49 protein-coding genes (1 of these 49 running past the window's edge) are annotated in these 57,671 nt (G+C 66.2%); 10 read left to right on the top strand and 39 right to left on the bottom strand.

Features of this window, described 5'->3' with window-relative positions:
* The 9 genes from uvrA to AC1AYR_RS07660 all read right to left on the bottom strand — a co-directional run.
* Positions 1 to 872: the start of an excinuclease ABC subunit UvrA gene (uvrA, locus tag AC1AYR_RS07700; protein WP_476512204.1), read on the bottom strand. The gene continues 2,062 nt to the left of window position 1, outside the view; only the first 872 of its 2,934 coding nucleotides appear in the window; the start codon lies at positions 870 to 872; its stop codon lies off the left edge, out of view.
* A gap of 225 nt (positions 873 to 1,097) precedes the next feature.
* A complete protein-coding gene (locus AC1AYR_RS07695; protein WP_476512182.1) occupies positions 1,098 to 4,565 on the bottom strand; it encodes an ATP-binding protein in 3,468 nt (1,155 codons plus the stop codon).
* Positions 4,562 to 5,272 carry a DUF4194 domain-containing protein gene (locus AC1AYR_RS07690; protein ID WP_476512183.1) on the bottom strand — a complete coding sequence of 237 codons (711 nt, stop codon included), beginning with the start codon at positions 5,270 to 5,272 and terminating at the stop codon, positions 4,562 to 4,564. Before AC1AYR_RS07690 ends, AC1AYR_RS07695 begins: the two co-directional genes overlap by 4 nt.
* A 2-nt stretch (positions 5,273 to 5,274) precedes the next feature.
* Positions 5,275 to 6,786, bottom strand: coding sequence for a DUF3375 family protein (locus AC1AYR_RS07685; RefSeq protein WP_476512184.1), 1,512 nt, complete (start codon positions 6,784 to 6,786; stop codon positions 5,275 to 5,277).
* A gap of 162 nt (positions 6,787 to 6,948) precedes the next feature.
* Complete coding sequence (locus AC1AYR_RS07680) at positions 6,949 to 8,394, bottom strand: RNA-guided endonuclease InsQ/TnpB family protein (RefSeq protein ID WP_476512185.1); 1,446 nt, start codon at positions 8,392 to 8,394, stop codon at positions 6,949 to 6,951.
* The gene (locus tag AC1AYR_RS07675) at positions 8,327 to 8,935 is read right to left on the bottom strand and encodes an IS607 family transposase (RefSeq protein WP_476512186.1); all 609 of its coding nucleotides are present in this window, start codon (positions 8,933 to 8,935) and stop codon (positions 8,327 to 8,329) included. Before AC1AYR_RS07675 ends, AC1AYR_RS07680 begins: the two co-directional genes overlap by 68 nt.
* Before the next feature lie 180 nt (positions 8,936 to 9,115).
* Positions 9,116 to 10,624: an ABC transporter ATP-binding protein gene (locus AC1AYR_RS07670; RefSeq protein WP_476512187.1), complete on the bottom strand. Its 1,509-nt coding sequence runs from the start codon at positions 10,622 to 10,624 to the stop codon at positions 9,116 to 9,118.
* Positions 10,621 to 11,319 carry an energy-coupling factor transporter transmembrane component T gene (locus AC1AYR_RS07665; RefSeq protein ID WP_476512188.1) on the bottom strand — a complete coding sequence of 233 codons (699 nt, stop codon included), beginning with the start codon at positions 11,317 to 11,319 and terminating at the stop codon, positions 10,621 to 10,623. Before AC1AYR_RS07665 ends, AC1AYR_RS07670 begins: the two co-directional genes overlap by 4 nt.
* The gene (locus tag AC1AYR_RS07660) at positions 11,319 to 11,984 is read right to left on the bottom strand and encodes an MptD family putative ECF transporter S component (protein ID WP_476512189.1); all 666 of its coding nucleotides are present in this window, start codon (positions 11,982 to 11,984) and stop codon (positions 11,319 to 11,321) included. Before AC1AYR_RS07660 ends, AC1AYR_RS07665 begins: the two co-directional genes overlap by 1 nt.
* Before the next feature lie 273 nt (positions 11,985 to 12,257).
* Between AC1AYR_RS07660 and AC1AYR_RS07655 the strand changes: the two genes are divergently transcribed.
* Positions 12,258 to 13,199, top strand: coding sequence for a hypothetical protein (locus tag AC1AYR_RS07655; protein WP_476512190.1), 942 nt, complete (start codon positions 12,258 to 12,260; stop codon positions 13,197 to 13,199).
* Between the two features lie 33 nt (positions 13,200 to 13,232).
* Here the strand turns inward: AC1AYR_RS07655 and AC1AYR_RS07650 are convergent, their stop codons facing one another.
* Complete coding sequence (locus tag AC1AYR_RS07650; protein ID WP_101622713.1) at positions 13,233 to 14,834, bottom strand: ABC-F family ATP-binding cassette domain-containing protein; 1,602 nt, start codon at positions 14,832 to 14,834, stop codon at positions 13,233 to 13,235.
* 88 nt (positions 14,835 to 14,922) lie between these two features.
* Positions 14,923 to 15,681 (bottom strand): carboxymuconolactone decarboxylase family protein, encoded by a 759-nt coding sequence (locus AC1AYR_RS07645; RefSeq protein ID WP_101622712.1) that lies wholly within the window; start codon positions 15,679 to 15,681, stop codon positions 14,923 to 14,925.
* Positions 15,682 to 15,940: 259 nt separating this feature from the next.
* On the opposite strand from AC1AYR_RS07645, the gene AC1AYR_RS07640 reads away from it, so the two are divergent.
* Positions 15,941 to 17,734 carry a bifunctional ADP-dependent NAD(P)H-hydrate dehydratase/NAD(P)H-hydrate epimerase gene (locus AC1AYR_RS07640; protein ID WP_101622711.1) on the top strand — a complete coding sequence of 598 codons (1,794 nt, stop codon included), beginning with the start codon at positions 15,941 to 15,943 and terminating at the stop codon, positions 17,732 to 17,734.
* Positions 17,735 to 17,801: 67 nt separating this feature from the next.
* On the opposite strand, the gene AC1AYR_RS07635 is transcribed toward AC1AYR_RS07640, so the two are convergent.
* The 5 genes from AC1AYR_RS07635 to kdpA form a co-directional block, all read right to left on the bottom strand.
* Entirely contained in the window at positions 17,802 to 18,515 is a 714-nt protein-coding gene (locus AC1AYR_RS07635; protein ID WP_165784923.1) for a response regulator, read from the bottom strand.
* Entirely contained in the window at positions 18,512 to 21,355 is a 2,844-nt protein-coding gene (locus tag AC1AYR_RS07630; RefSeq protein ID WP_101622710.1) for an ATP-binding protein, read from the bottom strand. Before AC1AYR_RS07630 ends, AC1AYR_RS07635 begins: the two co-directional genes overlap by 4 nt.
* Before the next feature lie 130 nt (positions 21,356 to 21,485).
* Positions 21,486 to 22,118 carry a K(+)-transporting ATPase subunit C gene (gene kdpC / locus AC1AYR_RS07625; protein ID WP_101622709.1) on the bottom strand — a complete coding sequence of 211 codons (633 nt, stop codon included), beginning with the start codon at positions 22,116 to 22,118 and terminating at the stop codon, positions 21,486 to 21,488.
* 28 nt (positions 22,119 to 22,146) lie between these two features.
* Positions 22,147 to 24,321: a potassium-transporting ATPase subunit KdpB gene (kdpB, locus tag AC1AYR_RS07620; RefSeq protein ID WP_101622708.1), complete on the bottom strand. Its 2,175-nt coding sequence runs from the start codon at positions 24,319 to 24,321 to the stop codon at positions 22,147 to 22,149.
* A 1-nt stretch (position 24,322) separates the two neighbouring features.
* Positions 24,323 to 25,999: a potassium-transporting ATPase subunit KdpA gene (kdpA, locus tag AC1AYR_RS07615; protein ID WP_101622707.1), complete on the bottom strand. Its 1,677-nt coding sequence runs from the start codon at positions 25,997 to 25,999 to the stop codon at positions 24,323 to 24,325.
* Between the two features lie 540 nt (positions 26,000 to 26,539).
* Here kdpA and AC1AYR_RS07610 point away from each other — a divergent pair.
* Together AC1AYR_RS07610 and AC1AYR_RS07605 are read left to right on the top strand one after the other, a co-directional pair.
* Positions 26,540 to 27,169: an HAD family hydrolase gene (locus tag AC1AYR_RS07610; RefSeq protein ID WP_101622706.1), complete on the top strand. Its 630-nt coding sequence runs from the start codon at positions 26,540 to 26,542 to the stop codon at positions 27,167 to 27,169.
* Positions 27,170 to 27,308: 139 nt separating this feature from the next.
* The gene (locus AC1AYR_RS07605) at positions 27,309 to 28,232 is read left to right on the top strand and encodes a LysR family transcriptional regulator (protein WP_101622705.1); all 924 of its coding nucleotides are present in this window, start codon (positions 27,309 to 27,311) and stop codon (positions 28,230 to 28,232) included.
* 182 nt (positions 28,233 to 28,414) lie between these two features.
* Here AC1AYR_RS07605 and AC1AYR_RS07600 read toward each other — a convergent pair whose 3' ends face one another.
* The 14 genes from AC1AYR_RS07600 to AC1AYR_RS07535 all read right to left on the bottom strand — a co-directional run bounded on the left by AC1AYR_RS07600 (position 28,415) and on the right by AC1AYR_RS07535 (position 42,514).
* A complete protein-coding gene (locus AC1AYR_RS07600) occupies positions 28,415 to 29,569 on the bottom strand; it encodes a DUF2974 domain-containing protein (RefSeq protein ID WP_101622704.1) in 1,155 nt (384 codons plus the stop codon).
* A 90-nt stretch (positions 29,570 to 29,659) separates the two neighbouring features.
* Entirely contained in the window at positions 29,660 to 30,853 is a 1,194-nt protein-coding gene (locus AC1AYR_RS07595; protein ID WP_101622703.1) for a cysteine desulfurase family protein, read from the bottom strand.
* Positions 30,854 to 30,867: 14 nt separating this feature from the next.
* A complete protein-coding gene (locus AC1AYR_RS07590; protein WP_101622702.1) occupies positions 30,868 to 31,782 on the bottom strand; it encodes a nicotinate-nucleotide diphosphorylase in 915 nt (304 codons plus the stop codon).
* A 23-nt stretch (positions 31,783 to 31,805) separates the two neighbouring features.
* Positions 31,806 to 33,446 (bottom strand): L-aspartate oxidase, encoded by a 1,641-nt coding sequence (gene nadB / locus AC1AYR_RS07585; protein ID WP_476512191.1) that lies wholly within the window; start codon positions 33,444 to 33,446, stop codon positions 31,806 to 31,808.
* 28 nt (positions 33,447 to 33,474) lie between these two features.
* On the bottom strand, positions 33,475 to 34,755 hold the full coding sequence (nadA, locus tag AC1AYR_RS07580) for a quinolinate synthase NadA (protein WP_476512192.1): 1,281 nt from the start codon (positions 34,753 to 34,755) through the stop codon (positions 33,475 to 33,477).
* Positions 34,756 to 34,861: 106 nt separating this feature from the next.
* Positions 34,862 to 35,680 carry an NUDIX hydrolase gene (locus tag AC1AYR_RS07575; protein WP_165784922.1) on the bottom strand — a complete coding sequence of 273 codons (819 nt, stop codon included), beginning with the start codon at positions 35,678 to 35,680 and terminating at the stop codon, positions 34,862 to 34,864.
* An 82-nt stretch (positions 35,681 to 35,762) separates the two neighbouring features.
* Positions 35,763 to 36,335, bottom strand: a complete 573-nt coding sequence (scpB, locus tag AC1AYR_RS07570; protein ID WP_101622699.1) for an SMC-Scp complex subunit ScpB — start codon at positions 36,333 to 36,335, stop codon at positions 35,763 to 35,765.
* On the bottom strand, positions 36,332 to 37,240 hold the full coding sequence (locus AC1AYR_RS07565) for a segregation and condensation protein A (RefSeq protein ID WP_101622698.1): 909 nt from the start codon (positions 37,238 to 37,240) through the stop codon (positions 36,332 to 36,334). The genes scpB and AC1AYR_RS07565 overlap by 4 nt, the downstream gene beginning before the upstream one ends.
* Entirely contained in the window at positions 37,241 to 38,080 is an 840-nt protein-coding gene (locus tag AC1AYR_RS07560; protein ID WP_101622697.1) for a ParA family protein, read from the bottom strand.
* Positions 38,081 to 38,116: 36 nt separating this feature from the next.
* Positions 38,117 to 39,055: a site-specific tyrosine recombinase XerD gene (gene xerD, locus AC1AYR_RS07555; protein ID WP_101622696.1), complete on the bottom strand. Its 939-nt coding sequence runs from the start codon at positions 39,053 to 39,055 to the stop codon at positions 38,117 to 38,119.
* A 100-nt stretch (positions 39,056 to 39,155) separates the two neighbouring features.
* Positions 39,156 to 39,539 carry a 50S ribosomal protein L20 gene (rplT, locus tag AC1AYR_RS07550; RefSeq protein ID WP_101622695.1) on the bottom strand — a complete coding sequence of 128 codons (384 nt, stop codon included), beginning with the start codon at positions 39,537 to 39,539 and terminating at the stop codon, positions 39,156 to 39,158.
* Between the two features lie 53 nt (positions 39,540 to 39,592).
* Positions 39,593 to 39,790, bottom strand: a complete 198-nt coding sequence (gene rpmI, locus AC1AYR_RS07545) for a 50S ribosomal protein L35 (RefSeq protein WP_034526016.1) — start codon at positions 39,788 to 39,790, stop codon at positions 39,593 to 39,595.
* The gene (infC, locus tag AC1AYR_RS07540; protein ID WP_101622795.1) at positions 39,771 to 40,541 is read right to left on the bottom strand and encodes a translation initiation factor IF-3; all 771 of its coding nucleotides are present in this window, start codon (positions 40,539 to 40,541) and stop codon (positions 39,771 to 39,773) included. The genes rpmI and infC overlap by 20 nt, the downstream gene beginning before the upstream one ends.
* A 212-nt stretch (positions 40,542 to 40,753) precedes the next feature.
* The gene (locus AC1AYR_RS07535) at positions 40,754 to 42,514 is read right to left on the bottom strand and encodes a spermidine synthase (RefSeq protein ID WP_243394462.1); all 1,761 of its coding nucleotides are present in this window, start codon (positions 42,512 to 42,514) and stop codon (positions 40,754 to 40,756) included.
* A 49-nt stretch (positions 42,515 to 42,563) separates the two neighbouring features.
* Between AC1AYR_RS07535 and AC1AYR_RS07530 the strand changes: the two genes are divergently transcribed.
* The 3 genes from AC1AYR_RS07530 (at position 42,564) to ybaK (ending at position 45,204) form a co-directional block, all read left to right on the top strand.
* Positions 42,564 to 43,313, top strand: a complete 750-nt coding sequence (locus tag AC1AYR_RS07530; RefSeq protein WP_101622694.1) for a thiamine diphosphokinase — start codon at positions 42,564 to 42,566, stop codon at positions 43,311 to 43,313.
* Between the two features lie 230 nt (positions 43,314 to 43,543).
* Complete coding sequence (gap, locus tag AC1AYR_RS07525; RefSeq protein ID WP_101622693.1) at positions 43,544 to 44,602, top strand: type I glyceraldehyde-3-phosphate dehydrogenase; 1,059 nt, start codon at positions 43,544 to 43,546, stop codon at positions 44,600 to 44,602.
* Between the two features lie 92 nt (positions 44,603 to 44,694).
* On the top strand, positions 44,695 to 45,204 hold the full coding sequence (gene ybaK / locus AC1AYR_RS07520; RefSeq protein WP_165784920.1) for a Cys-tRNA(Pro) deacylase: 510 nt from the start codon (positions 44,695 to 44,697) through the stop codon (positions 45,202 to 45,204).
* A gap of 161 nt (positions 45,205 to 45,365) precedes the next feature.
* On the opposite strand, the gene pyrE is transcribed toward ybaK, so the two are convergent.
* From pyrE to AC1AYR_RS07475, 9 genes are all read right to left on the bottom strand, one after another.
* Complete coding sequence (pyrE, locus tag AC1AYR_RS07515; protein ID WP_101622691.1) at positions 45,366 to 46,067, bottom strand: orotate phosphoribosyltransferase; 702 nt, start codon at positions 46,065 to 46,067, stop codon at positions 45,366 to 45,368.
* Between the two features lie 126 nt (positions 46,068 to 46,193).
* Positions 46,194 to 47,150: a dihydroorotate dehydrogenase gene (locus AC1AYR_RS07510; RefSeq protein WP_476512193.1), complete on the bottom strand. Its 957-nt coding sequence runs from the start codon at positions 47,148 to 47,150 to the stop codon at positions 46,194 to 46,196.
* 2 nt (positions 47,151 to 47,152) lie between these two features.
* Positions 47,153 to 47,980, bottom strand: coding sequence for a dihydroorotate dehydrogenase electron transfer subunit (locus AC1AYR_RS07505; RefSeq protein ID WP_476512194.1), 828 nt, complete (start codon positions 47,978 to 47,980; stop codon positions 47,153 to 47,155).
* A gap of 55 nt (positions 47,981 to 48,035) precedes the next feature.
* The gene (gene pyrF, locus AC1AYR_RS07500) at positions 48,036 to 48,983 is read right to left on the bottom strand and encodes an orotidine-5'-phosphate decarboxylase (RefSeq protein WP_476512195.1); all 948 of its coding nucleotides are present in this window, start codon (positions 48,981 to 48,983) and stop codon (positions 48,036 to 48,038) included.
* Between the two features lie 131 nt (positions 48,984 to 49,114).
* Positions 49,115 to 50,563 carry a dihydroorotase gene (locus tag AC1AYR_RS07495; RefSeq protein ID WP_476512196.1) on the bottom strand — a complete coding sequence of 483 codons (1,449 nt, stop codon included), beginning with the start codon at positions 50,561 to 50,563 and terminating at the stop codon, positions 49,115 to 49,117.
* 9 nt (positions 50,564 to 50,572) lie between these two features.
* A complete protein-coding gene (locus AC1AYR_RS07490; protein WP_476512197.1) occupies positions 50,573 to 51,007 on the bottom strand; it encodes an aspartate carbamoyltransferase regulatory subunit in 435 nt (144 codons plus the stop codon).
* A complete protein-coding gene (pyrB, locus tag AC1AYR_RS07485) occupies positions 51,007 to 51,969 on the bottom strand; it encodes an aspartate carbamoyltransferase (protein ID WP_476512205.1) in 963 nt (320 codons plus the stop codon). The genes AC1AYR_RS07490 and pyrB overlap by 1 nt, the downstream gene beginning before the upstream one ends.
* A gap of 198 nt (positions 51,970 to 52,167) precedes the next feature.
* The gene (locus AC1AYR_RS07480; protein WP_476512198.1) at positions 52,168 to 53,148 is read right to left on the bottom strand and encodes a LysR family transcriptional regulator; all 981 of its coding nucleotides are present in this window, start codon (positions 53,146 to 53,148) and stop codon (positions 52,168 to 52,170) included.
* Between the two features lie 106 nt (positions 53,149 to 53,254).
* Positions 53,255 to 54,919, bottom strand: coding sequence for an NAD-dependent malic enzyme (locus tag AC1AYR_RS07475; protein ID WP_476512199.1), 1,665 nt, complete (start codon positions 54,917 to 54,919; stop codon positions 53,255 to 53,257).
* Positions 54,920 to 55,175: 256 nt separating this feature from the next.
* Here AC1AYR_RS07475 and AC1AYR_RS07470 point away from each other — a divergent pair, with 256 nt between their 5' ends.
* The 3 genes from AC1AYR_RS07470 to tnpB all read left to right on the top strand — a co-directional run.
* Entirely contained in the window at positions 55,176 to 55,937 is a 762-nt protein-coding gene (locus AC1AYR_RS07470) for an anion permease (RefSeq protein ID WP_476512200.1), read from the top strand.
* A gap of 7 nt (positions 55,938 to 55,944) precedes the next feature.
* Positions 55,945 to 56,526, top strand: a complete 582-nt coding sequence (locus AC1AYR_RS07465; RefSeq protein ID WP_476512201.1) for an IS607 family transposase — start codon at positions 55,945 to 55,947, stop codon at positions 56,524 to 56,526.
* Positions 56,519 to 57,671: IS607 family element RNA-guided endonuclease TnpB (gene tnpB / locus AC1AYR_RS07460; protein ID WP_476555153.1), on the top strand; the 1,153-nt coding region annotated here is incomplete at its 3' end. The genes AC1AYR_RS07465 and tnpB, both read left to right, overlap by 8 nt.

Genomic DNA, 57,671 nt, shown 5'->3' with positions numbered 1-57,671 from the left:
CCGTTCGGGCAGCTGCGGTGTTCCGAGAACGGGCGGCGCCGGGCCGGGCTCCCCTCCTCCTCGTCGACGAAGTCGATGACGATCGAGCCGTTGGCGAGCCGCAGCGCCGTCTCGACGGAGTCGGTGAGACGCTGACGCATGCCGTCCTTGACGACGAGACGGTCGATGACGACCTCGATGGTGTGCTTCTTCTGCTTGGCGAGCGTGATATCGTCGGACAGCTGCCGCATCTCGCCGTCGATGAGCGCGCGGGCGTAGCCGTCGGAACGCAGCAGCTCAAGCATATCGACGAATTCGCCCTTGCGTCCCTTGACGACGGGCGCGAGAATCTGGAATCGGGTGCGCTCCGGGTAGTCCATGAGCGTGTCGACGATCTGCTGCGGGGTCTGCGAGGCGACGGGCTCGCCGCACTCGGGGCAATGCGGGATGCCGGTGCGTGCGAACAGGAGCCTGAGATAATCGTAGATCTCGGTGATGGTGCCGACCGTGGAGCGCGGATTGCGGTTCGTGGTCTTCTGATCGATGGAGACCGCGGGGCTCAGTCCTTCGATGAAGTCGACGTCCGGTTTATCCATCTGTCCGAGGAACTGGCGCGCGTACGCGGACAACGATTCGACGTAGCGGCGCTGCCCTTCGGCGAACAGGGTGTCGAACGCGAGCGAGGATTTGCCCGAACCGGACAGGCCGGTGAAGACGACCATGCGGTTGCGCGGGATGGCGAGGTCCACGTTCTTGAGGTTGTGCTCGCGCGCCCCCTGGATGGTGATCTTGAGATCGTTGGGGATGTGCGAGATGTCCGCCACAAGCGAACCGTCATGCTCGATGAGCGGCGCCTTGCGGATCTCTCGCGCGAGGAACGAGTCGCTGGTCATCACCTTCTCGACGACGACCTCGCCGTTCCTGCCGTTCGTGGTCTTCCGTTTCGCCGCCACTGCACCCCGCCTTCCGTCGTTCGCCGCGGCGCGAATGCGGCCGCGGTTTTCCCGCACCCCAGAATACCGGAAACCCCGACGGAATTCGAACGGCTGTTCGATGGCGTGTCCGGGGTGCGGCTCGGGTCACATCACGGATGCGACGTCGTCACCTGAATCCCGCGATCAGACACCATCAAGCGACGCCTCGCGCAGGGACGTGAGCCCCGTGTCGGGGTTCTTGTAGGTGACGTAGGCCTTGGTGGACACCTCGAGGATCTCGCCGGTCTTGCTTTCCGGCGCGGAGACGATCACCTGGAAGCCAAGACGCGGCAGCACGGTGAGGGCGCGCTGCGTGTATCGGCCGTCCGCCTTGATGAGGGCCTCGTCGAGGAACAGCGTCGTATAGCTGGGTTTGAGCCGGTTCTCCATGCCGCCGCCGAGCAGGTAGATGAGCGCGGCACCATAGACGAAGGACGTGAGCTCCTGCAGGGCACCGCCTGACCGCCCACCGGTGGAGGTGATGCGCTCATCGATGCCGCCCTCATGGTGCACGATCGCGTAGAAGGACGAGCGGCATCGCGGATCGAGGTCGCGGGCGCCATAGCTTTTCACGCCGTTCGCGTCCTTCACCTGCGCGAGCTGGGCGCGCAGCAGGCCGATGATGGCCGCGCATGAGACGAACACCTTGCGCATGACGGCCGGATCGTCGTCTCCGGTCGATTTCCAGTCGTTGAGGATTCCGATCGCCCGCGAAAGCTGCGACAAGAAGACCCGGTCCGGCCGGCGCACGTCCGCATGCAGGGACAGGCTGCCGTTCCTGGGACCGAACCGCTGCCCGTCGAGCATGGCGTTGATGCGTTCGAGCTGATCGCGGATGTCGGCGGTGTCGGTGTCGATGGCGCGTTTGATGGTCAGCAGGCTCATCAGCAGCTGTTCCAGGCAACGCCGGTATTCGAAGGCTGTCGCGCTTCCGGCTGTCAGACGGGACAGTCCCTTCAACTCGTCGAGATAGTACCGACGATCATCCACGGTGGCCGACAATGCGTCGTCGTCGGCGGCGTATATGCCCTTGTACGATTCCATTCTGGCTTCGACGACCGTTTTCGCCGCGGTGGCCTGCGCGGCGAGCGCGGCGATGTGGGCGGCCATGTCGTCGCGCATCCTCGCGATGACGCGTTCGGGGAACGAGGATCCCCCGGCGGGCGTGTCGGAACCCGCTCCGATGATCATGTGGGCGCGCAGCACCGCGTCCTCGATACCCGAGAACGCGTCCTCGTAGGAGCGTTCCAGCACCGCGGATGTCTCTTCGTCCGGCTGCGGGGCATCTCCGTTCCCGGCATCGTCCGCATCGTCGTTCCGCAGCGTTTCGTCCCGATGGGCGTCCAGCCACAGGCGGGCGGCCTCGCAGGCCGCCGCAGCGGAATCGGCGGCCTGCTTCTCCTCGAACCTGCGTTGCTCGTTGCGGTCGAGCTCCGCCTCCATCGTCTCCTTGCTCCGGGCGAGTTCGGCGAGTTCGGGATTGTTGCTGATCGAGGCTATGGACGATTCGAGTTCGTCCACCTTGGCCGTGGCCGATTCCACGTCGACGCTCTCCCATGAGGCGTAGGCGAGCTGTTTGGCGAGTTCGAGCCCGCCTCGCAGGGCTTCGGCGCGACGCTTCGCCTCCGCATAGTCGCGCTCCGCCTGATCCGATCGTTCGCGGGCCTCGTCGATTCCCTCTTCCAACGTCTTGAGATAGGTCTCGTTGACGTAGCCGATGATCTCGCGCCGGTCCTTGACGCCGTACTGGCCCCGACCGCCGCTTTTGATCTGCCCGTCGGGCTGCACCTGGCGATGGGCGCGGTCGGTGTCGTCGATGGCGTCGACGCATACGGCGTCGAATCGTTCGGACGCGGTCTGCGCGCGAAGCCAATCGACGAACGGGGAATCCTCGCGGTATCGCAGTTTGGAGGACATCCACGGTCCTTCATCCGTGGCCTTGCCTCCGTCCGCCCCATGGCGCTCCGAAGTGTCGACGAACTGCCAGGTGCGTCGCGCCATCGCATGCGGGTCGATGGTGCTGACTTTGGCCGCGAATCCCCGCTCGTGGCGCTTGTCCACGAGGATGGTCTGCGCGATGGCGCCGTAGGTGACGTTCATGGCCAGACGCCACTGTTCCTCGTCCTCGCGCACGTCCATGAGTTCGGCGACGTACGGTAGTTCCTCGGCGGACAATCCGGTGGCGCGGCACAGCATGGCCCGCGTCTCGTCCATTTGCTGGGTGATGCGGGTGCGCTGCGCCTTCTGACGTTCGTAGTCGCGTTCGAGACGATGCAGCTCGCCGTCCGCCGCGGAACGGGCCGAGACCGCTCGGTCTCGCGTCTCGTCCAGTTCCTGCGCCCGCCGGTCATACAGACGGGTGAAGTCCACCGCGGCGATGCGACGCTCCGTCCATGCACGCTCGTTCCCGGGCATCGTCTCACCGATCGACTCGAATCCGGCGCCGATCCGCCCGCGGTTCGTCGTCGCATCGGCGAGCGCACGTCGCGCCTGTTCGAGTTCCATCTCCATGCGGGCGAGGTTGCCGCCGTCCAGTCCTCTGATGCGGTCCCTGATGGCGTCGATGCCCGCGCGGATCTTCTCGCCGTTCCGGTATGCGGCTTCGGCCGCCGCCTGATGCTCGCGATGCTCGCGTTCGTCGAGGGGCAGCCGCGCGGCGACTTCGCCGGCCATCCGCGTCAACGCCCAGCGGCGTATCGCCGCCGACCCCTCCTCGCGCTCCGGATCCACCGGGTCGAGTGTCCGGACGCGCCGGCACGCGGCATCGTAGGCGTCGCACGCGTCCCGGATACCCGTGAGCGCCGTCACGCGTTTCGCTTTCCGTTCCATCTCGTTGAAGTTCGCCTCATAGCGGTCGTAGTCGTCGACGGTGTCCCGCGCCAACCCCAGAGCCTCGGGCACGCCGAGCACGCCTTGTTTGAAGATGTCGTCGAGCCGCGACGGCGCGTCGGCCGACTGGATCTTGTGCAGCAGTCGGCATGCCTCCTCGCTCAGTCCCATCGTGGTCCAGATATGCTCATGGAACGCGTCGGCGCTGGTGAAGGTCTCGCATCCGGGATACGTGTCCTTGATCTGCGTGGACGTGAATGGATGGTCGCGGTAGACGTCCATGAGACGCGGGTCGATCGGCTCGCCCCATGCCGCATATTGGCGTTTCACGTCGCCGCGGCCGTCGCCCGCCATCAGATAGAGGAATTTGGCGCACGACAGCGTCTGTCCGCTGGTGGCGTTCACGTAGGTGTCGACGATGGCTCCCCATACGGATTGCGGGGCGCCATTGTCGTCGCGGCCGCGCAGGTAGATCGGCTCGTCGCCGCCCGCGGTGCTGCCGACGCCGATCATGCCGCGCAGGTACGTGTAGTCGCTACGTTCGGATCGCCCCGAATTCGATGCCTTGTTGAACGGTGTGCCGGTCGGGTACAGCAGTGAGATCTGCGCGTCCACGAGTGTGGATTTGCCTGATTCGCTGGCTCCGGCGAGCAGGGTCACGGGCAGTTTCCGATCGGTGGAGGGGCTGAATTCGTGGTAGCCCTGATACGAACCCCAGTTGACGAGCCGGCGGCTTTCCAGCATCCACCGGTCGGCGATCATCGGCAGTTCCCTGACGCTCATGCCCGCTCCTCCTCTTCCGTGTCGATGCCGGGTGCGGCGGCTTCGTCCGCGCCGTCATCGACGGCCGTTCCGTCGTCCGCGGTCCCGTCGTCGTCCGCGGCGGCGATGCCGAGCCATGCGTCCGCCAGCCCCCGGTCGAGCACGACGGGGACGAGCGGCGTGATCCGATACATGGCGTCATCGTCGGTAGTCGCCAGATAGCCGTAGGTGACCATCGTGTTGACGAGTGTGCCCACCTGTTTGAGCACACCCTCCTCGTCGTTGCTCGCGGCGAGGTACCCGGCTCCGGTGGCGAGCGCGGCGCGCATCTCGTCGAAGCCGACGATCCATTGGGCTTCCGGAACCCGCATGTTCTCGTATTCGAGCACTCTGATGCGCAGGAACGCGAGCAGGGCGGCCTCCTCGCGCCTGAGGCTGGTGCGCGTCTTGAGCGAGCGCAGCGCGACGTCGGGCCCGGTGACGGGCGTCGCGTACATGATGCGGTGGCGTTCGTCGTCGACGAGTTCGAGCATGTCGTTATTGAGCGAACGGATCACGGCGTCGCGGTTGTCGTTGACGAGATCGTACAGTTCGCCGCCGATGTACCGTTCTCGTTTGAGCGCGATGGCGGCCCGGCGGGCATCGGCGCACATGTCGCCGCGGTCCCCTTCGAACAGCGCGCCGGTGTTGGTCGTCTCATCCGCGATTGCGTCCATGGTCGTGTCCATGATCATCCTTCCTCCATGATGGCGTCGAGCTCCTCCGCGTCGGCGGTCAGTGTGCGCGTGCGCCAATCGCGCGGACTCCCGTCGATCGTCACGCAATGCCAGACGGCGTCGCCGCTCCCCTGCCCGCCGATCGCGCCGAGGAATCCGACGAGTTCGCTTTCACGCCGATCGCCGTCCGGCAGCCGGTTGAAGCTGGCGGCGACGTCGATCCGGTCGCCGTCCATCACCGGCTTGCGCCGGATGAGCGCGATCATGCGGCGCAGACGCGGACCGCCGTTGTCGATCAGCGTCTTCAGGTCGACGCGCGGCCCGTCGGTGTCCGCCGTACCGGCGTCCAGCCTTGGAGAGGCCGAACGCGTCATCGGTCTGGCGGGCCGCGTAGGCAACGGGGCGAGTCGGACTCCGGCGGTATCGGTGTCATAGGGCCTGCCGTCGCCGCCCTGATGAGCCTTCGCGTCGGCGTTGACGGCCGCGTACAGTCGGTTGAGCCGGGTCAGCATGGATCGGTACCGGGTGTCGGTCTGCTGGCGTACGAGCCTGCCGATCTCCTCGTTGGAGACGCGCATCTGGGCGCGTACCGCCTCGATGCCCGCATAGATGTTGGCGAGCTCCTCCCGTACCTGCCCCAGCAGGGCCGCGGATTCGTCGGCGAGATAGGGGGTTCTCGCGATGGCGCGCATCGCCTCGTCGATCTGCTGACGGCCTTCGTCGGTGATGATCACCTGGAAGGCGTCCTCGAACCGTCGCCCCATGTCGGATTCGCCGAAGTTCGCACGGTATCCGGAGTCGTAGGCGCCCAATATCTCGTCGACGCCCATGTCGCCGGCCTGCATGCGGCGGCGGAGCGCGTCGCCGTTGTCCCGTTCGGCGAGCACGAGTTCGCGCAGGTCGATGGGCACGCCGCGCAGCGTGTTGTGGATGACGGCGATGATGTCCTCCACCTGCGATGCGTCGAGCTCCTCGTTCCGCAGCCCCTGTTGGATGCGTTTGATCTCGTGCTTGCGCTCCTTGATCTCGCGGTTGAGCAGTCGCACACGTTCGCCGGGGTCGGCGGTCAGCCGCATACGGGCGTGCTCGACCTCCATGATGATGCTGTTGGCCTGCGCTCCCGACAGGGTGCGGGACTCGTCTTCCAGCCGCCCCAGCGCCTCGATGGCACGATGGGCGCGCGCGGTCAGACGGTAGAGGAACCGGTGCGATGCGGCATCATGCGAGTTGGCGAGCCAGGCGTAATCCCCCTCCCCCTCGCGGGTCAGGTCGACGAGCACGCGGTGCGCCGCCTCGTTGAACGTCCGATCTGGTTCCGGCGTGTACTCGCCGATGTCGGCGAGCGCGGCAAGCCCCTGCGCGAACCGCTCCTCCAGCGTCTCACGCGGCAGTTCGCCGGTCAACGGGTCGAACGCCGCCTTGAGCAGCGCGACGTACAGGCGTGAGTTGCGGCGCAGCAGCAGCCTGAGCACGCCGGTCTCATAGACCGATCTCAGCCGTTCCATCTCACGCCGCGCATCTCCCATGGCACACCTCCCTGATGCCGTCGCCAGCCATTCCCTGCGAGACGGGACCTTGACGGCCCCGCGTCTCACCTAGAAGCTAACACAGTATGTTGGCAATCGCGTAAGGGTTGGCATGATCTGATGTAATCATGTTTCTTACGTTGTCCTTTAGGACACGCACGCTCATCGGAGAGTGCATTTGCCTTGCTTTGTGAGGTTCATGTGTCTCACTGGCGCTACTGCAAGCGCCTCTATCCCCTTCACGTAGACTTGCGTGTCGGGGATTACCTTTCTCATGATGTTTGCCGCGCCGTTGACGTCCGCGTTCCACTGGATGCCGTTCCCGGCTTGGTACAGGCCTCGTTTGATTCGTCGTCCGGAATATTCCAGACCGTCGGTCCTGCCATGGGTTCCGATTCGGTCATGGTCCAGAAAAGACGCCTTGCCGGTATAGGACTCCTCGGTTTCCGTAACGGGGATTCCTAGTTCATTGAGCTTGTATGCGAGTGCGTCAATGATGCGTCGGAACGGCAGTTGTACGAATTTCTGGTTGGTTACGGCTCCCATGTTCGCGTTTTGCTTCCAATCCTTGTTCAAGCCGATGATGACTCGGCTGACGCCGATGGAAGCTAGATAATTCGCGGTGAACGTGGTGACGTTGCCTATCAGCCAGTCCAACTGGTGCTTGCGCTTCAGCGCGATGCGGCGCATTCGTCTGGTGTGGCGGGTGGCTCTCGGATCCTGTGTCAGCCTGTCATGGCGGGTTTCCTTTCGTACTTGTTCCACGGTTCGGTACCGGCTGTTCGGCAGCCGGTATTGCGCCGCCAGCGAGAGCTGGTTCATGGAATGGCAACGGTTGTACCATTGGTTCAAAGCCTTGAACGGGCCTCCTGTTATGAGGAACGGCGTATACCGTGGGTCGTTGACAAACACGGCGATTAGGTTTTCGACACCAAGGTCGATTGACGCGTATCTGCCGTTGTCCGGGACCGTCTCATACGGCAGTGGCTCTTCCTTGTATATGGCGTGTATGCGATACCCGATGCCGAGGGGCTGGATGCGAATCATGGTCACGTCTCGCATCCGCGTGTACACGCGTAGATTGAGGTCCTTCGGACAGACCGTCTGCTCCCATAGTTGCAGGTCCGAATGCCATATCGGGTTGCGGGAAATCGTGTCATATGGGAACGTGACCGTATGCATCCCGTCCTTGCTCAGGTATTTCGGGATGCGCACGCTCGTTCTCCGTTCCGGAAGTTTTCCCGTTTTGAGTTTCCGATGCAGTGCGAAGAACGATTTGAACGCACGTCCCACCTCCCGCACGATCTCGCCGCTCACCTTCGCCGGCAAAGCACGGTAGTCGGGATTGTTCTCCCGGACGAATCGGACACGTTGCGTCTGCCACGAATCCATTCTCTGTTCGTCGTCGAAGAACCGCTGCCGGTGGTCGTACAGGCACGCGTTATATAGGTTCTTCGCCAGATGGCATAGTCTCCCGTATGTTTCGGCGGACGGATTCGTGGCGGAAACATACGTGGTCTCATCGCGTTTCAGAAGACGGTCATTCACTGCAGCCCCCAGCCTCTTCCAGCAGTCGCCTCGCCTTCCCGTTACCCCGGCGCCTGCCATACAGTTTCGCCATGAACGAGTAGAGGATCGCACTCAAATCCTCCATGAGGTCCGATGTGTCGTCCTCGGCTTTGTTCATTACCACGATTTCCATATTCTTCAATCGGGCTATCTGCTCCAGATACGGGTATCCGAACCGGGTCAGCCGGTCCTCGTGCTCCACGACCAGACGGGCGATAGGCTCATCCGATGAGAGCAGGGCGGACAGTTTCGGCCGTTGCGCGTTCACTCCCGAACCGACTTCCTTGATGATCTGGTCCACCGTCCACCCGTTCGCGTTGCAATAGGCGACTATCCGCTGCGCCTGATACTCCAAATCGGTTTTACGCCGCGACGCGTTCGACACCCGCGCATAGACGACGGTCTTCCCCTGAGTCTGCTGCTCACGATCTCGGTCGATGCGGTCGAAAACGTCGTCGGGAACGATGATGCTTCCACGGGGTACGGGCTGGTATGCCCCCGGAATCAAACCGTTCGCATACCAACGTTTCGCGGTGGTCCAGTCCACCCCGCAACGGCGAGCGTATTCAGAAAGCTTCATACCATATATTATACCTTAAAAATCAAAAAATGTATTATCATGTATGAAAACACCAGAAAACACGACAATTAATCAAAGCACGCCCGCATGGACCGGCATATCAGGTGCGGTTTCCTGCCGGCACGGCGTGTCGCGCATGACTGCCGACAGCCCGGCGATATCGAACGCCCGTGGCCCCGATCATGCGGATAGGTCGATCACGCGATCGCACCATCCGGCGACGAGCTCCTCGTCATGGGTGACGACCAGCACCGCCGTACCGCGACGGGCGGTCTGCCTCAGCAACGCACCCACCTGCTCCATATGGAATCGGTCGAGCCCGCTGGTCGGTTCATCCAACACGAGGAGCCGTTTGCCGCACATGAGCGCCGCGCCGATCGCCACACGCTGTTTCTGGCCGCCGGACAGGCTCATCGGATGCCGGTCGGCGAACGCGGCGAGGTCGAGGTCGGCGAGCAGACCGTTTCGACGTCCCGCGAGCTCCGAATCGGACGGGTCCATGCCGAGCGTCAGCTCCTCGCGCACGCTGTCGGAGAACAGCTGGTGGTTGACGTCCTGCATGACGAGGAATCCCGCACGCATGAGGTCGTGGGGCCGTGCCGGAACCCCATCCAGAAGGACACGGCCGGAAAGCGGGCGCATCAATCCGGTGAGCGTGCGCACCAGCGTGGTCTTGCCGCATCCGTTACGCCCCATCAGCCCGACGATCTCGCCGCATCTCAACGTCAGATCGGGCACCGGACGCGAGAATCCATCCCGCATTTCGCCATCACGTCTCCGCCACGGCAGGCGGCTCGGTCGACCGTATCCGACGACGAGCCCGCCCGTGCGCAGCAGCACGCCTCCACCCGGACCGCCGCCCACGGGACCGCCGTCCATCGGGTCGCCGCACGCCGGCGGAAGGGATGCCAGCCGCGCGACCTCGCGCCGGCAGGGTTCCAGATCGAGTGCACGCAGTCCCATGGCGGCGACGCGCTCCGGCGGCAGGGAGAGGAATTCGTCGGCCGCGTATTCGCGTACGATGCGGCCCCGCTCGCACAGCAGGTAGCGGTCGGCGACGCCGTTCAGCCAGGCGAGGCGATGCTCCGCGACGAGGACCGCGACGCCCTCGTCCTTCAGACGGCGGACCGCCGCACGCATGTCGTCGATCGCCGCGGCATCGAGGTTGCCCGTCGGCTCGTCCATGACGACGAGCCGGGGCCCCAGCACCGTCGCCGCGGCGACGGCGATGCGCTGCCGTTGCCCGCCGGACAGCCGGAACACGCTGCGCCCGAGCAGACCGGTCACGCCGAACCGACGCGCCACGTCCTCCACGCGCCGGTTGATTGCTCCGGCGGGCATCCCCATGTTCTCGCACGGGAAGGCGAGCTCGTCGGTGGTGTCCGCGTTGAAGTACTGCGTCTTCGGGTTCTGGAACACGCTTCCCACCGACGGCGTGAGCCGGTCGATCGGATCATGCGCGGCATCGACGCCGCACACGGAGGCATCGCCTGCGAAGTCGCCGTGGAAGAAGGAGGGTACAAGACCGTTGACGACGCGGGTCAACGTGGTCTTGCCGCATCCGCTCGCACCACACAGGACGACGCACTCCCCCGCCCGGACGGTCAGGGACACGTCGTCCAGCGAGGTCTGTTCGGCGGAGGCGTAGCGGAAGACGACGTCACGCACGCATACGGGATCGACGCTCATCCGACCACCCCCGCGATGTCGAGTGCGAGCGGCGCGGCGCACGCGGCCATGACCGCCCAATCGGCGACGGTCATGCGAATCGTCGTACGCGAGGTATGCGCGCCGTCACGCCCCAGTCCCTTCGTCAATGCCGCGACGGACAGATCCTGAGCGACGATGGTCGCGTTCATCAGCAACGGCACCAGCACGTATTCGAGCGTACGCGCCGGATGGCGCAGCACGGCGAAGCGTCCTGACACGAGTCCGCGCAACGCCATCGCGTCGCGGATGGCGCGATAGTCCTCGCCGACGGTCGGGAAGAACCGGATGATCACGACGCATGGCACGACCACCGCCTCGGGGACATGCATGCGTCGCATCGCGCAGACGAACGCGCTGGCCGACGTGGTCGTGAACGCGTAGGCTCCGGTGATGAGGCACGGCAGCATCATCGCGGCCCCGACGGCGAGCGCGGCGACGACATGCAGCCACGGCATGCCCAGAGCCTGGGGATCAAGCGAGCCGAGCGCGAGCGCCAGGGAGTACAGGAGCGCGAAGCGGGTGGCCATGCGCCACCGCCCCGCGGCGAGCGGCGGCACAAGAAACAAGGCGACCGTGACCGCCTGCGTGAGTGTGGCGACGTGGAAGAACAGCATGAGGTTGGCGAGCAGCAGCAGCGCCAGTTTCGCACGCGGGTCGAGGTCGCGTGCGGCCATCAGACGACGCCGGCCTTCGCGAAATGCTTGGCGCACAGGCGCTGGCCGAACCACCCGCCGAGAATCGCGCACACGAGGATCGCGATCATCGACGCGGCGAACGTGCCCATGGTGATGTTGGCGAACACGCCGTCGATGTACGCCGCATCCTTGCCGCGCGCCTCAAGGCTCGCCACGTAGGCGTCCTTCATGAACCACAGCGGCAGGATGGGGCCGGTCAGACCGTAGGAGAACACGATGTACGAGACGAGCAGCGCCGCCTTGCCGCGGTATGCGCCGGCGCGTGCGATCAGGTCGGCGGCGACGGGGAACACGACGCTCGCAACGAACGAGAGCACGAAGTGGCCGGAGACGAACAGGAACAATCCGATCACGAGGCCCATCACCGTGATGCCGCCGAACTTGGGCGTGCGGGCGGCGGCGAGCATGAACACGGGCCCGGAGATCAGCGCGGCGATCGCCGGCAGGAAGATCGAGCCGAAGCCGCCGGTGAACAGGGTGCTGACGAGGGTGGCGACGCACACCATCACGAAATACAGGGCGGCGAACACGCCGATCGAAACGAGGTCGGGCACGCCGAGCCGCGAAGAACGTGGCGTATCGGATGATGAAGCGGGCACCGGCGCGGATGCGACGGGGGCGGTCGGGGTCGTGTCGTGGGCCATAGGTCTCCGTTTCCTTGCGATGGGCGTTATCAATGTACCGGCGACTTGCACGGTTGGCAATACCCTGCAGCGAAATATTGCGTCATCATCATGTCGATTGACCGGTTTTCAGTCTGCATTCAGCCGTTATGCACCGAGTTATGCACATTCATGCACATCGCCCACAGTCGATTTGCATACGAACCGAAGGCGCGGCATGGTGGTGACCAACGGCGAACAACGCAGGTTCGCCGGCGGCAACGTAGGCCGCACATCGGGGAGAGGAGCGACATCATGTCGGAAGAGATCATCGCTGAGGGGAACACATCCGTGGAATCCTGGGTACGTCGGTTCCGGGAGAACATCGACAGGCAGTACGTCTCGAACAGTCAGGTGGACAGGGGCGCGACGCTGCTCGCAACGGTCGCGCGCATGGCCATCGAACGCGGATACGCCATCGCGGAACCATCCACGACATTGTATGACGAGGCGAAGCGATCCAAATGGCCGTGGCCCCATCTCATCGTACGTGGCGCGGACGGGTTCATGTCGTCGTTCCACCTGGCGGAACTGTCGAAGCCCGGGACCGCGCCGAAACCCCGCACATTGGCGGGCGTACCGAAAAGCGACGACCCTCAGTGGATCGAGGAGCGCTCCCGCGAGTTCGAGCCGACCGGCATGCTGTCGCTCCGGGTCAACGGAGACCGCCCGTTCGCACGTCAACGCTCCCTGCGCGATACCGTGAACTCGCGGATCGACGAGCGTCTCGACACGCTGTTCGACGGATTGCACGACGAGATCGCCGTCTCGCACGAACGCGCCGAAGCGGACCGCAGACGCGAAGTGACCATCGGCCAGGCGCAACGGGAGTGCCGCGGCGAACGCCTCTATACGGCGCTGTGCGAGGAGGTGCAGTTGCACGGGATGCTGGAAAGCCAACGCTCCTATCTCGATCTGGTCGAGCAGCGGCTGCGGCGCATCGACCCGGACCGTCTGATGGACGCGTCCGACGACATCGAGATGATGCGTCGCCGCATCGACGCGCGCGATCCGCTGACGACGGGCGGCGTCGACTGGCTGGATCAGCCCGAACCGACCGATCTGGACATCTACGAGTACATGCATCGGGACCAGTTCGGCACCACGTTCGACCGTGACGGATCGTACCGTGACCGCACGCGCAGACCGCCGCGCCGGACCATGCCGTCGATCGGCAACGGAGGGTTCTTCGACTAGCCGGACATGCCGGATCGGCCGGCTATCAGCCGGCTACTCCTCGGCGACGAGCTCCAGATAGGAGTCGTTCCACAGGTCCTCGTCGCCGTCGGGCATGAGCAGCACACGCTCGGGGTTGAGCGCCTGGACGGCGCCCTCGTCGTGGGTGACGAGCACGATCGCGCCCTCGTACTTGGCGATGGCCTTGAGGATCTCCTCGCGCGAGGCCGGGTCGAGGTTGTTGGTGGGCTCGTCGAGCAGCAGCACATTGGCGCGCGACGTGACGAGCGTGGCGAGCGCGAGACGGGTCTTCTCGCCGCCGGAGAGCACGCGCGCCGGCTTCATCGCGTCGTCGCCGGAGAACAGGAACGAGCCGAGGATGGAACGCGCCTGCGTGTCATTGAGTTCGGGGGCGACGTGCGTGAGGTTTTCAAGCACGGTGGCGTCGAGGTCGAGCGTGTCGTGCTCCTGCGCGAAGTAGCCGATCTTGCAGCCGTGGCCGTAGTCGACGGAGCCGGTGTCGGGCTGTTCGATGTGGGCGAGCAGGCGCAGCGTGGTGGTCTTGCCGGCGCCGTTGTAGCCGAGGATGACGACGCGGGAGCCCTTGTCGATGGCGAGGTTGACGCCGGCGAACACGATGTTGGAACCGTACGCCTTGGAGATGTCCTTCGCCATGATCGGCGTCTTGCCGCAGGGCGCGGGTTCGGGGAAGCGGATGTCCGCCACCTTCTCCTTCTTCTGCGCCTCCGAGGTGTTCTCGAGGAGCTTCTCGGCGCGACGCATCATGTTCTGCGCGGCGACGGCCTTCGTGGCCTTGGCGTGCAGGCGGATGCCCTGCTTCATGAGGCGTTCGGCCTTCTTCTCGGCGACCTCGCGTTCGCGGCGGCGACGCTCCTCGTCGACGACGCGCTGGTGCAGGTACGCCTTCCAGCCGAGCGAGTACATGTCGATCTGGCCGAGCTGGGCGTCGAGGTGCCACACCTTGTTGACGACCTCGTCGAGCAGTTCGGTGGAGTGGGAGATGACGAGGAACCCGCCTTCGTATTTCTTCAGGTAGCCGCGCAGCCATTCGATGGAGTCGGCGTCGAGGTGGTTGGTGGGCTCGTCGAGGATGAGCGTGTCTGCGTCGGAATAGAGGATGCGCGCCAGTTCGATGCGTCGACGCTGCCCGCCGGAGAGCGTGCCGAGCGGCCGCTCCATGACCTCCTGGGGCAGGCCGAGCGAGGAGGCCATGGCGATGGCTTCGGATTGGGCCGCATAACCGCCGGCCTTGTCGAAGTCCTGCATGGCCTTGTCGTAGCGGTTCATGGCCTTGGTCATCACATCCGGATCGGGGTCGGTCATCTCCTTTTCGGCCTTGCGGATGCGGCTGATGATCGAGGCGATGTCTCGCGCACTCATCATGCGGTCGAGCGCGGTCTGTTCGGGGTCGGCGGCGTGCGTGTCCTGCGGCAGGTAGCCGAGTTTGCCGGAGACGCGCACCTTGCCGGAGGTGGGCAGCATGTCGCCGGTGATGACGCGCGTGAGCGTGGTCTTGCCGGCGCCGTTGCGGCCGACGAGACCGATCTTGTCGCCTTTGGCCACGTGGAAGTCGCACGGGTGCAGCAAGGTCCTTGCGCCGATCTGAATCTCCAGACCCTGTGCATCGATCGCCATGTCGTCTCACCCGTCGCTTTCCGTGTCATGTTGCCGTGGATTTTGCCAACGAACACTATAACGGACGGGATGCCCGCTGCCGGGCGCGTCACTCGGCCGCCGCCGCGGCCTCCTTCACGCATCTGAGCGCGTTGAGCGTGCGCGGGTAACCGATGTAGGGCATGCACTGCGAGACGACGGCGATGAGGAACGCCTTGTCGTTGCCGACGGCGATGTTGGCTTTCGCGTGGGCGGTCAGCTGCGGCTCGCATCCGCCTTGCGCGGCCAGATAGCACAGGGTGATCATCTCGCGGTGGCGGGTGTCGAGCCCGGTGCGCGTGTAGTAGTCGCCGAAGCAGTTGTCGGCGAGCCATTTGTTGATGTGCCGCGTGTCTTCGGGGCCGGAATGTGCGAACCCACGCATTCCCTCGCCGAAGATCTCGATCTGCTTGGCCTCACCGGCGGCGGCGCGCGTGTCGGCGGTGACGGTCGCCCTGCCTTCAAGCGGCAGGCCGACGCCTTGGTCGGCGAGCACGTCGTTGGTGATGGTGAGGAAGGGCAGCACGCGCCCGAAGCCGCAGTAGGCGACCGCCTGATAGACGATCTCCTTGGCCTGGGCCGGGGTCACGCCGCTTTTCAATGCAACGGGCAGCAGCATCCCGTAGGCGTCCGTGGCCTGACTGCCGATGAGCGTGGCGAGGATCGCCATGGAACGCGTGGCGTCGTCGAGGTCCGGATGGTTCGCACCCGGCTCGTGCACGACCTCGTCGTAGGCGAAGGCCGAGAACAGGTCGATGAATTCGGGGTCGCACTGGGCGAGCGTGGGTTTGCCGTCGGCGAACAGTCCGCCGTTCCTTCTGCCGAACATGGTCCGTTCCTTCCCGCCCGGCCGCGACGGCCGGGCCTGTCTCATGCGCTCGGGGTTCCGTTTGCACGCCGCCGGCGCCGTATCGCCATACAGGATAGGGGCCGGCGGCCTTCGCGGTCAAATGCCCGAAACCGCATGATGGGGCATACGGGGCGGGCATGGCGGCGCGACTACACTGGTGGGTAGCCCGCGAGCCGCCGCCGGCGCGCCCTGTTCCGACGGCGCGCACAGGAGGGCGGACGGAACCTAGGAGGTCGCCATGGATACACCGAACGATGAGGAACGCCGCGAGGTCCTGCTGCACAGCGCCTTCACGGCCGCGGATGTGCGCGCGATGGAGCGTCCGCTGCTCGACGACGGGGTGCCGCTGATGCGCATGGCGGCGAACGCGGCCGCGCATACGGCCGCGAGGATGCTCGACGACGAGGGCGTCGATATCGAGGATGCGGTCGTGACGCTGCTCGCCGGCGGCGGCGACAACGGCGGCGACGGACTGTTCGCCGCGGCGCTGCTCGCCGAGGAGGGCGCCCAGGTGAACGCCGTGGCGGTGGGCCGCTCCCTGCATGACGAGGGGTTCGCCGCGTTCGTACGTGCCGGCGGCAAGGTGCTGGTGCTCGACCCCGACGCCGAGATCCCCGGCTGCGCATCCGGTTTTTCTGCGGGAGAGGCCGGCGAGCGTCTGCAGGCGGCGGTCCGTGTGGCGCGCCGTTCGCATCTGGTCATCGACGCGATGACCGGCATCGGGTTGAACGGTCCGCTGCGCGGAGTGCCCGCCGCGGTCGCCGCGGCGCTCGGCCTGCCCGCGGCGGACGCGCGCGGCGGCGACGGCCCGCTCCCCGACCGTCCGGCGCTGCCGGGTCGCGAATCGGACGGGGAGCTGCCGATGGTGCTCGCCATGGATACGCCGTCCGGTGTGGGCGTGGACGATGGCTCGCTGACGGGCGCCTACATCCCGGCGGATGAGACCGTGACGTTCGGCGCGATGAAGCCGTGCGCGATATTGCCTCCGGCGACGTTCGCCTGCGGTCGCATCACACTGGCGGACTTCGGCTTCGATCTGGACGGCGCGACGCCGCTCGTCGAGGCGACGGATCGGGAGTCGGCGTCCGAGGCGGTACGGCTTCCCCGTGTCGGCGACGCGAAATACTCGCGCGGCGTGGTCGGGCTGGTCACCGGCTCGTCGCGCTACCCCGGCGCTGCGGTGCTGACCGCGAGGGCGGCGGCGCGCACGAACGTGGGCATGGTGCGCTACCTCGGCCCGGAACGTGCGCAGGACATGGTGCTCGCGGCATTGCCTGAGGCGGTGCTCGGCAAGGGGCACGTGCAGTCGTGGGTGGTCGGTTCCGGCGTGCCGGCGGGCGATGATGCCGGCGATGACGTGCAGCGCGCGACGATCGCCGCGTTGCTCGGCCATTACGCCGCCGACGCGCAGGACGCGTCGTCGATGCCGCCGATCGTCGTGGACGCGGGCGCGCTCGACCTGCTGCCGGAGCGCGTCGTGCCACAGGTGGTGATCACGCCCCATGCGGGCGAATTGGCGCGCCTGTTGGGCGTCGCCGCGGCGCAGGTCGAGGTCGAACCGCTGCGTTGCGCCCGTCAGGCGCAGGACCGCACCGGCGCGACCGTATTGCTCAAGGGGGCGGCGACGATCGTGGTGGGCGAAGGCGCGCGCGTGCTGGTCGCGGGCGCCGCGCCGGCATGGCTGGGCACGGCCGGGGCCGGCGACGTGCTGGCCGGCATGACCGGCGCGCTGCTCGCCCAGATGGATACGGACGCCGCCGTGGACGACGTGGACGACGAGGAGCGCGCGGGCGACGGTCCCTCGCCCGCGCCGTACGATCCATGGACGGTCGCGCGCACGGCCTCGGCCGCCGCATACCTGCACGGCTCCGCGGCGGCGATCGCCTCGGAATCGGAGCAATGCGGCTGGGAGCCGCCGGAGCTGTTCGGCATGAACGCGAGCCGTCAGCGCTTCGACACGTTGGGCCATCCGATCGTCGCCTCCGACGTGATCGCTGCGATACCCGACTCGTTGGCGGACGCCATCGCCTGACGACATGGGCCCCGCATGGGAGGATTCCCGGCGGGGCCCGTTCATTTAGTTTATGGGGAGTCTGCGGTCAGTCGGCGGCGCCGGTGACGTCGAGACGGTACCCCATGCCCGTTTCGGTCTTCAGATAGCGCGGATGCGCCGGGTCGGGCTCGATCTTGCGGCGCAACTGGGAGACGTACAGGCGCAGGTAGCCGGTGTCCTTGACATGGCTGGCGCCCCAGATCGTGGTGAGCATGTCCTGCCGGGTGACGAGCTTGCCCGCGTTGCGCACGAGCACCTCCAGCACCTTCCATTCGGTGGGCGTGAGCTTGACGCGCACCTGCCGCCCCTGACGCCCACGGAACACCGCACGCGCGTTGAGGTCCACGGTCACGTCGCCGAATGCGACCGTCGGAGATTCGCTTTCCGCGGCGTTCTCCAACGTCACGCGACGCAGCAGCGCGCGGATGCGGGCGAGCAGCTCGTCGATCGAGACCGGCTTGGTCACGTAGTCGTCGGCGCCGGCGTCCAGCGCGGCGACCTTCTCACGTGCGTCGGTACGGCCCGAGACGACGAGGATGGGGGCCTCAGTCCATCCGCGCACGCCGTGGATCACGCCCATGCCGTCCATGCGGGGCATGCCGAGGTCGAGCACGAACAGGTCGGGGTGTTCGCGTACCGCCACGGTGATGCATTCGACGCCATCACGGGCAGTCACGATGTCGTAGCCCTGTGAATGCAGGGTGATCTTCAACGCCTTGAGGAACTGCGGATCGTCGTCCGCCACCAGAATCTTCATCATGCATCCGCCTCCTTCATATCCGTCATATCCGTATGCTCCTCGGTCGCGGCATTCACCGGCCGGGGGGCGTCGTCCGCTTTCGTGTCCGCCGTCACGCCGTCATGGTCCGCGGGATCGTCCGAGCCGCCGCGCATCACGCCGTAGGTGATGAACCTGTCGAGTCCGCGCTCGTCGGAACGTCCGCGGCCCGGCAACGGCAGGATGACGTCCGAGACGGCGTCCGATACCTTCAACGTGTCCTGTTCGAGGATATCCGCCGGATTCGGCAGCTCGTCCTTCGGTATCGGCTGGCCCGCCTCCAGCGAGGCGCCCGCGGCGCGCAGGGTGATGACGATGGTGAGCCCGCCGCCGGGCGTGTCCTCGGGCGATATCGAACCGCCCATCGATTCCACGAACCCCTTCGACAACGCCATGCCCAGACCGAGTCCCGTGGTGTTGTCGGTGTCGCCGAGCCGATGGAACGGCAGGAAGATGTCGTCCTTGCGCGAGTCCGGCACGCCGGGCCCCTGATCGGCGACGCGGATCTCGACCACGCCGTTGAACGCCGAGGCGGCGATGCGCACGCGTCGGTCCTTCGGCGTGAAACGGAGGGCGTTGACCACCACGTTCGACAACGCACGGCGCAGCAGGGGCGGGTCGGCCACGACCAGCGGCAGATCCGGGGCGATGTCGAGGTCGACGCTCCACGGCCCGATGCCGAGTTCGTCGAACAGGGGGATGATGGTCTCGCCCACGTCGGTGGCGACGAGCGACAACGGCAGGGCGCCTTCGCGGATGCGCGACACGTCCAGCAGGTCGGTGACGAGTTTCGTGAGCTGCTTGAGTCCGTTGGACGCGACCGACAGCAGATCCTCGCGGTCGCGGTCGCTCATCGTGGCGCCCATGCGCTCGAGTCCCGAGACCGCCGCGGTCGCGGAGGCGAGCGGACGGCGCAGATCGTGGCTCACCGCGTTGAGCAGGCCGGTGCGGACGCGCTCGGCCTGTGCGAGCGGACCGATTTCGCTGGCCTTGCGTTCCAGGTCGTTGTGCTCGAGCACGGTCTCGATCTGGGAGAGGATCGCCATGAGCATACGCTGGTCGGAGGCTTCGATGGATCTGCCGTAGAGCTTGAGCGCGGGGCCGTGCTCGTCATGGGCGATGGTCTCGGGCTCTTCGACGGACGCGCCAGCCGCCTGGTTCCCGTCGGAATCCTTCGCGGGCGCGGGCTCCCCGTCGGAGATGATGATGCGGCCGTCCTGCACGACGCGCACGCAGTCGAATCCGAACGCCTCGCGCGTGCGGTGCACGATCGCCTCCAACGGGTCGTCGCTGCGCAGCACCGAACCGGCCACGGAGGCGAGGATCTCCGACTCCGCGCTGGCGCGCTGGGCCTGCCTGGTGTGGGAGTCGGCCCTGTCGACGACGGCGGAGACGATGAGCCCCACGACGATGTACAGGATGATGGTGGCGACATCCGACGCGTGCATCACATGGAGCGTGCCCACCGGTTGCGTATACAGGAAGTCAAGCACGAGACCGCTGAGCAATGCGGACAGGGTGGCGGGGACGAAGCCGCCGATGACCGCGGCGATGACGACCAGCAGCTGGAGGATGAGCGCGTCGCGTTGGACGAACGCCATGGAGCTGAACGCCGACAACGCCCATGCGACGACAGGAACCGAGACCGCGGAGAACAGCAGTCCACCGATCGTGCGTCCCAGCGCCATGGGCGCGTGACGTCTCGACGGCATGCGGATGCTGGCCAGTCCCTTGTTGGCGAAGGTATGCGTGACGATATGCACGTCGATGTCGCCGGATTTCTCGATGATGCCGTTGGGCGTCGACGGCCTGCCCAGCCAGCGCGACAGCAGACCCCGTCTGGAGACGCCTACGATCACCTGGGTGGCGTTGTTGGCGCGCGCGAAATCGAGGAGGGCGTCGGCGATGTCCTCGCCGACGATCTGATGGAACGTGCCTCCGAGCTTCTCCACCAGGTCGCGCTGTTTGATGAGCAGCGCGGGGTTGGATCCGGCGAGACCGTCCTCGGGGGTGACGTGCACGGCGATCAGGTCGCCGCCGCCGGAAGCCCTAGCGACGCGGGCGCCGCGCCGCAGCAGCTGCTCGCCTTCGGGCCCGCCCGACAATGCGACGATGACACGCTCGCGCGTCTCCCATTTGGCTTTGATGTGGTGCTCGTCGCGGTATTGCTTGAGGGTCTCGTCGACGCGGCCGGCGAGCCATAGCAGTGCGAGCTCGCGCAGGGCCGTGAGGTTGCCGACGCGGAAGTAGTTGCTCAACGCCGCGTCGACGCGGTCCGGCTTGTACACGAGACCGGCGGAGAGTCGTTCGCGCAGTCCTTCCGGCGGAAGGTCGACGAGCTCGACGCGCGTGGCGGACCGCAGGACCTTGTCCGGCACGGTCTCCTTCTGCGTGCTGCCGGTGATGTCGCGGACCACGTCGTTGAGCGATTCGATGTGCTGCACGTTGATGGTGGTGATGACGTCGATGCCCGCATCGAGCAGGTCCATGACGTCCTGCCAGCGTTTCTCATGCACCGATCCGGGCACGTTCGTGTGGGCGAGCTCGTCGACGAGCGCGACCTGAGGGTGCCGTTCGATGACCTTGAACAGGTCCATCTCCTCAAGCCACATGCCACGGTAGCGGATGCGCCTGCGCGGCACACTCTCCAACCCCTCGGCCGCATGCTGCGTGGCCTTGCGGCCGTGCGTCTCCAACAGGGCTATGACGACGTCCTGCCCCTCCTCGGCGAGACGATGCCCCTCCTTGAGCATCGCGCAGGTCTTGCCAACGCCCGGAGCGGCGCCGAGCAGCACTCTGAACGATCCACGAGCCTCAGCCATATGCTTCCATTCCCCCGATCCCGTGCCGGTACCGCGTACTTCCCGATACCGACTGTATACGATGAACGCACCGAAGGGGTGACGGCGCAGCACTTCGCACCGTCACCCCTGTCGGTCATACGGCCGGACGTCAGTCGAGCTCGTCCAGCGCCAGATTCAGCGTGACCACGTTCACCGTGTCCTCGCCGACGAAGCCGAGACCGCGGCCGGTGGTGTTCTCACGCACCAGCTCCTCGACCTTCTCCTCGCTCAGGCCGCGCTCCTTGGCGACGCGCTTGACCTGGATGGCCGCGTACGCGGGGCTGATGGCGGGATCGAGGCCGGAGGAGGACGCGGAGACCGCGTCGGCCGGAACATCCTTGACGCTCACGCCCTCACGCTTGGCGATGGCCTTGCGCAGTTCGGTCGTGCTCTTGATGAGGTCCTCGTCGGCGTGGCCCTTGTTGGTGCCGGAGGACGCGGCCGCGTAGTAGCCCTGGTTGTCCTCGTCCTTGTTCGGGTCGGACGCGGCGGACGGACGCGACTGGAAGTACTGCGGCAGCGCGTCGCCGTTCTCGTCGGTGAAGGACTGGCCGATCAGCGAGGATCCGACGACCTCGCCCTGCGAGTTGGTGACCATCGAGCCGTTGGCCTTGTCGGGCATGCCGAGCTGGCCGATGCCGGTCATCACGAACGTGTACACGATCACGATGACGGTGAAGACCATCACGGCCTTGAACCCGGCCCAGTAGCTGCGCAGATTCAATGACATTGAGGATTTCATTGTTGCTCCTTATATGCCCTGCATCCGGTCAGAAGCCCGGGATGAGGCGGACGAACAGGTCGATAATCCAGATGCCGACGAACGGGGCGGCGATGCCGCCGAGACCGTAGATCGACAGGTTGCGGCCGAGGATCTTCTCGGAAGCCTCCGCACGGTACTTGACGCCCTTGAGCGCGAGCGGGATCAGCAGCACGATGATGATCGCGTTGAAGATGATCGCGGAGAGCACGGCGGACAGCGAGCTGTGCAGGCCCATGATGTTGAGCACGCCGAGGCCCGGGAACTTCTCCATGAACATGGCCGGGATGATGGCGAAGTACTTCGCCACGTCGTTGGCGATGGAGAAGGTGGTCAGCGCGCCGCGCGTGATGAGCAGCTGCTTGCCGATCTGGACGATGTCGATGAGCTTGGTCGGGTCGGAGTCGAGGTCGACCATGTTGCCGGCCTCCTTCGCGGCGGAGGTGCCGGAGTTCATGGCCACGCCGACATCGGACTGCGCGAGCGCGGGGGCGTCGTTGGTGCCGTCGCCGGTCATCGCGACGAGCTGGCCGTTGGCCTGCTCCTTCTTGATGTAGGCGAGCTTGTCCTCGGGCTTGGCCTCGGCGATGAAGTCGTCGACGCCTGCCTCCTTGGCGATGGCCTTGGCGGTCAGCGGGTTGTCGCCGGTGACCATGACGGTGCGGATGCCCATCTTGCGCAGGTCGGCGAAGCGCTCCTTCAGGCCCTTCTTGACGACGTCCTTGAGCTGGACGACGCCCAGCACCTTGACCTCGCCGTTGGCGTACTGCTCGGCGACGACGAGCGGGGTGCCGCCCTGTCCGGAGATGAAGTTGACCTTTTCGTGCAGGGCGTCGCGGACCTCGACGCTCATCGTGCCGCCTTCCTTGTCGATCCACGCCTCGACGGCGGAGGTCGCGCCCTTGCGGATGCGGTCGCCGTTCGGCAAATCGAGGCCGGACATGCGGGTCTCGGCCGTGAAGGCCACGTCCACGGCGCCCGGGACCTCGTCCAGATCGAAGCCTTCGGTCTTGGCGAGGGCGACGATGGACTGGCCTTCCGGGGTGGAGTCGGCCAGCGAGCTCAGAGCCGCGGCCTTGACCATCTCGGCGTGGTCCACGCCGGGGAGGGCGTGGAATTCGGAGGCCTGACGGTTGCCGTAGGTGATGGTGCCGGTCTTGTCGAGCAGCAGGGTGGTCACGTCGCCGGCGGCCTCGATGGCGCGGCCGGAGGTGGCGAGCACGTTGCGCTGGACCAGACGGTCCATGCCGGCGATGCCGATGGCGCTCAGCAGGGCGCCGATGGTGGTCGGGATGAGGCATACCAGCAGGGCGATCAGCACGGTCAGGCTCACGGAGGCGTCGACCGAGGAGGCCTGCGGGTTGATGCACAGCACGACGACCAGGAAAATGATGGTCAGCGAGCTCAGGAGGACGTCGAGCGCGATCTCGTTCGGGGTCTTCTGGCGGTTGGCGCCTTCGACCAGGGCGATCATCTTGTCGACAAAGCTCTCGCCGGGCTTCTGGGTGATGCGCACGACGATGCGGTCGGAAAGGACGCGGGTGCCGCCGGTGACGGACGAGCGGTCGCCGCCGGACTCGCGGATGACGGGGGCGGATTCGCCGGTGATGGCGGATTCGTCGACCGAGGCGATGCCGGAGATGATGTCGCCGTCGCCGGGGATGAGCTCGCCGGCGGCCACGACGACCACGTCGCCGAGCTTCAGGTCGGAGCTGGGGATCTCCTCGATGTATGCGGAGCCCTCACCCTTCTCCGGACCGCGCGCGTCGGGGTCGTTCTTCTCGTCGTATCCCTTGATGATATGCGCGGGGGTGGTGGTGCGGGTCTTGCGCAGCGCGTCGGCCTGCGCCTTGCCGCGCCCTTCGGCGACGGCTTCGGCGAGGTTCGCGAACAGCACGGTGAGCCACAGCACGACGGCGACGATCCACGTGAAGTAGACCGGCTCGCCGTTGGCGAGGGAGCCGTCGAAGATCTGGAAGATGCCAAGCAGGGTCAGGAACGCGGCGCCCACCCACACGATGAACATGACGGGGTTGTGCACCATGTTGCGCGGGTCGAACTTGCGGCACGCGTCCGGCAGGCTCTTGCCCAGCATGGCTCCGAGGGACTTGTTGTTCGATTGGTTGACGTCGCTCACGATGGAGTTCGCGTTGTTCGCGACGTCGTTGACAGTTGCGGAAGTCATATCACGCCACCAAACCTTCTGCCAACGGTCCCAGAGCAAGCGTCGGGAAGAACGTCAGCGCGGAAATCAGTACAATGACGAACACCAGCAGGACGACGAACAGGCCGTTGTCGGTCTTCATCGTGCCGGAGGTCTCCGGCACCTTGTCCTGCTTGGCGAGGGAGCCGGCCAGCGCGATCACGAGCGCGATCGGCAGGAATCGTCCGAGCAGCACGGCCAGGCCGAGCATGGTGTCGAGCCACGGGGTGTCGGCGGTGATGCCGGCGAAGGCGGAACCGTTGTTGTTGGCCGCGGAGGTGAACGCATAGACGACCTCGGAGAAGCCATGGCTGCCGCTGTTGTTGAGCGAGGTGTCGAAGATCGACTGGCGGGCGAACGGCACGGCGAAGCTCAGGGCGACGCCGGCGACGACCGTGATCGGCATGACGAGGAAGTACAGCGACGCCATCTTCATCTCGCGCGGGCCGATCTTCTTGCCGATGTACTCAGGCGTGCGGCCGACCATGAGGCCGGCGATGAACACGGCCACGATCGCCATCACGAGGATGCCGTACAGGCCGGCGCCCACACCACCCGGCGAAACCTCGCCGAGCATCATGTTGAGCATGTACATCATGCCGCCGAGCGCGGTGTACGAGTCGTGCATCGAGTTGACGGCGCCGGTGGAGGTGCTGGTGGAGGTCGTGCCGAACAGGCCGGACCACACGATGCCGAAGCGGGTCTCCTTGCCTTCCATCGAACCGCCGGTCAGCGTGGTGATCGGGTCGACGGAGAAGGACTCGGCCGTGACCACGAAGAAGAAGCTCGCGCCGAAGAGGATGACCATGGCGCCGAGCAGCGCGTAGCCCTGGCGGATGTCGCCGACCATGCGGCCGAAGGTGCGGGTGAGCGCCACCGGGATGCACAGCATGAGCAGGATCTCGATGAGGTTGGTCCACATGTTCGGGTTCTCGTACGGATGCGACGAGTTGGCGTTGAAGAAGCCGCCGCCGTTGGTGCCGAGCTCCTTGATGACCTCCTGGGAGGCGACCGGGCCCTGCATGATCTTCTGGGTGCCGCCGGCGACGGTGTTGACGTCGACGAAGCCCGCGAAGTTCTGCGCGACGCCGAGCGCGATGAGGACGACGCCCATGACGATGGCGATCGGCATGAGGATGCGCAGCGTGATGCGGGTCAGATCGACCCAGAAGTTGCCGATGGTCTCGGACTTGCGCCATGCGATGCCGCGCACCAGCGCGATCGCGACCGCGATGCCGACGGCCGCGGACACGAAGTTCTGCACGGTCAGGCCGGCGAACTGGACGGTGTAGCCGAGCGTGACGTCAGGCGAGTACGACTGCCAGTTCGTGTTGGTGACGAACGAGGCCGCGGTGTTGAACGCAAGCGGGCCTTCGACGTTCGGGAAGCCCAGCGAGAACGGCAGCCACTGCTGCACGCGCTGGAGCAGGTAGAGGACCAGGACGCTCAGCAGCGAGAAGCCGAGCAGGGCGCGCAGGTACGCCTTCCAAGTCTGGCCCTTCTTGGAGTCGACTCCGACGATCTTGTAGATCCACTTCTCGAAGAAGAAGTCCTTGTCGGACGTGACCACGTTGTACATGTAGTCGCCCAGCGGCTTGTAGATCGCCGCCAGGATGATGGCAATCAGCGCGAATGCCATGATCGCAAAAAGATATACCATGTGATGAACCTTTGTTCCCTAGACAGCTTCGATCAGAATTTCTCAGGACGGCACAGGGAATAGATCATGTAGGCGATTCCCGCCAGTCCCAGCACTACACCCAGCACGGTGAAGAACGTCATCATAGTTTGTCCACCCACTTTCCGAAGAGGTCGAACAGGACGAAGATGACAATCGTGCCCACTACATAGGCAACATCTACCCACCAGGGCATGTCTTTCTCCTTTCATCAAACAAACCCGACGGTGCTGCGCCCGCCATGTCGGCGGGCGCGACTGCGCCATCGGGTCATTGCGTCTTCAATGCTATGGATGATGTGAAGGAACGGAAACGGTTTTTACGGGTCCCATACGCCTACGTATATGCCCGACGGCGATTCGCTAACGGTTCGCTAACACGCCCGGTCCGGAGGGGACGGACCGACAGGGATCGGCGGATCCGATAGATTCCACCCCGCCCGTACACTGGTGCCGTATCCGTTTGACCTCATATCGATACGCCCCGCATATCGATACCTTATATATCAATCAAGGAGACGCCATGCACGACTCCCCCATCACCGACGTGATCTTCGACTTCTGCGGCGTGCTGTTCGACTGGAGCACGCGCGCCTGTCTGGCGGGGCGCTTCCCCGACGATGTGGTGGACGCGATCTGCGCCGACGACGACCCGCACGGTTTCTTCCGCTACGAGGACCGCATGGACGCCGGCGAGGACTTCGCCCGCATCTATCCGGATGTGGTCCGCGAGCAGGGCGAGGACATCGCACTGATCTTCAGGTACTACATCGAACACTACGGCGACGCGCTGCCGCGCATGCTGCCGGGCATGGAGCAGCTGCTGCGCGATCTGAAATCCCACGGCTACGGCGTGTGGGGGCTGACGAACTGGTCGCACGAAACGATCCACATCGCCTTCGACAAATACCCTGTGCTGGACGACCTGCTGGACGGCACCGTCGTCTCGGGCGTGGAGAAGATGCACAAGCCGAACGCGGACATCTACGAGCTGGCGCTCTCCCGCTTCGGTCTTGAGGCGCAGCGCTGCGTGTTCTTCGACGACACCGCGAAGAACGTGGCCGGCGCGAAGGAGGTCGGCATCCATGGCCTGCTGTTCTCCGGCGCCGTGGCCGCCCGCGACTCCCTCGCCGCGCTCGGCGTGCGTCTGTAGCGGCTCGACGCGCCCCGGCCGGGCGTGCGGAGCCGCGAAGTCGGACGCGTGTCCGATGTCTCACATGGCGTCCACCGGCGTGGAAGCGACCGGCTATAACCTCACCCTTCGACCATCCCCACTGCTATAACTGATATTTATGACGCTTCTGCAACTCAAATACATCGTCAAGATCGTCGAATGCGGTTCTATGAACGAGGCCTCACACGAGCTCTATGTCTCGCAGCCGGCCCTGAGCTCCTCCGTCAAGGAATTGGAGAAGGAACTCGGCATCGAGATCTTCACCCGCTCCTCGCAGGGCATCGCCCTGACGGTCGACGGCGCTGAGTTCCTCACCTACGCACGCCAGGTCCTCGACCAGGCGTCGCTGCTCGAGGAGCGTTACAAGAACGCGAAGCCGCGCAAGCAGCTGTGCACCGTGTCCACGCAGCACTACATGTTCGCGGTCGAGGCGTTCGTCGAGATGATCGACTCCATCCACTCCGACGAATACGAGTTCACGATCCGCGAGACGCGCACGCGCGACATCATCGACTCGGTGGCGAACATGCGCTCCGACGTCGGCATCATCTACCTGTCCGACTTCAACAAGGACGTCATCGGCAAGCTGCTGCGCGAGAAGCACCTCGAGTTCCACGCGCTGTTCCGCGCGCCGCTGCACGTGTTCCTGGCGCGCACGAACCCGCTCGCTTCGAAGAAGATGGTCACGATGAAGGACTTGAAGCCCTACCCGTTCATCCAGTACGAGCAGGGAGAGGACGGCTCCTTCTTCTTCGCCGAGGAGGCCGTCTGGCCGGACTACTCCCCCAAGCAGATCAACGTGACCGACCGCGCCACGATCCTCAACTTCATCATCGGCCTCAACGGCTACACGGTGTGCACGGGCATCGACAACGGCGACCTCAACAACGAGAAGATCTGCACCGTCCCGCTCGACTCGGACGAGACGATGCTCGTCGGCTGGATCACCAACGAGCGCGCCAAGCTCTCCAAGGCCGCCGAAACCTATCTCGAGAAGCTCAAGAGCGTCGTCGCCGACCACGGCTACAAGCTCATCGACTGAACGCATTCAGGAAGCACCCGATGGCAGACACCACTCGGACGCCGATATGAGGAATGCCTTGCGCACGGCTTTTCGCCATGCGCAAGGCATTCCTCGTTCATGCGGGAAACGGCTCGATCACACTGCACCGCACGGGTTCAGGCACGCCGCCCATGCGTCACCAGCAATACGTGTTCCCCACCCTACTCCCGTCGATCGCCTCCGGGGATGACCGACGTGGCCGCGGTCGCCGCGAACCCTTTGAGCACTTCGACCATCACCCCGCGGTCCCCGGCGTCGATGCCGCGGGCCGCCACGAGCATCGCCGGCAACGATTGCGCCCAATGCGCGGTGAGCTCACCGAACGTAGGGTATCCGCCCGCCTCGAGGATGGCGAACAGACCTTCGATGAACAGCCGCCGCCGTTCGTCGTCGTACCGCGCCATCCAGTCGTTCAGCGTGCGGGCCGCGTAGCGAGCCCCGCCCGTAAGGCCGTCCGCGTGCACGAACCGGCCGTCCCTCACCTGCCAGTTCAAGGCGAAGTGCTGCATGATGCCGAGCCCGTCGCTCGTCACCACCTCATAGCCCGCCGCGGCTTGCTCACGCTGTTCGAACAGCATGCCGATGACCGACGATTCCGGCACGGACTTGTGCACCTTGGCCGATATGCGCCGGTATTCCGGCGATTCCAGAAACGCCTCGTCGAACCCCGGGCCGTCATGCGAGTACACGGCCGTGACGCGCGACGCGACGTCGTCCGGCATCGAGGCGGCCGCATACACCGCGAGGTTGCCGCCCTTGGAATGCCCTCCCACCATCAGCGGGCCGTCCCACCGGCAAGCCACGTCGGCGAGATACCGCACGGCCGCGGATTGCGAGGCGACCGGCCGGCGGAACGCCATCGTGAAGTCCTCTTTCCAGCCGACGATCGAACTGTCGGTGCCGCGAAATGCGACGTAGAGCGCGCCGTCGCCCACGTCGAACACGCACGCCGAGAACTGTTTGGTGGATGCCGCATCGAACTCATCCACATACGCGCCTACGCGCAACGCCCGCCAACGCGGGTTCTCGCACATGGCCCGCAACAGGTCGACGTTCAACTGCGGCGACCATACGCGCCCGAACATGGCGTCATAGCGTTCCGCGCGCAGCAGGTCACGGACAGGAACCATGGGGATGGCCGCGCTATCGGCATCATCGCCACCGGCGTCATCGGCATCGCCGCCGTCCCATCGCGGCACGTTGCCGGGCATGCGCGCATACGACAGCTGCGAGAGCACCAGACTGTCCACCTCGTTGAACGGATCCTCGTCGAACGTGACGAACCGCGTCCGCAGATCATCGATCACATTGCCCATGGAGACCTCCTCGCCGGCGGACGGCGAGCACCGGTTGCCGCTCCCGCACCGTCGCCATGGCCCCTACTGTACAACCGCACGTGCCGGGCGTCACCGCCGGGTGAGCTCCGTGTACGATTCCTCCAACGCGAGCGAGATCCGTTCGACCTCCTCGCGGGTGAGCGGTTCACGGAACGTCATGCGCAGCGCGGTCTTCGCGACGGAGGGCTCGAATCCCATGGCGAGCAGCGTGGCGGGAATCTCATGCCGTCCGATCGCACATGCGGAGCCGGACGAGGCGGCGATGCCGCGCGCGTCCAGGTCGACGAGCAGCGCCTCGCCGGTCACGCCGGGGAAAATGAACGACGCATGCCCGGGCAACCGTCGTTCCGGGTCTCCGGTGAGTTCGGCCCGCGGCACGACCCGCCGCACCGCGTCGATGAGCATGTCCCGCGAGGCGACGAGCTCCCGATAACGGGCGGCCATGCGCCGGTTCGACGAATCCAAGGCGATGGCGAGCGCGACCGCGCCGGCCACGTTCTGCGTGCCGGAGCGCAGACCGCGTTCCTGTCCGCCGCCGGAGAGCACCGGTTCGATGGGGGTGCGCCCGCGCACGAGCAGCGCGCCGAGTCCTTTGGGCGCGCCGAACTTGTGCCCGGAGACGCTCAGCGCGTCCACGTCCCAGTCGCGCATGCGGATGGGGATGAGTCCTGCGGCCTGCACGGCGTCGACGTGCACGGGCACGTCGTGCGCGTGTGCGATCGCCACGATCTTCTCCACGGGTTCGACGGTGCCGACCTCGTTGTTGGCGAGCATGACGCTGACGAGCGCGGTCCGTCTCCCCGCCTCGCCGTCGAGCGCCCGTCCGAGCGCGTCGAGGTCGAAGTGGGCCTCGTGGTCGACGGGGATGCGCACGACGTCGAAGCCGAACCAGCGTGCGAGCCAGTCGGCGGACGCGGAGACGGCCGGATGCTCGATTGATGAGATGACGATGCGCGGGTGCTCTCCCAGCCGTCCCATCCTCGCCATGGCGATGCCTTTGACGGCGAGGTTGTCGGATTCGGTGCCGCCGGATGTGAAGATCACATCGTCCGGTTTGGCGCCGAGGCCGGCGGCGAAGGAGGCGCGGGCCGCGTCGAGGGCGCGGGCGGCGGTCTTGCCGGGCTGGTGCACGCTTGCCGGGTTCGCGTATGCGTCGGTGAGGAACGGGGTCATCGCGGCGATGACGTCCGGGCCGACCGGTTCGGTGGCGGCCGCGTCGAGGTAGAGTTCACCGGGTTCCCGTGTCGCGGCACCGCCGTCCATCTGTTCCGTCCCGTTCATCGCAGCCAGTCCAGTCCGAGGTCGATGGAACGCACGGAGTGGGTGAGCGCGCCGACGGAGATCACGTCCACGCCGGTGGCGGCGACGGCGGCGACGCGTTCGAGCGTCATGTTGCCGCTCGCCTCGACGATGGCGCGCCCGTCGATCGCCTCGACGCCGCGGCGCGTGTCGTCGAGCGTGAAGTTGTCGAGCATGATGGTGTCGGCACCGCCGTCCAGCACGGCGGGAATCTGGTCGGGCCGGTCGACCTCCACCTCGATGTGCGTGGTGTGCCCCACCTGTTCGCGCACGTGACGGATCGCGCCGGCGAGGTCGATGCCGCGGGCGGCGAGCGCGGCGAGATGGTTGTCCTTGAGCATGACCGCGTCGGACAGACCGTAGCGATGGTTGTGCCCACCGCCGCAGACGACCGCGTGTTTCTCGAACGGTCGCAGTCCGGGCGTGGTCTTGCGTGTGTCGACGATGCGCGTGCGCGCGTAGCGGCGTGGACGGGTCACCCCGGCGTCCGTCCCGCCGGATCCCATGTATCCATCCTCGTAGATCGCGTCCACGGCGGCGACGAATGAAGCGGTCATCGTGGCGATGCCGCTCATGCGCTGCGTGAAGTTCAAGGCGACGCGTTCCGCGGTCAGGAGGCTGCGCACGGAGCCGGAGACGACGGCGAGCGCCTGCCCGGCCTTAAAGCTCTCGCCGTCGCGGATGGCGGGTTCGACGGTCACGGTCGGGTCGAGCGTGGTGAAGGCGGCGGCGAACACGTCGATGCCGCTCATCACGCCCTCCTCGCGTGCGACGAGCCGGGCGGCACCGGTCTCGTCGGCGGGGATGGTGGTCTCGCAGGTCACGTCACCATAGGGTGCGTCCTCGGCGAGCGCCGCTTCGACGGCGGCGTGGATGGTCTGTTGCGTGAGCATGAGGCTCCTTATCGCTTATCGGCTTATCGCCTGACGTAGGCGACGGAGTGCGCCCACTCGTCGCGGGGTTCGGGGAAGTCGGTGCGGGCGTGCGCGCCGCGCGATTCGGTGCGGGCGAGTGCGGCGGTCGCGGCCACGTATCCGACGGTGAGCATGTCGCGGTTCTCGAGCGCGGTCACGTCGGCATCGCCGGCGGTCGGGGCCGTCGCCGCGTGCGAGTCCGCCGCGGCGAGTCCGGCGCCGAGCTCGTCGACGGCGTGCGTGAGTCCGCTGGCGTCGCGCAGCACGCCGACGCCATGCCACATCGTGTTCTGGATGCGCGTGCGGTCCCATGCGTCCCCGGCGTCCGCGCGGTCGTCGGTGTCGATGTCGGGGCCGGCGGCGGGCGCGGCGAGCGCGACCGGCGGCTCGTCGAAGACCTCGCCGGTCGCGGAGTCGAGCAGCGGCTGCGGGTCCCACGTCGCGTCGTCCGTGTCGTGCACGGCGGCGAGTCCGGCGCGGCGGCCGTAGACGAGTCCTTCGAGCAGCGAGTTGGAGGCGAGTCGGTTCGAGCCCATGACGCCGGTGCGCGCGCATTCGCCGGCCGCGTAGAGTCCGGGGATGGAGGCGCGCGCGTCGAGGTCGGTGCGGATGCCGCCCATGTAGTAGTGCGCGGCCGGAGCGACGGGGATGGGCTCCTTGCTCCAGTCGTAGCCGAGCGAGCGCGTGTACGCGTCGATGGTCGGGAAGCGTTTGGCGAGGAACGCGGCGAGGTCGGGGTGTTCGGCGCGCATCGGGGAGACGTCGAGCATGACGGGCCTGCCGCCCTGGGCCTGCATGACGCGGAAGTTCTCGCGGGCGACGACGTCGCGCGGCGCGAGTTCGGCGCGTGGGTCCACGTCCTTCATGTAGCGGCGCCCGTGTTCGTCGAGCAGGATGGCGCCTTCGCCGCGCACGGCTTCGGAGACGAGGAAATGCTCGCCGACGGCCATCGCCGTGGGATGGAACTGGTAGAACTCGAGGTCGGCGACCTGTGCTCCCGCGCGCCATGCGGCGGCGAGTCCGTCGGCGGTGGCGACGATCGGGTTCGTGGTGTACGGGTACATGCGTCCCGCGCCGCCGGTGGCGAGAATCACTCGACCGGAGGGCAGGGTGACGTCCCGCCCGTCCTCGAGCAGTCGGACGCCGGCGATGCGGCCGTCACGCACGACGAGGTCTTTGAGGAACGCGTGTTCGACGATGTGGATGCGCGGGTTCGCACGCACCATGGCGGACACGTCGAGTTCGAGGATGCGTCCGGTGGCGTCTCCCCCGGCGTGCACGACGCGGGCGCGCGAGTGCGCGGCCTCGAGCCCGCGCAGCATGCGGCCGTGCGCGTCGCGGTCGAAGCGCACGCCGGCTGCGGCGAATTCGCGTACGCGGTCGGCGCCTTCGCGCGTGAGGATGTCGACGGCCTTCGGGTCGCACAAGCCGTGTCCGGCTGCGATGGTGTCGGCGGCGTGCAGTTTCGGGTCGTCGTCGGCGAAGATGGCCGCGGCGATACCGCCCTGGGCGTGGTAGGTGTTCGATTCGACGAGTTCGGTCTTGGTGACGAGCGTCACGTCATGGTCTTCGCCCGCCACGGCGAGCGCGGCGGACAGTCCGGCCACGCCCGCGCCGATGACGATGATGTCGGTGTCGTTCATTGCGGTTGCCTTGATTCTTGCGTGTCGTTCACGGGTGGACGCGCAGCATGCGTTCGAGCGCGACCTTGGCCTCGCGGGCGGTGCCTTCGTCCACGGTGATGCGGTTGACGACGTTGCCCTTCTCGAGGTTCTCCAGGGCCCATGCGAGGTAGGCGGGGTGGATGCGATACATGGTGGAGCAGGGGCAGACGACCGGGTCGAGGCAGAACACGGTCTTGTCGGGGTGCTGGGCGGCGAGGCGGTTGACGAGGTTGATCTCGGTGCCGACGGCGATGGCGGAGCCGGCGGGCGCGTTCTCGATCTCCTTGACGATGTACGCGGTGGAGCCGGTGCCGTCGGCGGCGTCGACGACCTGCATCGAGCATTCGGGATGCACGATGACCTTGACGCCCGGGTACGCTTTACGGGCGCGTTCGATCTGCTCGACGGTGAAACGCTGGTGCACGGAGCAGAAGCCCTTCCACAGGATCATCCTCGCGTTCGCGTAGTCGGCGGGGTCGGCCGCGCCGCCCTGCGCCTTGAACGGGTCCCACAGGGGCATCTCGCTCAGCGGGACGCCCATGGCGCGCGCCGTGTTGCGTCCGAGATGCTGGTCGGGGAAGAACAGGACGCGGCGGCCGCGGGCGAACGCCCATTCGAGCACGGCGTGCGCGTTGGACGAGGTGCATACGATGCCGCCGTGACGGCCGCAGAACGCTTTCAGGGCGGCGGACGAGTTCATGTAGGTGACGGGGACGATCGGCTGCAGGCCGTCGACGTCCGGCTTGGTGCCGCAGATCTCGCCGAGCTGCTCCCACGCCTCCTCGACCTGGTCGATGTTGGCCATGTCGGCCATCGAGCATCCGGCGGACAGGTTCGGCAGGGTCACTGTCTGTTCGGGCGTGGAGAGGATGTCGGCGGTCTCGGCCATGAAGTGCACGCCGCAGAACACGATGTGGTCGGCGTCGGGGCGTTCGGTCGCGTTTTTGGCGAGTTGGAAGGAGTCGCCGACGAAGTCGGCGTGCTCGATGATCTCGTCGCGCTGGTAGAAGTGGCCAAGGATGAGCAGCTTGGAGCCGAGGCGGCGCTTCGCGTCGCGGATGCGCTGCTGGAGCTCCTCGTCGGAGGCGTTGCGGTACTCATCGGGCAGCACCTGTTGGCGAGGCGCGTTCTTCGGCAGGCGGTCAAGCATGGAGGCGCCGGGGCCGTAGCTGGGGCGGGTGGTGTCGAAGTGCCACGGGTCGAGGGTGAGTCCCGCGTCGCAGGTGCTTTGCGCGCCGAGACGCGCGATGATCTCGTCGACGGAGGGCGCGGTGAATGTTGCGGTCATGTTCGTTCCTTTTTTGGGTATGCTTCGCCTCCCCGGGCGCGCGGTTTGCGTCGGGGTTCGAAAGCGGAGGTGATGATTGCGGAAAAGAAGGAGGGCGGAATCCGTCTCAACGCGCGAGCGCGGACATCGGATCGTCATCCACGGAGGCGGGCGGCGGATCAGGTCCGGGGATCGTACCGGTCGTGTCCGGGTGTTCACCGTCCGTGCGGCCTTCGTCGGCCTTCAGCCAGTCATACGGATTCCATGACGTGGAGGCGGCGGCCACGTACCGGTAGACGGCGGCTGGCCGGTGATTGCCGACGCGTTGCTTGACGCCGGTGTCTTCGAGCTCGCCGGAGGCGAGGATGCGGCGGCGGAAGTTGGCGAGGTCGACCGGTTCTCCGGTAACGGCCTCGACGACGTCGTGCAGTTGGCTGAGCGTGAACGTCTCGCCGACGAGGCGCGCGGCCACATCCGGGTAGGCGATCCTGGTGCGCAACCGCCATAGCGCGTAATCGATGATCGCCTTGTGGTCGAAGGCGAGCTCGGGCAGGTCGTTCTCGGGGAACCAGCGGACGTTGTCGGCTTCGACGAAGTCCTTCGCCTCCGCGGTGCCGACGAGCGCCCAGTAGACAATGGACACCATCGGCAATCCCCCATGGGATCGGCCGAGGTCGCCGAACGTGTACAGCTGTTCCAGATACCGCGGGTGCAGCGTGGTGGTCGATTCGAGCGCGGCGTATGCCGACTGTTCGAGTGACCGGTTGGCGGTCAGACCGCCGCCGGGCAACGCCCATGCTCCGAGGAACGGCTGACGCACGCGTCGCACGAGCGGCAGCCACAGGCGACTGCGCCCCGTCGAATCCTCGCCCAGGGCCAGGATCACGACGGATACGCCGACCTGCGGCGGCGCGAGCCGTCGTTCGGAGACATTGCCGATGCCCATCGTCCACTTCCGTCCGATTATGGTTTTCGTTGACGGTGCATCAGCATAGCACTACTTATAGTCAAACCGACTATAAGTAGTGCTACAGGTGGATGCCGCTGGCGTCGGCGGTGACCTCGCCGACCGAATCAGGCAGGAACGGGGCGAGCTCGGGCAGGTCGTCGAGCGAATCGAACCCCATCTTCTCGAGGAACAGGTCGGTGGTGACGAGCAACGTGGCCCGGGATTCGGCATCGACCCCCTGGCTGCGTACCAGTCCGCGCACGATGAGCGAGCGAATCACACCATCCGAGTTGACGCCGCGAATCGCGGAGATCTGCGCACGCGTGACCGGCTGCCGGTAGGCGATCACGGCGAGCGCCTCCAACGCGGCCTGACCGAGGCGCGCGGTCTGGCCGTCGGTCACGAACGCGGAGACGACCGGCTCGTACACGGCGCGGCTCGCGAACCGCCATCCTCGTGCGGTGCGGCGCAGTTCGAACCCCCGTTCCGCCACTTCGTAGGCGTCTCGCAGACGTTCCAACGCGTCGTTCACCGTCTCCTCGTCCACGCCGAGCACGCGCGCCGCATCGGCCGGCGTCAACGGCTCGTCGGCGACCATGAGCATCGCCTCCAGGCACGCCTTCAATCCGCCTGGAAACTCCTCCACGTTCATGCGAAATCCCTTTCGTCGATTGATACGGCATCCACGTCCTTGAGCACCACGGCGCCGTCCGTACCCTCGTCCGCGAACGAGGGCTGGTCCGGCATCCATCTCAGATGAAGCGCCTCATATGGTCCGGCCTGACGGAACTGCACGGAACCCTGTTTGAAGAACATGAGAACGGCGAGAAAACGTCCCACGACCTCCGCGCGCCCGTCCGCATCGGCTACGAGTTCGGCGAAGGTCATCGAGCCGTCCTCGCCCAACGCGCGCAGTCTGTCCCGGACCAACACGGCCTGCGCCTCAAGGTCGACCAGAGGCACGTGCAGCTGGCGCGTACTCACCGTCGCGACCGGCGCGTGGGCGAACATGCGCGCGGCCAGCGACGCGAGATCGTCGGCTCCGATCGTCCACACGAGTTCCGGCAGCATGGCCGAGATCGACTCGTCCAATTCCCCGGGATGCGGGAACCGACCCGCGTTCGCGGCGATACGCGTGCGGAAGTCACCGGCCGCCTGTTTGAACGCCCGGTATTGCAGGAGTCTGGCGAACAGCAGGTCACGTTCGCGCAGCGCCTCCATGCTCCGTTCGTCACGCTCCCCCGACAGATCGGCGGGCAGGAGCGCCGCGCTCTTCGCCTCGACGAGAATCGACGCGACGTCGAGGAACGAGCTCGCCTCGTCCATGTCCGCGGCGAAGTCGAGTCCGCGGGCGTAGTCGAGGAACTCCTCGGTGATCGCGGACAGGGACACTTCGGTCAGTTCGAGGCGGCGGTTGGCGACCATGCCGAGCAGCACGTCGAACGGGCCGGAGTACACATCAAGGTTCACGGTGAAGCCGGCGGCCTTCGTCGCGGCGTCCGGCTCCCCCGCCGCGATCGGATCGGACGCCGTCGCGGTGGTGTTCACGTCTTCCATTCAGGCGACGACCCCGTTGGCCACGAGTTCGCGTGCCACTTCGCGATACTCCTTGCTGGTCTTGTGCTGCGGGGCGAAGATCGTGATCGGCGCGGCGGCGACGGTGGAGTCGGGCAATTTGATGGACCGGGAGATGACGGTGTGGAACACCTTGTCCTGGAACGCCTCGTAGATGCGCTGCATGACCTCCTCACAGTGCAGGGTACGCGTGAACATCGTGATGAGCACGCCGTACACCTTGAGCGAGGGGTTGATGCGGTTCTGCACCTTCTCGATGGACTGCATGAGCAGGGCGACGCCGCGCAGCGCGAAGAACTCGGCCTCCACGGGGATGATGACGCCGTCCGCGGCGGTCAGCGCGTTCACGGTAAGCAGACCAAGCGACGGCTGGCAGTCGATGATGATCACATCGTATTCCGCACGCAGCGGCTTCAGCACCTGGGCGAGAATCTGCTCGCGCCCCACCTCGGTGACGAGCTGCACCTCGGCCGCGGACAGATCGATGTTCGCGGGGATGATGTCGAGGTTCTCGAAGGCGGTGTGATGCACCACCTCATGCACGTCCATGCGGAAATCGAACAACGCGTTGTAGATGGTCTTCTCGACGGTGTTCGCATTGATGCCGAGCCCCACGGTGGCGGCACCCTGCGGATCGAAGTCGACGATGAGGCACCTGCGCCCGTACTGGCTCAACGCCCCGGCGATGGAGATGGAACTGGTGGTCTTGCCTACGCCGCCCTTCTGGTTGCACATGGCGATGACCCTCGCCGGGCCATGCTGCTGCAACGGTCCGGGGGCGGGGAAGGTCTCATACTCGCGTCCAAGCATATCGGTAGGCATATGGTTTACCTTATCATCTTCCGTTTGGTTTCCGGGTCATCGCGCGCGGGGATGCGCGGTCAGATACGTCTCGATGAGGTTCTCCGGACTCACATGCGTGTAGATCTGCGTGGTGGTGACGGAGGCGTGGCCGAGCAGCTCCTGCACGGTGCGCACATCCGCGCCGCCTTGGATGAGATGCGTGGCGAACGAGTGACGCAGCGTGTGCGGATGCAGCGGGCGCATGATGTGCGCGCGCTCCCCCGCGGCCCTGACGACCTCCCACACGGATTGGCGCGACAGTCGTTTCCCTCGTTTGTTGAGGAACACCGCGCGGCGTTCGGGACTGCCGGAACGGTCACGCGCCTCCAACACGGGCCTTGCGAGATCGAGATAGCGCGTCATCGCCACGCACGCGTAGCCGCCGACCGGCACGAGCCGCTGCTTGGACCCCTTGCCCATGAGCCGCGCCACATGCTGGTCGGTCAGGTCGATGTCGTCGAGGTTCACGGCCGTCGCCTCGGAGACGCGGCAGCCGGTCGCGTACATGAATTCGAGCAGCGCCTTGTCGCGCAGCATGACCGGATCGTCGCCCTGGACCGGCACCGCGTCGAGCAGGCGCGTCACTTCGTCCACGGTGAGCACGTCCGGCAACGTGGCCCCGCTCTTCGGCGCCTTCACGTCCGCGGCGACGTCTTCGGCGACGGCATGCTGGCCGAGCGCGAACCGGTGGAATTCGTGCACGGCGGCGAGACGACGCGCCTTGGATCGCGCGGATTCGCCGTCCGCATCCAGCGCGGCGACGAAATCCTCCACATCGAACCGCGTGACGGCGCGCATGTCCGTCACGCCGCGGGAACGCAGGAACGCGACATAGCGCGCGAGATCGGACGAGTACGCGGCGACCGTCGCCTTCGCGAGTCCCCGCTCCACGTCGATGTGCGCGGCGAACTGCTCCAGCAGCCGCGCGAATCCGTCGTTGTCGTCGTCGGTCATGTCATCCTCCCGTTCGCCGGACCTTCCGCGAACGCCCGGCGTACAAAACGCGAAGACCCCGCGGCTGGCGGGGTCTTCGACACGATTCGCGATACCGGAATCAGGCGGCCTTCGGGGCGTTCACGTCCTCCGGGAGGGCGGCCTTGGCGGCCTCCACGATGGTCTTGAACGTATCGGCGTCGGAGACGGCGATCTCGGCGAGGGCGCGGCGGTCCAGCTCGATGCCGGCCAGCTTCAGGCCCTGGATGAAGCGGTTGTAGGTGATGCCTTCGGCGCGGACGGCGGCGTTGATGCGCTGAATCCACAGCTTGCGGAAGTCACCCTTGCGGGCCTTGCGGTCGCGGAAGTTGTAGTTGAAGGAGTGAAGCAGCTGCTCCTTGGCCTTGCGGTACAGACGGGAGCGCTGGCCGCGGTAGCCGGAGGCCCTTTCGAGAACGACGCGACGCTTCTTGTGGGCGTTCACTGCGCGCTTGACACGTGCCATATTTCTATTTCCTCAGCTTTCTGAAGTTTGCAGGTCTTGTCTCTGATTCAGGCTCAGCGGGCGCCCAGCAGGCGGTTGAGCTTCTTGGTCTGCGGCGTGGGCAGAACCTCGTCGGCCTTCAGCGCGCGGCGCTGGCGGGCGGACTTGTGCTCGAGGTTGTGGCGCATGGCGCTGCCGGCCGCCATCAGCTTGCCGGTGCCAGTGCGGCGGACGCGCTTGGAAGCGGCGGAATTAGTTTTCATCTTCGGCATTGCTGCCCTCCTTGTTGGTGTGCTTCTTGGAAGTCGTGGCGGAGACCGAGGCCTTCGCCTCCGCGGCGGCCTGCGCCTGCGCCTCCTGCTTGGCCGCAAGACGCGCGGCCTGTCGGGCCTGACGCTCGGCACGGGATTCGGCGCCGCGACGGCGCTGCTCGGACTGGGTGTGCACCTTCTTGCCCTTGGGCGCAAGCGTCATGATGATGTTGCGGCCCTCCTGCTTGGGCTTGGACTCGACGGTGCCGTACTCCTCCACCTCCGCGGCGAGGCGCTGCAGCAGCTCCACGCCGCCGATCGGGCGGGACTGCTCGCGACCGCGCAGCATGATGGTGACCTTGACCTTGTCTCCGCCGTTGAGGAAGCGGACCACGTGGCCCTTCTTCACGTCGAAATCATGGTCGTCGATCTTGAGGCGGAAGCGGATCTCCTTGATCTCGGCCGTGTTCTGATTGCGGCGGGCCTCGCGGGCCTTGATCTTCTCGTTGTACTTGAACTTGCCGTAATCGATGAGCTTGGCGACCGGAGGCTTCGCGTTGGGCGCCACCTCGACGAGATCGAGGTTCGCTTCCTTCGCCAGGTTGAGGGCGACCGAGGTCGCGATGACTCCCACCTGTTCGCCGTTCGGGCCGATCAGGCGCACCTGCGAGACGCGAATCTCGTCGTTAATGCGTGGTTCGTCGCTGATGATGACTCCAATCCTCTGTTTTCCGTTGCGGAGCCCATCCGTAAGACCTGACGCAGTCTCGATTCCATGGCATACCAAAGCAAACGCCGCATGCGTTGCATTGCACAGGACGTCGTGAACGTCACTCGCGCATCATACGAGATGCGCCGGCAGTTGCCGTGGACCCGAGGCCGTGAAAGGCTTCCAGGTGGGGTTGCCCCGCTTTCTTGATTTCTCAAGCCAAGGAAGCATATTACCACAGCCCCGGACGACGACACCCTGCGTGTCGCGCAGCCTCATCCCACTTCGCGCAGCAGTCCGCCGATGCCCTCCTTCTTCAGGATGTCGCGGTACGGTCCGGCCTGTTCGGCGATGATGTTGTCGATCGCCCTCATGCCGAGCAGTTCGACGGGTGCGTGATCGTCGGTGAGGATCAGCGACCGGTCGCCGGCATCGGCCGACGGGTCGCGCACCGGTTCCATGCGCGAGGCGACCTCGCTCATGTATGCGGCGAGCGCGCCGTCGCGCGTGCGCTCCCACGTCGCGGATCTCAACGCCGAGGCCTTCACGTCGTCGCGCATGTCGCTGCCGACCGGCTCGGAGACGGTGGCGATGCCGCCGGTGCGCCGCCACGAGTCGCTGCACCCGTCGTAGCGTTTCAGTTCGGCGGCCGTCGGCGCCTTGGCGAACAGCTCACGGTTCGTGGTACCGGGCACGTCGGCCGTGTAGGTCGCGCCGATGCGGCAGGCTCCGTTGAACACGTTGGCGATGGTGGTCTGGAGCGCCTCGTTGATGGAGCCACGTCCGTCGGAGACCATGTTCATGTTGACGACCATCACGCCGCCGGGGTTCAAGTGGTTCCTGACCATCGTGAAGAACTCGTCGGAGCTCATCTGGAACGGGATGGTGATGTCCTGATACGCATCGACCATGATCACGTCGTATCGTTCCCGGGACGCGGCGAGCCACGCACGTCCGTCGTAGGTGGCGACAGGCACGTCGTCCGGCTCGTCGAAGTATGCGCCGGCGAGTTTCGTGATCTTCGCGTCGATTTCGACGCCCTGCACCGTCATCTTCGGGTAGTAGCGCCTCAGCTGCCGTGCGTAGGTGCCGGTGCCCATGCCGAGGATGAGCGCCGAGCGCGCGTGGTCGGCGAGCGCGGGCGCGGCGAGGGCGGTGTCGTAGTACATGCCGGTGAGCCCCTCGCGTTTCATCGTGACGGATTGCACACCGAACAGCACGTTGGTGGACAGGATGGTGCGGTCGGAGAGGTTCTTGACCTGCAGGTAGTTGTAGATGGACTCGCCCTCGTAGGCGAGGGTCGAGGAGTTCTCCCAGAACGCGAATCCGCTCATCGGCGAGAGTACGGCGGAGACGGCGAACACGACGGCCGAGACGGCGCAGGCGACGCGTTTGGCCCGCATCGAGACGAAGTAGACGATCGGGATGGCGAGCAACAGGCCGGAGAAGACGAGGAACGTGACGAACGTGCCGACTGCGGGGATGGTGACGAATGTGGGCAGGAACGTGCCGAGGATGGAGCCGATCGTGTTGCATGCGGACAGCCGTCCGACAACGGACGCGTTGTCGTCGAGCGAATCGGTGGCGAACTTGTTGAGCCCCGCGGTGACGGTGCCGAGCAGGAACAGCGGAGGCACGAAGACGATCATGCAGCTGGCGAACGCGGCGATGACGAGGAAGTTCGTGGACACGGTGACGATGAGCAGTCCGGAGACGAGGAGGACCACGTATTTGCCGACGAGCGGGATGAGGGAAATCCATACGGCGGCGGCCATGATGCGCAGGTACAGCTTGTCCGGGTCGGGGTCGCGGTCGGCCCATTTCCCGCCGAACACGGCGCCGAGCGCGAGCGCGATCATGATGGTGCCGATGATGATGGTCCATACGATCTGCGAACTGGAGAAGTACGGTGCGAGCAGACGCGAGGCGCCGAGTTCGGCGGCCATCACGGCCATGCCGGAGAAGAATTCGGTGACGTACAGGAACGTCTTGGATCTGAGGATCGGCCGGTCGCTCGCCGCTGTTTTCACTGCCATGGGATGAACATTAACGGACATCGGCGCGTCGCGCGTACACTGAATCGATATGTGTGCAGATGATGAGGGACGCGTGTGCGTGGTGTTCGCGGCTGGCGAATACTATGCGTCGCCGGACTATCGGCCGATCAGGGTGCCGCGCGGCGCGTTCGTCGTCGCGGCGGACGGCGGACTCGACCATGCGCGGGCGGCGGGGGTGGCACCGGACGTGGTGGTCGGCGATTTCGATTCGCTTGAGGGCGACCGTCCCGACGCAAGCGCGGATACGATCACGCTGCCGCCGCTCAAGGACGATCCGGATCTGCTGAGTGCGCTCAAGGTGGCATGGGCGCGCGGATGCCGCATGTTCCATGTGTACGGCGCGCTGGGAGGCCGCATCGATCACACGCTCTCCGCGATACGGCTGATGGCGCTCGTCGCCGGTCATGGCGGCATCGGCTTCCTGCACGGCGACGGGACGATCGTGACGGCGATCCGCGACGGTCGCCTCGACTTCGCCGCGCACGACGCCGCGCCGGGACGCATGGTGTCGGTGTTCTCCCATTCGGACGTGTCCCGCGGTGTGGACGAGCCGGGCATGCGCTACGAGATGCTTGACGGCACGCTGACGGGCGACACGGTGCAGGGCGTGAGCAACGAGTTCCGCCCCGGCGTCCCGGCATCGATCGGCGTGCGTGAGGGCACGTTGATCGTCACGTTCCCCGCCGAGGCGCCGATGCCGTGCGTGACGCGTCTGCACGCATTCGGCGGCGATCTGGGCGCGTTGGACACGCACGTCTCGCCGTTGCTGCGGCGTTGACGACCACGGTCCGGCGCAGACCGCGATACACGTGCCGCACCGCTCCCCACTGCCGCCCAGTTCTTTCGACACCTTCTATGTGAACGCTCACGAAATTTTCGGGATTTTCCTCTGAAACACGATGCGGGACGTTGCGTTTCGTACAGACGACGCACTAGAGTGGTCGATGTTGGTAAACAATGGCTCCGGCGTGCCTTGCGCTCCGGCGTCACCCTACAAGGGAGAATTACATGACAGTTAAGATTGGTATCAACGGCTTCGGTCGCATCGGTCGTCTCGCCTTCCGTCGCATCTTCGAGCTCCAGGCTCGCGGCGGCCAGGCCGGCGACATCGAAGTTGCCGCCATCAACGATCTGACCACTCCGGCCACGCTGGCCTACCTGCTGAAGTACGATTCCACCCACGGCACCTTCCGTCACGACGACGGCACGCCGGTCGACGTGAAGGCCACCGAGGACTCCATCGTCGTCGACGGCAAGGAATACAAGGTCTACGCCGAGAAGGACGCCAACAACATCCCGTGGGTCAAGAACGACGGTGTCGAGTACGTGCTCGAGTGCACCGGCTTCTACACCTCCGCCGAGAAGTCCCAGGCCCACATCAACGCCGGCGCCAAGAAGGTCCTGATCTCCGCCCCGGCCAAGGACGACGTCACCCCGACCGTTGTGTTCGGCGTGAACCACGAGATCCTCAAGCCGTCCGACGTGATCGTCTCCGCCGGCTCCTGCACCACCAACTCCATGGCCGCCATGGTCAAGCTGCTGGACGAGAAGTTCGGCATCAAGGCCGGCTTCATGACCACCATCCACGCCTACACCGGCACCCAGATGCTGCTGGACGGCCCGCGTGGCACCAAGACCGGCCGCAACCTGCGCGCCGCCGCGATCAACACGATCGCCCACTCCACCGGTGCCGCCAAGGCCATCGGCAAGGTCGTTCCGTCCGTCAACGGCAAGCTGCAGGGCCACGCCCAGCGCGTGCAGGTCCCGGACGGCTCCGTCACCGAGCTGACCACCGTCCTCAACACCGAGACCACCGCCGACGAGATCAACGAGGCCTTCAAGGCCGCGTTCGCCGACTGCGAGTACTACGGCTACAACGATGAGGGCATCGTCTCCTCCGACATCCTCGGCGACACCCACGGTGGCGTCTTCGACCCGACCCAGACCGACGTCAACACCGTTGACGGCGTGACCCTGGCCCGCACGGTCTCCTTCTACGACAACGAGTACGGCTTCACCTCCAACATGATCCGTACCCTGCTGTACTTCGCCGAGATCAACGAGTAAGACGGAGCGGATTCGTCCGCGATGCCCTTACCGTGACAGGTGAATGAAACCCTCGCCCCTGTGGGCGGGGGTTTCTTCGTATCATGGGAGGCATGGCGAAGAAAAAGAAGCACGAGAAGGGAACCGGCTCGACACCGGCCACCGTGCAGTTGGAGAAGGCGGGCGTCGCGTTCACGCCCTACGAGTACGAGCATTCGAACGATCACATGGACGACGGCTATGGCGTGGAAGCAGCGAAGAAGCTCGGATTCGACGAGCATCAGGTGTTCAAGACGCTGATGGCCGACACCGGTTCGGAACGCGTGGTCGGCGTCGTGCCGGTGTCCGGCCACATGGACCTGAAGGCGCTCGCGGCGGCCGTGGGCGCGAAGAAGGCCGCGATGGCCGATCCGAAGGTCGCGATGCGCGAATCCGGCTATGTCGTCGGCGGCATCTCCCCGCTCGGCCAGAAGACGCGGCACAAGACGGTGCTCGACGAAAGCGCCCTTGCCTTCGACACGATCCTGGTCTCCGGCGGCAAACGCGGATTCTCAGTCGGCGTCTCCCCCGAAGACCTCATCACGGTCCTCGACGCCGTCGCCGCCCCCATCGGCACCTGGTGAACCGACCAATCCCGGCTCCCCTGTGCACCCTTTGAGGGGGATCTGTCCGTGAAGCGGACCGAGGGGGTGCTCCCAACGAGCGCGTTCCCCCACGAACGGATGAGGCTCCCGTCGTCCCCGATACGGGACGGCGGGAGCCTCATCCGTTCAGTCGTCCGGCGTCACGCGCCGTACTGCTCGAGATATGCGTCGGCCGCGGCCTTGATGGCATCGGTCACGTACGGTTCGCCGGAATCGGTGAGAATCGAGCGTCCCGCCTCGAAGATCTCGCGCACGTTCGCGATGGCGAACACCGGGAAGCCAAACTCGGCCTCGACGGCCTTCACCGCGGACAGGTCGGAGTCCTTCGTCTTCTCCATGCGGTCGACGGACAGCACGAGGCCGACGACCTCGACATCCGCCTCGGCCTTGAGCTTCGGGATGACCTCGCGCACCGCGGTGCCGGCGGTCATCACGTCGTCGACGAGCAGCACCTTCATGCCATCCTTCAGCTGGGTGCCGACCATCATGCCGCCGTCGCCGTGGTCCTTCTTCTCCTTGCGGTCGAACGTGTAGCCGACCTCCATGCCGTGGGCGGAGGTCAGGGCGATCGCGGTGGATACGCCCAGCGGGATGCCCTTGTAAGCGGGGCCGAACACGGTGTCGATGTCCTTCGGCAGCCTGCCGGCCTCGATCTCGGCGGCGATCTTCTCGGCGTAGAACGCGCCGAGCGTGGCGATCTTGCGGCCGTCGTCGAACGCGCCAGCGTTGATGAAGTACGGGGACTTGCGTCCGGACTTCAGCGTGAAGTCGCCGAACTTGAGCGCCTTGGATTCGAGCAGGAACTGCGTGAATCGGATGTCGAGCGATGCGTTGTCGGTCATGTCTGTCCTTTTCCCCTCCCGCTGGCGGGAGGTGTCACGAAGTGACGGAGGGTGGTCCACCCCCAGTCGGCTTACGCCGACAGCCCCCGCCAGCGGGGGCCGTGCGATTTGGTCCGGAACGTCCGTTCAGCGCCAGGTCTCGCCGGCGGCGAGCTTGGCGGCGAGTTCGGGGCGGTCGTCGAGCAGGTCGTCGAGCTCGCGGGCCACGCGCAGCGGCGCGACCGGGTCGAACAGGGCGGCCGCACCCACCTCGACGGCGTTCGCGCCCGCATACAGGTATTCGAGCGCCTTCTCGCCGGAGTCGATGCCGCCGATGCCGATGATCGGGATGTCGGGCAGCACGGTGCGCGTGCGGTAGACGGCGACCAGGCCCATCGGCAGCACGGCCGGACCGGACACGCCGCCGGTCGTGTTCGCGATGATCGGTTCGCCGGTGCGGATGTTGATGCGCATGCCGAGCAGCGTGTTGATCATGCTCAGCGCGTCGGCGCCGTGTTCGACGGCGGCGCGCGCCGGCACGGTGATGTCGGTCACGTTCGGCGTGAGCTTGATGATCATCGGCTTGTCGGTCATCGGGCGCAGACGGTCCATGAGCTTGGCGAGCGCGACCGGATCGGTGCCGACGCTCATGCCGCCGTGCGTCACGTTCGGGCAGCTCACGTTGATCTCGAGCATGTCGGCGTCGGAGTCGGCGAGCTTGGCGACGACGGCCGCATAGTCGTCGTCGCAGTGTCCGGCCACGTTGGCCACGACGGTGGCGCCCGCCTTCTTGAGCTTCGGCAGGTCGTCGACGAGATAATGGTCGACGCCCGGGTTCTGCAGGCCGACCGCGTTGATGTTGGAGGCGGGGCCCTCGGCGGTGCGCGGCGACGGGTTGCCCTCCCACGGCACGGGCGAGCAGCCCTTGGTGGAGACGGCTCCCAGCTGGCTCACGTCGTAGAACCAACGCACGGCCGCGTACTGGAAGGTGCCGGAGGCGGTGCCGACCGGGTTCTTCCAGGTGACGCCCGCCACCTGGGTGGAGTGCTTCCACTCGTGGGCCTCATACAGGTTGATGTGGTCCGTGTGCTTCGCGTCGGTCATGTTCACTTCCCCCATCCGAGCTGTTCGCGGGTGAACACCGGTCCATCGGCGCACACCTTGAGTCGTCCGTCCACGGTGTCCACGGTGCACAGCACGCAGGTGCCGTAGCCGCAACCCATGCGCTGCTCCATGCTCAACTGGCAGGCGAGGTCGCGTTCCGCGGCCCATGCGGCGACGGCCTTCATCATCGGCAGCGGTCCGCAGGACAGGATCACCGTGTCGAGTCCGTCGACGGTGAGTCCGCCGTCCGCTTCGAGACGGTCGAGCAGGGTGATGACGTTGCCTTCCGATTCGTCGATGCTCACCGTCGCGTCGGCGTACGGCTCGACGAACCGGTCGGCGAAATGCTCGTTGCGGTAGCCGAACACCGCGGTGGTGCGGGTGGCCGGGTCGTCGGCGAGACGCTGCGCCGTGTAGATGAGCGGCGGCACGCCGAGGCCGCCGGCGACGAGCACGTAGTGGGCGGCCGTCTTCGTGTCGAACGGGCGGCCCAGGGGACCGAGCACCTGGATCGTGTCGCCGGCCTTGAGCTGTGCGAATCCGGCGGTGCCCTTGCCGACGACGGCGAAGATGACGCTCACCTCGTCGTCGTGCGTCTCGCTCACGCCGAACGGGCGCGGCATCGGCATCATCGGGTCGTCGGTGAAGATGTTCACGAACTGCGCGGGGCGCGCGTGCTCGGCGATGTACGGGTCGCGGAAGGTGAGCCGGACGACGCCCGGCGCGGGTTCGGTGACGTCGGTGACGTCGACGGGATGGCGCGGCGGGAAGAATCCCGCGGCGACGGCCTCGTTCACCACGTCATAGGTCGGGGTGAAGGTGGCGCTCATGGTGCTCCTTACGTTGGTCGGTGGTCGGTCTGTTTCGGTGTTGCGGGTCCGGGGTCTACAGCACGGCGCGCAGGTCGTCGCGCATGCGGATGGCCGCGTCGCGCGCCGTCTCGTCGACGAGCGCAAGCGCGTCGTCGGCGGACATGGACGGGCTGTAGCGCCCGTCCTTCCGCCACGCGCCGATGATGCCGCGGGACGAGTTGACGATGGCGCCGGATCCGTCCGCGTCGAACATGCCGCGCACGTCGGCGGCGGTGCCGCCCTGCGCGCCGTAGCCGGGCACGAGGAAGAACGTGTGCGGCATGCGCTTGCGCAGCGCCTTGCCCTCCTCGGGGTGGGTGGCGCCGACGACCGCGCCGACGCGCGAGTAGCCGTGCGTGCCGATCGAGTCGGCGCCCCAGCCTTCGACGAGGTCGGCGACACGCTCGTACACCTTCGATCCGTCGGCGAGGTCGAGCATCTGCAGCTCGCTGGACGAGGGGTTGGAGGTGCGCACGAGCACGAACAGGTCCTTGTCGCTTTCCTTGGCGGCGTCGACGAACGGGGTGATGCCGTCGGTGCCGAGGTACGGGTTGACGGTGACGGCGTCGACCTTCCACGGGTCGAAGCCGTCCACGCCGGTGAGCATGTACGCGTAGGCGGCGGCCGTGGAGCCGATGTCGCCGCGCTTGGCGTCGGCGAGCACGTACAGGCCGCGGCTGGCCGCATAGTCGCAGGTCATCGTGTACACGTCGACGCCGGCGGGGCCGAGCGCCTCGTACATGGCGATCTGCGGCTTGACGGCGGGCACGATGCCGGCGACGGCGTCGATGATGGTGCGGTTGAACTCGTAGAAGGCGCTGGCGAGCTGTACGGCCGGCGCCTCGGCCGGGTCCTCCACGGAATCCCTGACCTCCTCGGCGAGCCCCGCGACCACCTGCGGCGGCACGAGCGCCTCGGTGGGGTCGAGTCCGACGACGCTCGGGTTCTGCGTCGCCTCGATGGCGTCGATCAAGCGGTCCATGCGTTTCCTTTCGTTGAAGTCCTTGTCGTTCACTCCGCCCCCGCTGGCGGGGACTTGGTCAGTGCTCACTACCTCCGCCCCCGCTGGCGGGGGCTGTCACGCAGTGACTGGGGGTGGTTGCCGGGTATCCGTCACAGTCGGCTGAACACCATCTCGCCGCCGATGATGGTGGCGAGCGGGCGTCCGGTCACCTTCCATCCGCCGAACGGGGTGTTGCGCGCCTTGGAGTGGAAGGCCTCGGGGTCGACGGTCCACTCGCCGGACGTGTCGAGCACGACGAGGCCGATGCCGGTCGTGTCCTTCACCGTGCCCAGGTCGAGCACGCGCCTGGCGTCCGGTTCGCGCGAGGCGTCGGTCTCGCGGTCGAGCAGCGCGGTCACGTCGGTGGCCTCATGGCCCATAAGACGCATCGGCTCGACGCTCATCAGTTCGATGAGGCGTTCGTCGGAGATGTAGCCGCCGTCGACGAGGGTCTTGTGGCACACGCCGTACGCGCATTCGAGGCCGATGATGCCGTTGGGGGCGTCGAGGAAACCGAGCCCCTTCTCCGCCATGGTGTGCGGCGCATGGTCGGTGGCGAGCAGGTCGACGGTGCCGTCGGCGACGGCCTCGCACGTGGCCTTGCGGTCCTCCTCCGAGCGCAGCGGCGGGTTCATCTTGGCGAGCGTGCCGTACGTGAGCAGCGCCTCGTCGCTCAGGGAGAGGTAGTGGGGCGCGGTCTCGCAGGTGACCGGCAGCCCTTCCGCCTTGGCGGCGCGGATCGCCTCGAAGCTGCCGGCGGTGCTCACGTGCTGGAAGTGCACGTGCACGCCGGTCTCGCGGGCCTTGGCGATGTCGCGCGCGACAATCCTCAATTCGGTGTCCTCGGGGATGCCGGGCACGCCGAGTTTGCGCGAGACGGGGCCTTCGTTCACCGCGCCGGTGTCGTGGTGCTCGCAGTGCTCGATGAGCGGCAGGCCGGACTCCTTGGCGAGCGCGAACACCGCGTCGAGCGTCTCCGGGGTGACGGCGGAACCGTCGTCGCTGATCGCGGTGACCGGATGCGCGAGCTGGTCGGCGTCCTTGGTCTCGTCGGCGACGCCAGGCATGTGGCGGCGCCAATGCTCGAATTCGGTGGCCTCATGGCCGGCGCGCCCCTTGGAGGCGCACACGCACAGGTCGTAGCGCACGGGCAGCGTCACGTCGTGGTCGGCGGCGTAGTGCTGCAGGAAGTCGATGACGTCGTTCCTGCCGGAGGACAGCACCTCGTCGGCGCCGGGGGCGTCCCGGTCGACGATCGTCTCGCCGTCCATCGCGGGCACGGTGTTCGGCATGATGAGGACGTCGGTGTATCCGCCGGAGGCCGACGCGGCGCAGCCGGAGACCATCGACTCCTTGTAGGTCTGTCCGGGGTCGCGGAAGTGCACGTGCGGGTCGGCGAATCCGGGCGCGAGCGTGAGCCCGGCCGCGTCGATCTCCGAATCGCCGAACCCCTCCGCTCCGGAACGCTCCCCTTCCAGGATCGATCCCGCGGAGAGCGGCACCTTCACGTCGATGACCTCGTCGGTGTTCCACACCTTGATGTTGCGCAGCGTCGGCATATCGGCTCCTTACAGTTTCGCTTCCTCGTCGCAGTAGTCGCAGCGGTACTCCTGACGCTCGGAATGCGTCAGGTGGAACATCTGGTCGATGCCGCGTTCGGTCGTGGTCACGCAGCGCGGGTTGCGGCAGGTGAGGATGTTCACCACGTGCTCGGGCAGCGTGGGCGTCTTCTTCTCGACGATCCTGCCGCCGCGCACGATGCCGACGGTCGCGGTGCGCGCGACGAGGCCGAGCACGTCGAGGTCGATGGACGGGCCCTTCTTGCCGTCCTCGTCCTCGATCTTGATGATGTCCTTGCGGCCGTACAGATGGCTGTCGGTGTTCATGATGAGGGCGAGCTTGGTCTTCGCCGGGTTGATCTTCAGATACGCGAGCACCTTCAGCGCGGTGCCGGCGGGCACGTGGTCGATGATGATGCCGTTTTGGATGCTGGTGACCTCCATCAGGCCTGGACCTCCTTGTTCTCGAACGGTTCGTAGCCGGGCAGCTCGTCACCCACCACGGTGCTCTCGAGCGCCATGCGCATGAGCATGCCGTTCTTCACCTGTTCGAAGTAGGCGGCGCGCGGGTCGTCGTCGACTTCGACGGCGATCTCGTTGACGCGCGGCAGCGGGTGCAGCACGGCCATATGCTCCTTGGCGCGGGCGAGCTTGTCCTCGTCGAGGATGTACGTGTCCCTAAGGCGCAGGTAGTCGTCCTCGTTGAAGAAGCGTTCCTTCTGCACGCGGGTCATGTACAGCACGTCGAGGTCGCCGATCACGGAGACCAGATCCTTGACCTCCACGTAGGAGCAGGACGGGGTGGCGTCGATGCGGTCGAGCACGTACTGCGGGGTCTTGAGCTCGTCGGGGCTGATGAGCACGAACCGCACGTTGCCGAAGCGGCACAGCGTCTCGATGAGCGAGTGCACGGTGCGGCCGAACATGAGGTCGCCGCACAGGCCGACGGTCAGGTCGGTGACGCGGCCGAAGCGCGACTGGAGCGTGGCGAGGTCGGCGAGCGTCTGCGTGGGGTGCATGTGACCGCCGTCGCCCGCGTTGATGACGGGCACGGAGGCGGCGCGGGAGGCGACGAGCGCCGCGCCTTCCTTCGGATGGCGGATCGCGACCACATCGACGTAGTTGGACACGGTCTTCAGGGTGTCGGCGATGGATTCGCCCTTGGAGACGGAGGCGAGCTGCGCGCCGGCGAAGCCGATCACCTTGCCGCCGAGACGCAGCATCGCGGTCTCGAAGCTCAGACGCGTGCGGGTGGAGGGCTCGTAGAAGAGCGTGGCCAGCACCCTGCCGTCGCAGGCGTGCGCCACCTCCCTGCGATGCGCGTCGATGTACTGCGCCTTGTGCAGCAGATCGGTGATCTGGGGGATGGAGAGATCGTCGAGCGAGATGACGCTCTTGCCGAGCATCGGCGTCTCCGCCGGTTCCTGTTCAGTTGACACGGCTCACCTTTCGTGTGTGAAACGGACAAGGTGGCCACTAACGTGACCTATCCGACTATAGACCATTTCTCCGACGCACGCCGCACAAGCCGTCCCCCGCGCGTCACCTTCCGTTCACCTTGCCCGAACGCCGTCACGCCCGTCATCGTGACGGCCGCGCGCGCCTTATGCGGGCAGCCGTCGTCCGATGGCTGCGAGGAAGGCATCGGCACCGGGCTTTCGACCGTGCACGTCGGGACGGGACAGCGTGTCGTCGAACACGTAGACGTCGAAGGTGGGCAGGGTCGCGCCCGTCACCGGCATGAACGCGATACGGTCGTCCTTCTCGACGGCGATGGACGCCATCAGTCCGACGGCGATGCCGGACGCGATGATCGACTTCATCGTGCCCACGTCGGCGACTTCGATGATGTCCGTCGGATCGATGTGCGCACGGATGAACGCGCCCGCCGCCTTCGAGTGCACGAAATCGTCGGACAGGGTGACGAACCGCATGCCCCGCGACAGCGCCGCGTCGGACAGGTCGAACGTCATCCTGCCGGCGAGCGCCGTGGCGGCCGCACCACCCTTCGCATAAGCGAGACCGAATGGGAACGATGCGATTCTGAACGTGCGCGCAGCGCCGAACGACGGCGACGATTCGACGGCTGCCACCGCGCCGAAATCGACCGTGTGACGTTCGATGGCGCCAAGCAGTTTGCGCGATCCGACGGACTGCACGGTGACTTCGCCGTCGAGTTCGCCGGACAGGCTGCGCGCCAACGCGTCGATGGTCTCGTCCCCCAGCAGATACGCGGAGATGATGGGGGGCAATCCGACGCTGTACGTATTCACGGAGACGTCCGACGGCGTTTCGCCGGAGAGACCGGCACGCGCCACGGCGTCGGGCAGTCGGTTGATCTCGTCGAGGATGGCGGCGGTGTGCCGGATCAGGGCGAGGCCAGCGGCGGTGAGCGTCGCCTCTCCCCCGGCACCGAAGCGGCGGCGTGCGATCAGCGTCGCGCCGAGCCGCCGTTCGAGTCGTTTGACGGCCTGCGACACGGTGGGCTGGGAGACGCCGCCGGCGGCGGCCGCGTCGGTGAAGCTGCCGAGTTCGGCGACGAGCTGGAAGAGCTCCAGATCACGGATGTTGTCTATCGATGCCATGAGCCGCCTTGCCTTGGGGAAACTACACGTCATTGTAACGTGGGTTCCGGCTGCGCGGCGGCTCGGACGGGAATCGGGTCGGAAGTCGGATTCAGGGTGCCGGGACTCAGCCGATACGCCAGGTGTTCGCCTCGACCGCGGCCTCGACATCCGGCACGGGTTCGCGGTTCAGCCCTTCGGTGATTGCCTGTTCGGCGACGGCGACGGCGACCCTGCGCGAGATCTCCTTCAGATCGCTGACGGGCGGCAGCACGGCCGCGCCCGGCTTGTCCACGTCGATCATCCCGGAGATGGCGTGCGCGGCGGCGAGCAGCATGCGATCGCTGACCAGACGCGCCTTGCCGACGATCGCGCCGAAGCAGATGCCCGGATACATGAGCGCGTTGTTCCCCTGGCCGATATGGTAGGTGACCCCCTCGTACTCGACGGGGGCGGACGGGGTGCCGGTGATGACGAACGCCTTGCCTTCGGACCAGCGGATCACGTCGGCGGCCTTCGCTTCGGCGAGTTCGGTCGGGTTGGAGATCGGGCACAGCAGCGGGCGTTCCACATGGCTGCACATGGCGCGCACCACGCGCTCGTCGAACGCGCCGGGGCGGGTGGAGGTGCCGATGAGCACGCTCGGCTGGAACGCGTCGACGACGGAGGCCAGGTCGGTCGGATCGGCGAGCGTCGGGAATTCGTCGGCCTTGCGCGCGTACTTGCGCTGGCCGTCGGTCAGTCCCTCCTGCCCTTCGACGACGAGACCGTAGCGGTCGACGAGCGCGACGCGTCCCATCGCCTCCGCGCGGTCCATGCCGCCGTTGACGACGAGATCGTCGACGAGCTGGTCGGCGATGCCGACGCCGGCGGTGCCCGCACCGAAGACGAGGATGCGCGTGTCGTCATAGGAGGTGCCGGCGATGCGGCGTGCGGCGACGAGTGCGGCGAGCACGGTCACGCCGGTGCCCTGGATGTCGTCGTTCAGGGTGAGTACGTCGCCCCGGTAGCGTTCGAGGATCGGCGCGGCGGTGGGACGGCCGAAGTCCTCCCAATGCAGCAGCGCGTCCGGGTAGAGTTCGAGACAGTCGTGCACGAACGCGTCGATGAACGCGTCGTAGCGTTCGCCGCGCACGCGCGGGAAGCGGTTGCCGACGTAGCGCGGATTGTCGAGGAGTTCCTTGCGGTCGGTGCCCACGTCGATCATGACGGGCAGCACGCGCGCCGGGTCGATGCCGGCCGCAGCCGTGTAGACGGCGAGCTTGCCGGTGAGGATCTCCGCGCCCTGCGCTCCCCAATCGCCGATGCCGAGGATGCCTTCGCCGTCGGTGGCGACGATCAGGTCGATGTCGCGCCCTTCGGCGTACTGGCGCAGCGCGTCCTTGATGCGTTCGGGATGCTCGATGGACACATAGGCGACATCGGAGCCGAGATAGTACTTGTCGTACTGCATGATCGACTGGGCGACGGTGGGCGCGTACACGATCGGCATGTATTCGGTCAGATGCTTGGACATGCCGTGGTAGAACAGGCGTCGGTTCTCCCGGCACACGCCCATCAGGTACAGACGCTTGCCGAGATCGTCCTCGATGCCGCTGAAGCGCTCATACACGGTCTCCTCCTGCATGTCGAGCGACTGCACGGCGGCGGGCAGCAGGCCGTCCACATCGTCGGCGACGCGCTCGTCGATTGTGGCGGCGAGGCCGCGGTTGGTGAAGGAATCCTTGAGTGTGGCGAATCCGGTCATGGTGTCGCTCCTTGTGGTTGGATGTCGTTGATGGTCTGGTGTCATCGGCTTCGTCGCCGTGTTGCCTCACACGATAGGAGCGGCCCCGCGTTCCCCTCAAATAAGCGAATCCACTATGGCGACACGCCCCGTTTCACAACGGTTCCGACGTTCGCCGACGGCGTGCCGGGGCGGCCCGGCCCCATATAGGCACCGTTTATTTGCGGGCCCCGGAGCCGGCATCGTAGCCTTGGGGCAATCGGTCGCATCATCCCCCTCCCACCGATGGAGACGGAGGGGCTGCCCCAATGAAGGAGTCACGATGACCATGTCCATACCGTTGAAGTCCTCGTCGAACGCACGATCGTCAGCCAAGACAGCCTCCGCCGCCCCGCATGCGAAGGCGCTCAAGGCAGTCGCCTGCATCGCCGTCACCCTCGCCATCTATCTCGCGCCGATCCCCGACGGGCTCACCGCCCAGGGCATGCACATGCTGGCGATCTTCCTCGGCACGATCCTCGGGCTCATCCTCCAGCCGTTGCCGACGTCCGCCGTGGCGATCATCGGCCTGACCGTGGCAATGCTCACCGGCACGATGGATCCGAAGACCGCCGCGTTCTCCGGACTCGGTTCCGCGTCGATCTGGCTGATCGTCGCCGCGTTCTTCATCGCCCAAGGATTCGTGAAGACCGGTCTGGGCCGGCGCATCGCCCTCGTGTTCATCAGCCTGCTCGGCAAGTCGAGTCTCGGCATCTCCTACGGCCTGACGGCCGCGGACCTGCTGCTCGCACCGGCGACACCGTCGAACACGGCGCGCCTGGGCGGCATCCTGTTCCCGATCATCACGTCGATCAGCGACATGCAGGAGTCCACGCCGAAGTCCGACGAGTCACGCAGGCGCATCGGCGCGTTCCTGTGCATCACCGCGAACAACGTGAACGCGATCACCTCGTCCATGTTCATCACCGCCATGGCCGCGGGACCCGTCGTCGCCCAACTCGCCTCCGACTCGGACGCGCCGATCTCCTGGGGTTGTGAACTGCTGAGGCTTTGGTTTGTTTTGCCTTGTTGGTGTGTGATATGATTTGCCTGTGCGTGCGAAGGAATGGGCGGCTCGTGAGGGTTTGAACGAGCAGACGGTGTGGAAGTGGTGCCGTGAGAACCGTATGCCTGTTCCCGTGGAGAAGTCGGGGAGTGTGTGGCTGGTCCACGACCCGAAGTATGAGAAGACGGATATGCCGGCGACCGGTTCGCGCGTCGTGTGCTATGCGCGTGTCTCGTCCTCCGATCGGAAAGCCGACTTGCAGCGTCAGGCGGACCGGTTGAAGGCGTTCGCCATCAACATGGGGGTCGAGAAACCGGAATTGGTCATGGAGACCGGTTCCGGCATGAACGACAAACGTCGCAAATTGAACCGCATCCTCGCCGACCCGACCGTGGGCACGATCATCGTGGAGCATCGGGATCGTCTGGCCCGTATGAACGCCGGACTGGTCGAATCCGCGTTGAACGCGCAGGGACGACGACTGATCGTCGTGGACGATACGGAGCTGGATGACGACCTCGTGCGTGACATGACCGAGGTGTTGACCTCGTTGTGCGCCCGACTGTACGGGCGGCGTGCGGCGAGGAGCAAGGTGGAGGCCGCGTTGAGGGCGGCGCGTGATGCTTGAGGCCGTCAGGGTGGCGTTGGACCCGACGCCGGCGCAGGAACGGCTGCTGCTGTCGCACGCGGGGGCGGCTCGGTTCGCGTACAACGCGGGTCTCGCCCATGTCAAGGCCGCCATCGAGGCCGGGGAGGGGCCGGAATGGTCCCTGTATGCGCTGCGCCGCTGGTGGAACGCGAACAAGGACACGCTGGCCGTGGATGCGGACGGAGAACCGTGGTGGCGGGAGAACTCGAAGGAGGCGTACGGCAGCGGGCTTGAATCGTTGGCGGATGCTCTGTCGAACTGGTCGAAGAGCCGCAAGGGCGAGCGAAAAGGTCGCAGGGTCGGGTTCCCGAGGTTCAAGGCGAAGGACCGCGCCATGCCACGGTTCGCGTACACGACCGGCAGCTTCGGCCTCGTCAAGGACGACCCGAAGGCGTTGCGACTGCCGCGTATCGGCCGCGTGCACTGCATGGAGGACGTGACGGGACGCGTGGACGGGGCCAGGGTGCTGCGCATGACGGTCTCGTGCCGCGCGGGGCGCTGGTACGCCGCGTTGACCGTCGAACGCGCCGACCCGACGGCGAAACGAACCCCGCAGGGAGGGGCGGTCGGCGTCGATCTGGGCGTCAAAACGCTCGCCACGCTCTCGGACGGCACCGTCATCGACAACCCGCACACGCTCAGAACGGCCGAACGCCGGCTGAAACGCGCGCAGAGAGCGTTGAGCCGCAAGACCAAGGGGTCAAAGCGACGTCTCAAGGCGCGAAACAAGGTCGCCCGCATCCACGCGCGCATCACGAACCAGCGGCGCGACCTGCTGGACAAGCTCACCACCTGGCTCGCCGGAACATACTCGGACATCAGCATCGAGGATCTGAACGTGACGGGCATGGTCAGGAACCACCGGCTCGCCAAGACGATCGAGGACGCGTCCTTCGCCGAACTGCGACGCCGACTCGAATACAAGACCGCGAGAACCGGTACAAGACTGCATGTGATCGACCGCTGGTATCCCAGCAGCAAGATGTGCTCGGACTGCGGGAGCGTGAAAGCCAAGCTCTCCCTCGACGAGCGAACCTACCACTGCGAAGACTGCGGTCTGACCCTGGACCGTGACCTGAACGCGGCCATCAACATCATGGTCGCCGGGAGTGCCCCGGAGACCC

It is taken from the genome of Bifidobacterium sp. LH_417 (assembly GCF_056357035.1).
The sequence above is the reverse complement of the archived record's forward strand: the minus strand, read 5'-3'. Positions and strand labels throughout refer to the sequence as shown.

Bases quoted from the DNA above. Each gene is read 5' to 3' on its own strand.
- AC1AYR_RS07695 (WP_476512182.1), bottom strand. From the start codon at position 4,565: ATGAGCGTCAGGGAACTGCCGATGATCGCCGACCGGTGGATGCTGGAA.
- AC1AYR_RS07690 (WP_476512183.1), bottom strand. From the start codon at position 5,272: ATGGACACGACCATGGACGCAATCGCGGATGAGACGACCAACACCGGC.
- AC1AYR_RS07685 (WP_476512184.1), bottom strand. From the start codon at position 6,786: ATGGGAGATGCGCGGCGTGAGATGGAACGGCTGAGATCGGTCTATGAG.
- AC1AYR_RS07680 (WP_476512185.1), bottom strand. From the start codon at position 8,394: ATGGCAGGCGCCGGGGTAACGGGAAGGCGAGGCGACTGCTGGAAGAGG.
- AC1AYR_RS07675 (WP_476512186.1), bottom strand. From the start codon at position 8,935: ATGAAGCTTTCTGAATACGCTCGCCGTTGCGGGGTGGACTGGACCACC.
- AC1AYR_RS07670 (WP_476512187.1), bottom strand. From the start codon at position 10,624: ATGAGCGTCGATCCCGTATGCGTGCGTGACGTCGTCTTCCGCTACGCC.
- AC1AYR_RS07665 (WP_476512188.1), bottom strand. From the start codon at position 11,319: ATGGCCGCACGCGACCTCGACCCGCGTGCGAAACTGGCGCTGCTGCTG.
- AC1AYR_RS07660 (WP_476512189.1), bottom strand. From the start codon at position 11,984: ATGGCCCACGACACGACCCCGACCGCCCCCGTCGCATCCGCGCCGGTG.
- AC1AYR_RS07655 (WP_476512190.1), top strand. From the start codon at position 12,258: ATGTCGGAAGAGATCATCGCTGAGGGGAACACATCCGTGGAATCCTGG.
- AC1AYR_RS07650 (WP_101622713.1), bottom strand. From the start codon at position 14,834: ATGGCGATCGATGCACAGGGTCTGGAGATTCAGATCGGCGCAAGGACC.
- AC1AYR_RS07645 (WP_101622712.1), bottom strand. From the start codon at position 15,681: ATGTTCGGCAGAAGGAACGGCGGACTGTTCGCCGACGGCAAACCCACG.
- AC1AYR_RS07640 (WP_101622711.1), top strand. From the start codon at position 15,941: ATGGATACACCGAACGATGAGGAACGCCGCGAGGTCCTGCTGCACAGC.
- AC1AYR_RS07635 (WP_165784923.1), bottom strand. From the start codon at position 18,515: ATGATGAAGATTCTGGTGGCGGACGACGATCCGCAGTTCCTCAAGGCG.
- AC1AYR_RS07630 (WP_101622710.1), bottom strand. From the start codon at position 21,355: ATGGCTGAGGCTCGTGGATCGTTCAGAGTGCTGCTCGGCGCCGCTCCG.
- kdpC (WP_101622709.1), bottom strand. From the start codon at position 22,118: ATGAAATCCTCAATGTCATTGAATCTGCGCAGCTACTGGGCCGGGTTC.
- kdpB (WP_101622708.1), bottom strand. From the start codon at position 24,321: ATGACTTCCGCAACTGTCAACGACGTCGCGAACAACGCGAACTCCATC.
- kdpA (WP_101622707.1), bottom strand. From the start codon at position 25,999: ATGGTATATCTTTTTGCGATCATGGCATTCGCGCTGATTGCCATCATC.
- AC1AYR_RS07610 (WP_101622706.1), top strand. From the start codon at position 26,540: ATGCACGACTCCCCCATCACCGACGTGATCTTCGACTTCTGCGGCGTG.
- AC1AYR_RS07605 (WP_101622705.1), top strand. From the start codon at position 27,309: ATGACGCTTCTGCAACTCAAATACATCGTCAAGATCGTCGAATGCGGT.
- AC1AYR_RS07600 (WP_101622704.1), bottom strand. From the start codon at position 29,569: ATGGGCAATGTGATCGATGATCTGCGGACGCGGTTCGTCACGTTCGAC.
- AC1AYR_RS07595 (WP_101622703.1), bottom strand. From the start codon at position 30,853: ATGGACGGCGGTGCCGCGACACGGGAACCCGGTGAACTCTACCTCGAC.
- AC1AYR_RS07590 (WP_101622702.1), bottom strand. From the start codon at position 31,782: ATGCTCACGCAACAGACCATCCACGCCGCCGTCGAAGCGGCGCTCGCC.
- nadB (WP_476512191.1), bottom strand. From the start codon at position 33,446: ATGAACGACACCGACATCATCGTCATCGGCGCGGGCGTGGCCGGACTG.
- nadA (WP_476512192.1), bottom strand. From the start codon at position 34,755: ATGACCGCAACATTCACCGCGCCCTCCGTCGACGAGATCATCGCGCGT.
- AC1AYR_RS07575 (WP_165784922.1), bottom strand. From the start codon at position 35,680: ATGGGCATCGGCAATGTCTCCGAACGACGGCTCGCGCCGCCGCAGGTC.
- scpB (WP_101622699.1), bottom strand. From the start codon at position 36,335: ATGAACGTGGAGGAGTTTCCAGGCGGATTGAAGGCGTGCCTGGAGGCG.
- AC1AYR_RS07565 (WP_101622698.1), bottom strand. From the start codon at position 37,240: ATGGAAGACGTGAACACCACCGCGACGGCGTCCGATCCGATCGCGGCG.
- AC1AYR_RS07560 (WP_101622697.1), bottom strand. From the start codon at position 38,080: ATGCCTACCGATATGCTTGGACGCGAGTATGAGACCTTCCCCGCCCCC.
- xerD (WP_101622696.1), bottom strand. From the start codon at position 39,055: ATGACCGACGACGACAACGACGGATTCGCGCGGCTGCTGGAGCAGTTC.
- rplT (WP_101622695.1), bottom strand. From the start codon at position 39,539: ATGGCACGTGTCAAGCGCGCAGTGAACGCCCACAAGAAGCGTCGCGTC.
- rpmI (WP_034526016.1), bottom strand. From the start codon at position 39,790: ATGCCGAAGATGAAAACTAATTCCGCCGCTTCCAAGCGCGTCCGCCGC.
- AC1AYR_RS07535 (WP_243394462.1), bottom strand. From the start codon at position 42,514: ATGGCAGTGAAAACAGCGGCGAGCGACCGGCCGATCCTCAGATCCAAG.
- AC1AYR_RS07530 (WP_101622694.1), top strand. From the start codon at position 42,564: ATGTGTGCAGATGATGAGGGACGCGTGTGCGTGGTGTTCGCGGCTGGC.
- gap (WP_101622693.1), top strand. From the start codon at position 43,544: ATGACAGTTAAGATTGGTATCAACGGCTTCGGTCGCATCGGTCGTCTC.
- ybaK (WP_165784920.1), top strand. From the start codon at position 44,695: ATGGCGAAGAAAAAGAAGCACGAGAAGGGAACCGGCTCGACACCGGCC.
- pyrE (WP_101622691.1), bottom strand. From the start codon at position 46,067: ATGACCGACAACGCATCGCTCGACATCCGATTCACGCAGTTCCTGCTC.
- AC1AYR_RS07510 (WP_476512193.1), bottom strand. From the start codon at position 47,150: ATGACCGACGCGAAGCACACGGACCACATCAACCTGTATGAGGCCCAC.
- AC1AYR_RS07505 (WP_476512194.1), bottom strand. From the start codon at position 47,980: ATGAGCGCCACCTTCACCCCGACCTATGACGTGGTGAACGAGGCCGTC.
- pyrF (WP_476512195.1), bottom strand. From the start codon at position 48,983: ATGGACCGCTTGATCGACGCCATCGAGGCGACGCAGAACCCGAGCGTC.
- AC1AYR_RS07495 (WP_476512196.1), bottom strand. From the start codon at position 50,563: ATGCCGACGCTGCGCAACATCAAGGTGTGGAACACCGACGAGGTCATC.
- AC1AYR_RS07490 (WP_476512197.1), bottom strand. From the start codon at position 51,007: ATGGAGGTCACCAGCATCCAAAACGGCATCATCATCGACCACGTGCCC.
- pyrB (WP_476512205.1), bottom strand. From the start codon at position 51,969: ATGCTCGGCAAGAGCGTCATCTCGCTCGACGATCTCTCCATCCCCCAG.
- AC1AYR_RS07480 (WP_476512198.1), bottom strand. From the start codon at position 53,148: ATGGCATCGATAGACAACATCCGTGATCTGGAGCTCTTCCAGCTCGTC.
- AC1AYR_RS07475 (WP_476512199.1), bottom strand. From the start codon at position 54,919: ATGACACCAGACCATCAACGACATCCAACCACAAGGAGCGACACCATG.
- AC1AYR_RS07470 (WP_476512200.1), top strand. From the start codon at position 55,176: ATGACCATGTCCATACCGTTGAAGTCCTCGTCGAACGCACGATCGTCA.